Origin of the sequence: Mycobacterium hippophais, assembly GCF_027529605.1 — a bacterium.
Classification (GTDB): Bacteria; Actinomycetota; Actinomycetes; order Mycobacteriales; family Mycobacteriaceae; genus Mycobacterium; species Mycobacterium arseniciresistens.
Genome location: NZ_JAPZPY010000007.1, coordinates 1 through 57,062, shown reverse-complemented (window position 1 = coordinate 57,062; position 57,062 = coordinate 1). Strand labels below are relative to the sequence as shown.

The following is a 57,062-nucleotide window of genomic DNA, read 5'->3' as shown; positions in this document are numbered from 1 at the left end:
GGCCTTGAAGTGGATGATCCGGGAGTGCTCGAGGAACCGGCCGAGAATCGAACGCACCACGATGTTGTCGGAAAATCCCGCCGCACCGGGCCGCAGCGCGCAGATGCCGCGCACCACCACCTCCACCCGCACACCGGCCTGCGATGCCCGGTACAGCGCGTCGATGACCTGTTCGTCGACCAGGGCGTTGGCCTTCATCCGGATTCGCGCGTCGGCGCCCTTACGGGCCGCGGCCACTTCCCGCTCGATGCGCTCGATGATGCCGCGGCGCACGCCGTTGGGCGCCACCAACAGGTTGCGGTAGGACACCTTGCGGGAGTAGCCGGTCAGCGAGTTGAACAGGTCGGTGAGGTCGGCACCGATGTCGGGAGCCGCCGTGAGCAGGCCGACGTCCTCGTACAGGCGAGAGGTCTTCGGGTTGTAGTTGCCGGTCCCGATGTGGCAGTAGCGCCGGATCGTCGACCCCTCGCGGCGCACGACCAGACACGTTTTGCAGTGCGTCTTGAGCCCGATCAACCCGTAGACGACGTGCACGCCTGCCTGTTCCAGTGCGCGAGCCCACTTGATGTTGGCCTGCTCGTCGAAGCGCGCCTTGATCTCGACGAGCGCGACGACCTGCTTACCGGCCTCTGCGGCGTCGATGAGCGCGCTGACGATCGGCGAGTCGCCCGAGGTCCGATACAGGGTCTGCTTGATCGCCAACACATTCGGGTCGGCGGCGGCCTGCTCGATGAAGCGCTGCACCGTGGTCGAGAACGAGTCGTACGGGTGGTGCACCAGGACGTCGCCGTCGCGCAGCGTGGAGAAGATGCTCTTAGGAGTCTCGCGTTCGCCGAACGCCGGCGGAGTGGCGGGGACGAACGGGGGATCCTTCAGCTCGGGTCGGTCGACGCCGTACACCTGCCACAGCGCGGACAGGTCGAGCAGACCCGGCACTTCGATGACGTCACCGGGATGAACGTCGAGTTCGCGCAGCAACAACTCGAGCATGTTCTCGGTCATGTCGCCGGCTATCTCGAGACGCACGGGCGACCCGAACCGGCGGCGGGCCAACTCGCGTTCGAGGGCCTGCAGCAGATCCTCGTCGCGGTCCTCCTCGACCTCGAAGTCGGCGTTGCGCGTGATCCGGAAGGCGTGGTGCTCCACGATCTCCAGGCCGGGGAACAGGACGTCGAGGAACGCCGAGATCAGTTCCTCCATCGGAAGGAATCGGACACCGCCGCCGTCATCGTCGCGCGCCCGCAGTTCCACGAAGCGGTCTACGTTGTCGGGCACCTTGATTCGCGCGAAGTGCTGGGTCCCGTCGTCGGGAAGCTTGACGGTGATCGCCAGGTTCAGGCTCAGCCCACTCACGAAGGGGAACGGGTGTGCCGGGTCGACCGCGAGCGGCGTGAGGACCGGGAACACCTGCTCGTGGAAGTAGGTCGACAGCCTGTCGCGTTCGTAGTCGTCGAGTTCGCTCCATGTCACGATGACGATGCCCCGCTCGGCGAGAGCGGGGCGCACCTCGTCCATGAAGACCTTCGAATGCCTGCTGGCGATCTGCTGCGTGCGCTCGCCGATGCGCCGCAACTGCTCACGCGGGGAGAGGCCGTCCGCCGACCGAACCGACAGGCCCATCTCATCGCGACGCTTGAGGCCGGCGACGCGCACCATGTAGAACTCGTCGAGGTTCGAGGCGAAGATCGCCAGGAACTTGGCTCGCTCCAGGAGCGGCAGCGACGGGTCCGCGGCCAACGCGAGCACCCTGGCGTTGAAGTCGAGCCAGCTCAGCTCACGGTTGAGATAGCGGTCCTCGGGCAGGGCGGCAGGCTGGGCAGGGTCGGCGACAGGCGACGTCGCCGCAGGCGGCGCATCCGGCGCCGCGGCTGATGCCTGGCCCTCGGGGGCGGTGTCGACCGGCACCCGCTCGGCGTCTTCCGTTCGTGTCTGGGCCTCGGCTTCGGTCATCTGGCCAATCATTCCTCATCCGCGGTTCGTGCGGCCACCGCGGACCTACATTGCTCGCCGGCTGTTCACCTGGTCGGTGGCAGCACGCGGGTGGTCGCCGGGCCGACGCCGAGCAACCGTGCGGCCGCCAGATCGTCGGGGGTGTCGATGTCGCACCGCAGGCCCGGCCACCCGCCTGTCAGCTCCACCGCGCCGGAATCGCGGTGGCGCCGAGCGGAATCGGCTCCCAGTCGCGGATCGAGGGGGGCACCGAACCCGAAGAGGGCGGCGGTGCCCGTGCCGTGACGGTCACCCACGAAGCTGCGGGGGTGGGCACGCGCCGCGGTGATCGCCTCGGCCAGCTCCTCCGATCGCAGTGCCGGCAGATCACCCTGCAGCACAACGATGTTCGAATTACCGGCGCGCAGCTCCGCTTCGGCGACGGCGATCGCGTTGTTGAGCGGGTCGGGGTGCCCGTCGGGCGTCGGATCGTCGATCACGTTCGCGCCGAGCGACCGCACAGCATCGGCGGCGGCGGTGTCAGGGGTGACCACGGTGACCGCTGCCACCCGGAGCGCGGCCGCGATGGTGTCCGTCAACATCGCCAGCACCACGCTCTCCCGGCCGGCCGGCGGGAACGCCGAGGCCAGCCGGGTCTTCGCCGCCGCAAGCCGCTTCACGGCGATCACCACCGCGATGTCGGCATCCGCCGCGGTTCGTGTGCCGCTCATGATCGCCATCCTGCCAGGCGTGTTCGCAGATGCCCGGCCACGCCGAAAGCGGGTACGCCCACCGGCCCGCGCTAGGGTGAAGCGGTGGTGAAGGCGGCGGTGATGGGTGCCGGTGCGTGGGGAACAGCCCTGGCGAGAGTCCTGGCGGACGCGGGCAACGACGTCGCGCTGTGGGCCCGCAGGCCCGAACTCGCCGCCGAGATCAACGCCACCCACCGCAACACCTCCTATCTCGGCGAGACCGAGTTGCCGGCTACGATCCGGGCGACCGCCGACCCGGCGGAGGCGCTCGCCGGCGCCTGCACCGTGCTGCTGGCGGTGCCCTCACAGCGGCTGCGGGAGAACCTGCAGCAGTGGAAGGGGCTGATCGGCGACGACGCGACGCTGGTCAGCCTGGCCAAGGGCATCGAACTCGACACCCTGATGCGGATGAGCCAGGTGATCATCGCCGTCACCGGAGCCGACGCCGGGCGGGTGGCGGTGGTCACCGGGCCGAACCTGGCCAGCGAGATCGCCGCCGAGCAGCCCGCCGCCACCGTCGTCGCCTGCAACGACTCCGGCCGGGCGGTGACGCTGCAGCGCGCGCTGGCCACCGGCTACTTCCGTCCGTACACCAACAGCGACGTGATCGGCGCCGAAGTCGGCGGGGCCTGCAAGAACGTCATCGCGCTGGCCACCGGGATGGCCGCCGGTGTGGGGCTCGGCGAGAACACCGTGGCCGCGATCATCACCCGAGGCCTGGCCGAGATCATGCGGCTGGGCATCGCGCTGGGCGCCCAGCCCGCCACGCTGGCGGGGCTCGCCGGCGTCGGCGACCTCGTCGCCACCTGCACCTCACCGCATTCGCGCAACCGCACGTTCGGCGAGCGGCTGGGCCGGGGCGGCACCATGGAGTCCGCGCTGGAGGCGGCGGGCGGACACGTCGCCGAGGGCGTCACCTCGTGTGAGTCGGTGCTCTCGCTGGCCTCGAGCTACGACGTCGAGATGCCGCTCACCGACGCCGTGCACCGGGTGTGTCACCGGGGGCTCAGCGTGGACGAAGCGGTGGCGCTGCTGCTCGGCCGCAGCACCAAGCCGGAGTGACGGCGATGGACGGCGGCTACGGTGACTCCACCCGCAGCGTGAAAGCCGCGGGCGCCGAACCGGTTCCGGGCGCACCCGTGGCGCCGCCGCCGATTCCCGCTGCGGCCTACCACATCCCGGCTGATGAAGACGACACGCTGGACAGCTACGGCCGGCGGTCGAATCCGACGTGGCGCCTCGTGGAGTCGGCGCTCGCCACACTCGAAGGCGCCACCCGCGCGCTGGCATTCTCATCGGGAATGGCGGCGATCACCACCGCGCTCCGGGTGCTCGCCACGCCCGGCAGCACGCTGGTGGTACCCGCCGACGGCTACTACCAGGTGCGCCGGTATGCCACCGAACATCTTGCGCTGCGCGGGATCTCGGTGATCGAGGCGACCTGCGCGCAGATGTGTGAGGCGGCTGCGGGCGCCGACATCGTGCTGGCCGAGACACCGGCCAACCCGACGCTCGACGTCGCCGATCTGCACCGGCTGGCGACGCTGTGCCGCCGCCGCGGGACCACCCTCGTCGTCGACAACACCACCGCCACCCCGCTCGGCCAGCAACCGCTCTCGCTGGGCGCCGACCTGGTGGTGGCGAGCGCCACCAAGGCGCTGTCGGGCCACCACGACCTGCTCGCGGGATATGTCGCAGGCAGCCACCCGGAGCTGATGGCTGCGATCGAACGCGACCGCCTGCTCGCGGGCGCGGTGCTCGGCGCGTTCGAGGCGTGGCTGCTGCTGCGCAGCCTCGGCACAGTCGGGCTGCGCTTCGAGCGGCAGTGCCAGAACGCCCAGGCGCTGGCCATGCTGCTGCGCACCCATCCGGCGGTGCGCATGGTGCGCTACCCGGGGCTGCCCGAGGATCCCTCGCACGAGGTCGCGTCGCGCCAGATGCGTCGCTTCGGTGGGGTGGTGTCGGCGGAACTGGCCGACGCCGCCGCCGTCCACCGCCTCGTGCAGCGCAGCGACCTGTTGGTGGGCGCGACCAGTTTCGGCGGCATCCACTCCTCGGTGGACCGGCGGGCCCGCTGGGGAGACCCCGTCGCCGACGGGTTCGCCCGGATCTCGCTCGGCATCGAGGACACCGACGACCTCATCGCGGACATCGACCGCGCGCTGCGGTGAAAGCCCTGGTCAGGTAATCGGATCGTGCGGTGAGCGGGCGGGACGGTAGCCTCTGCAGGTTGTGACTGCTCGCAACCAGCCCGGCTCCGCCGGCCGCACACGCGTCGCCGTCGTCTACGGCGGCCGCAGTTCCGAGCACGCCATCTCCTGCGTTTCCGCGGGCAGCATCCTGCGCAACCTCGACCCGGAGCGGTTCGAGGTCGTCGCCGTCGGCATCACCCCGGCGGGCTCGTGGGTCCTCACCGACGGCCGCCCCGAGACGCTGGCGATCACCGACGGCCGGCTGCCCGAGGTGAGCGGCGCGTCGGGCATCGAGCTGGCGCTGCCCGCCGCACCGGAGCGCAGTGGTCAGCTCGTGTCGCTGAGCCAGGGCGCCGCGGGCGAGATCCTGGCCTCGGTCGATGTGGTGTTCCCCGTCCTGCACGGGCCCTACGGCGAGGACGGCACCATCCAGGGCCTGCTCGAACTCGCGGGGGTGCCCTACGTCGGGGCCGGCGTGCTGGCCAGTGCGGCGGGAATGGACAAGGAGTTCACCAAGAAGCTGCTGATCGCCGACGGCCTGCCGGTCGGCGACCACGTCGTGCTGCGGGCACGCCGGTCGACGCTCGAACTCGAGGAGCGCGAGCGGCTCGGGCTGCCGGTGTTCGTCAAACCCGCCCGCGGTGGATCGTCGATCGGCGTCAGCCGGGTCGCGGCGTGGGACGACCTGCCGGCGGCGATCGAACTCGCCCGCCGCCATGACCCGAAGGTGATCGTCGAGGCCGCGGTGCCCGGCCGCGAACTGGAGTGCGGTGTGCTCGAACTGCCCGACGGGCGGGTCGAGGCCAGCACGGTCGGTGAGATCCGGGTCGCCGGGGTGCGTGGCCGCGAGGACGGGTTCTACGACTTCGCCACCAAGTACCTCGAGGACGGCGCCGAACTCGACGTGCCGGCCAAGGTCGACGACGAGATCGCCGATGAGATCCGCCAGCTGGCGATCCGCGCCTTCACCGCCGTGGACTGCCAGGGACTGGCCCGCGTCGACTTCTTCCTCACCGACGACGGCCCGGTGGTCAACGAGATCAACACGATGCCGGGGTTCACCACCATCTCGATGTACCCGCGGATGTGGGCGGCCAGCGGGGTCGACTATCCGACGCTGCTGGCGGCGATGGTGGACACCGCGCTCGCCAGGGGTACCGGCCTGCGCTAACCGACCGGCGCGGGATCGGCAGGGCGCGCGGGGAGGGTCTCGGTGATCGTCGCCGACATCAGCTGGATCGGCGTCGGCCCCGAACCGGCGGGCAGGGTCAGCGCGACATAGACCGGTCGGTCGACGGCATACCAGGTGCTGCGCGCGCCGTCGCCCGGCTGTCCGCCGCCGGCGTCTGCCTCACCCACCCGGAACCATGCCACGGCGTCGACCATCTGCAGTGGCGCCCCGACGACGAACTCGGCGGGGCGGTCCAGTCCGCACCGCAGCACCACCGGCTCGGCGCCGGGCTCGGCCCGCCACGCGGCGGCGCCTGCGGGCGTGGGTTCGGCCGTCGGCGCCCGCCGGTAGGTGCCCAGCTCATCGGGCAGGGCGTCGAGCAACCTGCGACAGTCCGGGCCGTCGGCCGCAGGCGCGGGCACCGCCGAGATCGCCACCGGCTCAGCCGGTGTGTCGGCCTGCCGGATCGCCGCCACCGCGAGCAGCACCACGACCGCCGCGACAGCCACCGCGATCGCCGCGATCATCAGCGCGCGCGGCGGCCCGTCCCCGGTCGGTGCAGTCACGCGGTCAACCCTAGAGCTGAGCTCCGTCGGCGATCGGGCAGGTCAGCGTGCGGGTGATGCCGGTGCTCTGCTGCACCGAGGGCACCACGGTGCCGGTCAGGTCGGCCATCGTGTCGGCGGCCACCCGCACCACCACGTCGTAGGGCCCGGTGACGTATTCCGAGGACACCACACCGGGCAGTCCCGCGAGTTGCTTGGCGACGACCTCGGCGCGGCCCACCTCGGTCTGGATCAGCATGAAAGCCTCGACCACCTGCCGTCTCCTCTGTCTCGCTGCATAGACTCCACGCCGCAGGGACCAAACGTACCGCAGGTCGAGCCGGTGTTCATTTTCGCGAACGGCCCGGTAGGAGGCGACATGGCGAGCTTCGAACCGGCCGAAACACTGGCCACGGCCGGGGAGTTCGCGGTGATCGACCGGCTGGTCAATGGTCGTGAGCAACCGGCCGCGGTGGAACTGGGACCCGGTGACGACGCCGCGGTGGTGCGGGCCGGCGACGGGCGCACGGTGGTGTCGACCGACATGCTGGTCGCCGGGCGGCACTTCCGGCTGGACTGGTCAACGCCTCACGACGTGGGACGGAAGGCCATCGCCCAGAACGCTGCCGACATCGAGGCGATGGGCGCGCGCGCGACGGCCTTCGTCGTGGCCTTCGGCGCTCCGGCCGACACACCCGTCGCCCAGGCGGTCGAACTCGCCGACGGGTTGTGGGACGAGGCCCGCCGGCTCGGCGCGGGCATCGTCGGCGGCGACCTGGTCCGGTCACCGCAGTGGGTGATCTCGGTGACGGTGCTGGGCGACCTGGCCGGCGGACATCCGGTGCGCCGCGACGGCGCCCGCGCGGGCGACGTGCTGGCCGTGGCGGGCGAGCTCGGGCGGTCGGCGGCGGGATTCGCGCTGTGGGACAACATCATCGACGAATCGTTCGAAGGCTGCGCCGAACTGCGGCGGCGGCACCTGGTGCCCGAACCGCCCTACGGCGAGGGTCGCCGGGCGGCCGCGGCGGGTGCCACGTCGATGACCGACGTCTCCGACGGCCTGCTCGCCGACGTCGGGCACCTCGCGACGGCCGCAGGACAGCTCGTCGACATCGCCGCCGACGCGCTGCGGGCCGACCACGACGCCGTGTCCGCGGCCGCGGTGGCGACCGGAGCCGACGCCTGGGACTGGGTGCTCGGCGGCGGTGAGGACCACGCCCTGGTCGCGACCTTTCCCGGCCCGCCGCCCGAGGGCTGGCGGGTGATCGGACGGGTCCTCGACGGTCCGCCCGAGGTCCTGGTGGACGGTCGGCCGTGGCAGGGCAACCGGGGATGGCAGTCGTTCTGACCGACCGCGCACGCTAGGTTGGCCACTCGTGACCGCACGCCCACTCGAAGAAATAGTCGAGCCCGGCTGGGCTTGCGCGCTGGCGCCCGTCGGAGACCAGGTGACCCAGATGGGGGAGTTCCTTCGCGCCGAGCTGGCCGCCGGGCACCGCTATCTGCCTGCGGGCCCGAACGTGTTGCGCGCCTTCACCTACCCCTTCGACGAGGTGCGGGTCCTGATCGTCGGCCAGGATCCCTACCCGACGCCGGGCCACGCCGTCGGCCTGAGTTTCTCCGTCGGCGCCGACGTGCGGCCGATCCCGCGCAGCCTGTCGAACATCTTCACCGAGTACACCGCCGACCTCGGCCTTCCGCAGCCCAGCACCGGTGACCTGACGCCGTGGGCGCAGCGCGGCGTGCTGCTGCTCAACCGGGTGCTCACCGTGCGACCCGGCACGCCCGCGTCCCACCGCGGCAAGGGCTGGGAGGCCGTCACCGAGCGCGCCATCCAGGCACTGACCGACCGGAAGAAACCCCTGGTCGCGGTGCTGTGGGGGCGCGACGCGGCCACCCTCAAGCCGATGCTGGCCGGCGGGGACTGTGTGGCGATCGAGTCGCCCCACCCCTCACCGCTGTCGGCGTCGCGCGGATTCTTCGGATCGCGGCCGTTCAGCCGCGCGAACGAGCTGCTGACGCAGATGGGCGCCGAGCCCGTCGACTGGCAGCTGCCCTAGCTACCCGGGATCGCCGGGATCGGCGGCGGTGCAGGAATCGCCGGTGGTGCGGGGATCGCGGGAGGCGACGGGATCGCCGGCGGCGACGGCACCGCAGGCGGGGGCGGGACCTCGACGGTCCCGTCACCGCCGGTGGTGCCGGGCAACTCGGGCGACGGCGTCGTCGAACCGGGCACCTGGGTCTGGGTCTGGGTCTCGGTCTCGGTCTCCACGGTGGTCGTCACCGACGTGGTCTCGGTGGTGGAGGTCTCGCCCTCCCCGCCGGAATCGTCGCCGCACGCCGTGAAGAGTGCACCGGCCGCCACGCCGGCGGCCAGGGTGAGGAGAACAGACTGGGACGTGCTGCGAAGCGCCATGAAGACAGGGCTTCCCCCTGCATCCCGGGGGCTAAACCCCCAGAGGAGACGGCCGGAGCCGGGCTGGGTCAGCCGCGCGCGACCTTGCCGGCCTTGATGCAGGAAGTGCAGACGTTGATGCGCTGCTTGTTGCCGCCCGGGCGGGAGGCGGCGCGCACCGACTGGATGTTGGGATTCCAGCGGCGGCTGGTACGCCGGTGCGAATGCGACACCGACTTGCCGAAGCCGGGGGCCTTCCCGCAGACATCGCACACGGCAGCCATAGTCAGTACTCCTCGGATCAGTACGTGCTCGGATCTCGGGGCCAACGACCGCAAGCGGGTGACCCGACAACCTGATCAGGATACCGGCCGCCGCGGCATTCCCCAAAACGGCGCCCGTGCGGCTGTGGATCGGCTGTCCACAGGGCGTGACCAGCCCGGCTGATGTGGTCGGCGGTGTCGTCGCCACTCGTTAGGCTGACGCGACGGCGGACTACACGGGTCTGGAGGTGGGATGGCGGGTCGGCGGCTGGACGCCTGCGCGCTGCGCCGGTGGGCCCATGCGTCGGTGGGCGACCTGATCACCCACACCGACGAGATCAACCGCCTCAACGTCTTCCCCGTCGCCGACGCCGACACCGGCACCAACATGCTGTTCACCATGCGCGCGGCCTGGGAGCAGATCGACGCACAGGGACCCGGCGACGTCGCCGCAGTGAGCGCGGCGCTGGCCGAGGGCGCCCTGCACGGCGCCCGTGGCAACTCCGGGGTGATCCTGTCCCAGATCGTGCGCGGGCTGGCCGTCGTCACCGCCGAGGCCGCCGCCGAGCGTGGCGGTGAACTCCCCGAGGTGGACGGCGAGCTGTACGCCGCCACGCTGCGACAGGCCGCGGCGTTCGCGGCGACGTCGATGGGGGAGTCGGTGCCGGGCACGATCGTCACCGTGCTGCAGGCCGCCGCCGATGCGGCCACCGGAGTCGCCGCCGACGGTGCCGATGCGGCCCACGTGGCCGCCGTGGCCGCCGACGCCGCGGCCGACGCTCTCGACCGCACGCCGCAACAACTCGCGGTCCTGGCCTCCGCGGGGGTGGTCGACGCCGGTGGACGGGGCCTGCTCGTCCTGCTGGACGCGATGACCTCGACGCTCACCGGCGAGGTCACCCGGCGCACGGAGTACGTGCCGTCCCCGTCCTCTTCACCGTCCTCCGGCGCCCACTCGGGCGGCGAACGGAACGCCACCGCAGCGCCGCCCCAGTTCGAGGTGATGTACCTGCTCAGCGACTGCGGCGCCGACGACGTCGAGCGGTTGCGCGGCCGGCTCGACCACCTCGGTGAATCCGTGGCCATCGCGGCCTCCGGCGGTGGGCAGTACTCGGTGCACGTGCACGCCGACGACGCGGGCGCCGCCGTCGAGGCTGGCCTCGCGGTGGGCACACCGAGCCGCATCCAGATCACGGCGCTGACCGGCGGCGCCGCCGCCCGGCCCGCGGCGGGGTGGAGCCGTGACCGGGCGGTGCTGGCCATCGTCGACGGCGCGGGCGCCGAGGAGTTGTTCAGTGGCGAGGGAGCGCAGGTGCTGCGGCCCGCCCCCGACGGGCCGGTGAGCGCAAGCCAGTTGCTGCGCGCCCTCGTCGACGCAGGCGCCGCGCAGATCATGGTGCTGCCCAACGGCTATGTCGCTGCCGAGGAGCTGGTCGCCGGATGCACCGCGGCGATCGGCTGGGGCATCGACGTGGTGCCGGTGCCCGCGGGGTCGATGGTGCAGGGGCTGGCAGCCCTCGCCGTGCACGATCCCGCACGCCAGGCCGTCGACGACGGGTACACGATGGCCCGCGCCGCCGCGGCTGCCCGGCACGGGACGGTGCGCACCGCCACCGAGGAGGCGCTGACGTGGGCGGGCACCTGCAGGCCCGGCGACGGACTCGGCATCGCCGGTGACGAGGTGCTGATCGTGGGCCCCGACCTCACCGCCGCCGCGGCCGGACTGATCGACCTGCTGCTGGTGGCGGGCGGCGAACTGGTCACGGTGCTCACCGGCGACGGCGTCGACGCGTCGGTGGGCGCGGCGCTGCGCGAACACGTGCACCGCGAGCACCTCGGCACCGAACTCGTCACTTATCACACCGGCCACGGCGGTGACGCGCTGCTGATCGGCGTCGAATAGCCATGGCGACCCTCTCCGACCGCCTCGACAAGGTCATCGGTGCGAAATCGGCACGCAAGCTCGAGGAGCACCTCGGGCTCCGCACGGTGAACGACCTCCTGCGCCACTACCCGCGCAAGTACAGCGACGGCATGACCGTGCGCGGTGAGGGCGAGGCGCTCGACCTCGAGGAAGGCGAGCACGTCACCTTCGTCGACGAGATCACCGAGGCCGACCCGGGATTCATGAAGGCACAGCCGGGCAAGCGCAGGCGCCAGTACCTGCGCCTGACCATCGGCAAACGCACGCCGAAGGTGACGGCGACGTTCTTCAACGCGGACTGGATGATCGACAAGCTGCCGGTCGGCACCCGGCTGATGTTGTCCGGTGAGGTGAAGTGGTTCCGCAACACGCTTCAGTTGAGTCACCCGGACTTCCTCGTCCTCGAATCCCCGTTGGGAAAGAAGATCGGCACCAAGTCGCTCAAGACCATCGCGGCCGCGTCCGGCGAGACCGGCGACGACCTGCTGGCGGCGTTCGAGCGGGACTTCTTCCCGATCTACCCGGCCAGCGCCAAGGTGCAGAGCTGGGACATCTACGCGTGCGTGCGGCAGACGCTGGACCTGCTCGATCCCGTTCCCGATCCGTTGCCCGACAACGTTCTTCGCCAACGCGGTCTGGTCTCGGAGGACGCCGCGCTGCGGGCGATCCACCTGGCCGAGAGCGAAGCCGAACGCGACCGGGCCCGGGACCGGCTGACCGTCGACGAGGCCGTCGGATTGCAGTGGGGTCTGGTGAGCCGGCGCCACGGCGAGCTCGGGGAGTCCGGCCCTGCGGCACCGCTGCGCGACGACGGTCTGGTCGCCGGACTGCGCGAGAGGCTGCCGTTCGAGCTGACGAACGGTCAGCGCGAGGTACTCGTCGAGTTGTCGTCCGAACTCGCGGCCAATCGGCCGATGAACCGCATGCTGCAGGGCGAGGTCGGCTCCGGCAAGACGATCGTCTCGGTGCTCGCGATGCTGCAGATGGTGGACGCCGGCTATCAGTGCGCGCTGCTGGCGCCCACGGAAGTGCTTGCCGCGCAACATGAGCGATCGGTCCGCGATGTGCTCGGTCCGCTGGCGATGGCGGGGCAGCTCGAAGGCGCCGACCGGGCGACCGCGGTGACCCTGCTGACCGGGTCGATGTCGCCGCAGCAGAAGCGTCAGGTACGCGCGGCCGTGTCCTCCGGGGAGGCGGGCATCGTGATCGGCACCCATGCGCTGCTGCAGGACGCGGTGGAGTTCCACAACCTGGGCATGGTGGTGGTCGACGAGCAGCACCGCTTCGGTGTCGAACAACGGGACCGGTTGCGCGCCAAGGCCCCTGCCGGCCTCACTCCGCACCTGCTGGTGATGACGGCCACGCCCATCCCGCGCACGGTGGCGCTGACGGTCTTCGGTGACCTCGAGACCTCGACGCTGCGCGAGCTGCCGCGCGGGCGGCAACCGATCACCACCAACACCATCTTCGTCTCCGCCAAACCGGCGTGGCTCGAGCGGGCGTGGGCGCGGCTGGCCGAAGAGGTGCGCGCCGGGCGGCAGGCATACGTGGTGGCGTCACGGATCGACGAGTCCGACGACGAACCGGGCGCCGGCGGTGGACCGCCGCCCACCACCGTGGTGGAGCTGTTCGAGCGGCTCAAGGGTGGTCCGCTGTCCGGGCTGCGGCTGGCCCTCATGCACGGCAGGCTGCCCGCCGACGAGAAGGACGCGGTGATGTCCGCGTTCCGGGCCGGCGAGATCGACGTCCTGGTGTGCACGACCGTGATCGAGGTCGGTGTCGACGTCCCCAACGCGACGGTGATGGTGGTGATGGACGCCGACCGGTTCGGCATCAGCCAGCTCCACCAGCTGCGCGGCCGCATCGGCCGGGGCAGCCATCCCAGCCTGTGCCTGCTGGCCACCCGGCTCGCGGAGGGCTCGAAGGCCGGTGCGCGGCTGAAGGCGGTGGCGAGCACGCTGGACGGATTCGAGCTCGCCGACCTGGACCTCGAACAGCGCCGCGAGGGGGACGTGTTGGGCCTCAACCAGTCCGGGCGCCGGCTCAAGCTGCACTTCCTGTCACTGGTCGACCATCTGGAGATCATCCAGGACGCCCGTGCGCTGTGCGAGTCGCACTACGCGCAGGCGCCGCAGGACCCGGGGATGGCGCTGCTCGCCGCCCAGTTCACCGACACCGACGTGGACTACCTGGACAAGACGTGACCAGGCGACGGACGTGGTGGGTGGCGGTGGCCGCGGTGCTCGCGGTGCTGGTGGCCGTGCAGGTCAACACCGGGCAGTCGCCTGGGCGGTTCGTCGCCCAGGCCGAGATCCCCACCGTCACACCGGGAACCGACATACTCGCCGGGGTGCACGAGGTGCCGGGCAGGCTCCGCGGCAACGACTACCGGCGGGCCGCCTTCGGCGAGTCGTGGACCGACGACACCGACGCGCCCGGCGGCCGCAACGGCTGCGACACCCGCAACGACATCCTCGAACGCGACCTGGTGGACAAGACCTATGTGTCGATCAGCCGCTGCCCGACCGCGGTGGCCACCGGCACGCTGCACGACCCGTACACCAACGCCACGGTGGCCTTCGTGCGCGGCAACCAGATCGGGGCGTCGGTGCAGATCGACCACCTCGTCCCGCTGGCACTGGCCTGGGACCTCGGCGCCCGGCACTGGACCGATCATCTGCGCGCCAGATTCGCCAACGACCCGGCGAACCTGATCGCCGTATCAGGTGCGGCCAATCAGGACAAGGGCGACGACACGCCTGCCGAGTGGATGCCACCGAACCGGGCGTTCTGGTGTCAGTACGCCGTCCAGTTCTCGGCGGTGCTGCGCGGGTACGGGCTGCCGGTGGACACCCGCTCGGCGGTCACGCTGCGGGACGCCGCAGCCACCTGCCCGACGGGCTGAGCTCAGGTGCCGGTGTAGGTGTCCGGGTCCGGACGGAAACGGGTGCCCTCGTCGAGCCCGTCGAGCGTCGCCATCTCGTCGCCGGTGAGCTCGAAGTCGAAGACGTCGAGGTTCGCGGCGATGCGCTCCGGGTTCGAGGAGCGGGGGATCACCACGTTGCCCAACTGGATGCTCCAGCGGATCAGCACCTGTGCGGCCGCCTTCCCGTGGGCCTGCGCGACCGCGGTGACCGCCGGGTTCTCCAGCAGCCTGCCAACGCCCAGCGGGCCGTAGGCCTCGGTGACGATCTCGTAGCCGGCGTTGACCGCCCGCAGTTCGGCCTGGTTGAGCAGCGGATGCAGCTCGATCTGGTTGATCGCGGGGGTGAAGAACGACAGGTCGATGATGTTGGAGAGATGCTCGGCGTGGAAGTTGGAGACACCGATCGAGCGGGTCACCCCATCTTCCTTGAGCTTCATCAGCCCGCCCCAGCTGTCGACGTACTTGCCGTGGTCACCGGCGGGCCAGTGGATCAGGTACAGGTCGACGTAGTCCAGTCCGAGCCGCTCCAGGCTCGCGCGGCCCGCGTCCTGAGAGGACTTGAAGCCCAGGTCGCCGGTGGCCAGCTTGGTGGTGACGAACACCTCGTCGCGCGGGATGCCCGACGACGTCACCGCCCGGCCCACCGCGGCCTCGTTGCCGTACGCCGCCGCCGTGTCGATCAACCGGTACCCGGCCTCCAGCGCCGCCGACACCGCGCGCTCGGTCTCGGCATCGGAGAGCTCTCCCACCCCCAGTCCGAGGACGGGAATCGCGTGTCCGTCGTTGAGCGTGACGGTGGGAACCGCTGGCGCCGTTGTCATGTCACCTACCCTGTGGTTTGAAGGTCCGGAGATCGGTTCACCGACTTGCGGATGACGATATTACGAGTTCGGAACGCGGCCTAATCAGCACCCGGGCCGGGGGTGGGTGTTCCGGCGGCAGCGGGTACATGACACTGACAGCGAACGAGGGATACCCATGACATCAAGTGACGCACTGCACGCACCGCGGGTCGGGCCCGAGGAGTCCGGGCCGGGCCCGGCGCCGCGGGGGCGCAGCACCGTGCGCGACGCGGTGGTCAACGCGGTCACGGCCGCCTCGTTCCGGGTCATCCCGCGGCTGCCCGATGTGGTCAAGCGGGTGGTGCTCGGTGGCCGATCGGTCACTGTCGACGGCAACACCCTCGACACCACGCTGCAGCTGATGCTGACAGGGGAGCGGGTCGCCGGGATCGGCGGCCTGGTGGCCAGTGAGGACGTGGCCGTCGCCCGCACCCAGCTGCGGACGGTGGCCGCGATGTTCCCGTGCGGCATCGCCGCCGACGTCAGCGACATCGAGATCCCCGGGCCTGCGGGGCCGATCCCCGCCCGCCATTACCGGCCGGTGCAGGCCGTCTCCGGTCCGGCGCCGCTGCTGGTCTTCTTCCACGGCGGCGGGTTCGTCATCGGCGACCTGGAGACTCACGACGACCTCTGCCGACGGATCAGCCGCGACGGGGGCATGCACGTGCTGTCGGTCGACTACCGGCTCGCGCCCGAGCACAAGGCGCCCGCGGCCGTCGATGACGCCGACGCCGCCTATCGCTGGGCCGCTGACCACGCCGCAGAGCTGGGAGCCGACCCGCAGCGCGTCGCCGTCGGCGGCGACAGTGCGGGGGGCAACCTCGCCGCGGTGGTCTGCCAGCACGCCCGCCGCGACGGCGTCCGCCCACCGGCGTTGCAGCTGCTCATCTACCCAGTCACCGATCTGAGCAGCGACACCAGGTCCAAGACGTTGTTCGCCGACGGCTACTTCCTCACCGCCCGCGACATGAACTGGTTCGCCGCGAACTACGTCGACGGCTCGTCGGTGGCGGTCGACGATCCGGTGGTGTCGCCACTGCTTGCCGACGACCTGCGCGGGCTGCCCCCGGCGCTGGTTCTGACCGGCGGTTTCGACCCGCTGCGCGACGAGGGCAACCGCTACGCCGAGGCGCTGCGCACCGCCGGGAACGCGGTCGAGCTGCGCGAGGAGAGCACGCTGGTGCACGGCTTCGTCAACTTCTTCCCTCTGGGCGGCGGCAGCGAGCGGGCCACCGCGGACATGATCTCGGCGCTGCGGGCGCATCTGCAGCATCCGTAGCAGCCGGTGCACGCTGGGGCCCGCCGACCACCCGCCGGTACGCTGGCCCCGTGGCCACCAAACCCAAGAAGACGCCCCGCTACGACCTGAAGGCGGCCGATCGCAAGCGCAACCTGTTCATCCAGATCGGCCTGACCGGGATCGTGGTGGTGTTCGCCGTCGCGCTCGTGCTCTACATCGTGTCGTCGGCCGAGGACCGTCCCGGCTCCGGCGAGGCCAAGGCCGTCCGCTTGGCGTCGGACAGCCTGATCGTCAAGGAGGGCACCACCGAGCCGAAGGTGGTGCTGTCGCTCTACGAAGACTTCATGTGCCCGGCCTGCGGCGCGTTCGAGCAGGAGTTCGGGCCGACGGTCGGCAAGCTCATCGACAGCGGCGCGGTGGCCGCGGACTACTACACGGTGGCGATCCTCGACCGCGCCGGTGACGGCTACTCCTCGCGCGCCGGCAGCGCCGCGTACTGCGTGGCCGACGAGAACAAAGAGGCGTTCCAGCGTTTCCACGCGGCGCTGTTCACCCCCGGCATCCAGCCGCAGGAGAACAGCGGCGTCTACCCCGACGACAAGCAGCTGATCGAGTACGCCCGGCAAGCCGGCGTCACCGGCGGCGTGTCCGACTGCATCAACAAGGGCCGCTACGTCGAGATGGTCAAGGGCATGGCGGACGCGACGGACGTCAACGGCACGCCGACCATCCGCATCAACGGCGAAGACTTCCAGCTGACCAACCAGACCACGCCCGACGACCTGATCGCCAAGGTCAAGGAGATCGTCGGCGACATCCCCGCCCTCGACGGCCCCGCCCCCGGCCCCGTTCCCCCGCCGTCGTCATGACCGTCGCCGCGCCCAACGCCGTCGAACCGACCGAACCGGCCGCGGACACGCGGTCCGGGAGTCGCGTCCGGACGCCGAGCGCGGTGTGGGTGCTGATCGCCGGTGTCCTTGGCCTGGCCGCGGCGGTCACCCTGACGGTGGAAAAGGTCGAACTCCTCATCGACCCCAGCTACGTGCCGTCGTGCAGCCTGAACCCGGTGCTCTCGTGCGGTTCGGTGATGACCACGCCGCAGGCGTCGGCGTTCGGCTTCCCGAACTCGCTGATGGGCATCGTGGCGTTCACCGTGGTCCTGATGACCGGTGTGCTCGCCGTCGCCAAGGTGTCGCTGCCCCGCTGGTACTGGATGGGTCTTGCGGCCGGGACGCTGGCGGGCACGGTCTTTGTGCACTGGCTCATCTTCCAGAGCCTGTACCGCATCGGCGCGCTGTGCCCCTACTGCATGGTGGTGTGGGCGGTGACGATTCCGCTGCTGGTGGTGGTGTCGTCGATCGCGCTGCAGCCCGCGCAGGGCAACGCGGTCGCACGCGCTGTGCACCAGTGGCGATGGTCGCTCGTCGCACTGTGGTTCACCGGGTTGATCCTGCTCATCCTCGAGCGGTTCTGGGACTACTGGTCCACCCTTCTCTGACCACCCCGGGACGTTCGGCCCGCGCGGCGCGTTAAAGTAGCGCGTGATCTCGAAGGTGCTGGTCGCCAACCGTGGGGAAATAGCGATCCGGGCGTTTCGCGCGGCCTATGAGATGGGCATCGCGACGGTGGCGGTATACCCGTACGAGGACCGCAATTCGCTGCACCGGCTGAAAGCCGACGAGTCCTACCAGATCGGCGAGGTCGGCCATCCGGTGCGCGCCTACCTGTCGGTCGACGAGATCATCCGGGTCGCCCGGCACGCCGGCGCCGACGCGGTCTATCCCGGCTACGGCTTCCTCTCGGAGAATCCCCAACTGGCCGCGGCGTGCGCCGAGGCCGGCATCACCTTCGTCGGGCCCGGCGCCGACATCCTGGAACTGACCGGCAACAAGTCGCGGGCGATCGAGGCGGCCCGGGCCGCCGGACTGCCGGTGCTCTCGTCGTCGGCGCCGTCCGAGTCGGTCGAGGAGCTGCTGGCCGCCGCGGAGTCGATGGAGTTCCCGCTGTTCGTCAAGGCGGTCTCGGGCGGCGGCGGCCGCGGGATGCGGCGGGTCAGCGAACCGGGAGAGCTCCAGGAGGCCATCGAGGCGGCCAGCCGCGAGGCGGAGTCGGCGTTCGGTGACGCATCGGTGTACCTGGAGCAGGCGGTGCTCAACCCGCGCCACATCGAGGTGCAGATCCTGGCCGACCGCCACGGCGAGGTGATGCACCTGTTCGAGCGGGACTGCAGCGTGCAGCGCCGCCACCAGAAGGTGATCGAGCTGGCCCCGGCCCCGAACCTGCCCGCCGAGCTGCGGGAGAAGATCTGCGCCGACGCGGTGGCGTTCGCCCGTGAGATCGGATACGCCTACGCGGGCACCGTGGAGTTCCTGCTCGACGAGCGCGGCAACCACGTGTTCATCGAGATGAATCCGCGCATCCAGGTGGAGCACACCGTCACCGAGGAGATCACCGATGTGGACCTGGTGGCCTCCCAGTTGCGCATCGCCGACGGCGAATCGCTGGCCGATCTCGGATTGAGTCAGGATGAACTGAGGACGCGCGGATTCGCCATGCAGTGCCGGATCACCACCGAGGACCCGGCCAACGGCTTCCGGCCCGACACCGGCCGCATCACCGGTTACCGGTCCCCGGGCGGGGCGGGGATCCGCCTCGACGGCGGCACCGTGCTCGGCGCCGAGATCAGTGCCCACTTCGACTCGATGCTGGTCAAGCTGACCTGCCGCGGCCGGGATTTCTCCACCGCGGTGGCCCGTGCGCGACGTGCGCTGGCGGAGTTCAGGATCCGCGGTGTCTCGACCAACATCCCGTTCCTGCAGGCCGTGGTCAACGACGTGGACTTCCGCGCGGGCAGGGTCACCACGTCGTTCATCGACGAACGTCCCTACCTGCTGACCGCCCGCACCCCGGCCGACCGCGGCACCAAGATCCTCAACTACCTGGCCGACGTGACGGTCAACCAGCCGCACGGCCCGCGGCCGTCGGCGGTGTACCCCCAGGACAAGCTGCCCACGCTGGACCTCACGACGCCGGCGCCCGCGGGTAGCAAGCAGCGCCTCATGGAGCTGGGCCCGGAGGGCTTCGCGGCGTGGCTGCGTGACGAGCCCGCGGTCGGGGTCACCGACACCACGTTCCGCGACGCCCACCAGTCGCTGCTGGCCACCCGGGTGCGCAGCACCGGACTGCTGACGGTCGCGCCGTACGTGGCGCGGATGATGCCGCAGCTGCTGTCCATCGAGTGCTGGGGTGGCGCGACTTACGATGTGGCACTGCGGTTCCTGAAGGAGGACCCGTGGGAACGGCTGGCGGCGCTGCGTGAGGCGGTGCCCAACATCTGTCTGCAGATGCTGCTGCGCGGCCGCAACACCGTGGGGTACACGCCCTATCCGGAGTCGGTGACGGCGGCGTTCGTCGAGGAGGCCACCGCGACCGGCATCGACATCTACCGCATCTTCGACGCGCTGAACAACGTCGACTCGATGCGCCCCGCCATCGACGCCGTGCGCGCCAGCGGCAGCGCGGTCGCCGAGGTGGCGATGTCCTACACCGGCGACTGCGCCGATCCCAGTGAGGATCTCTACACGCTGGACTACTACCTGCGGCTGGCCGAGCAGATCGTCGAGGCGGGTGCACACGTACTCGCCATCAAGGACATGGCCGGGCTGCTGCGGCCGCACGCGGCCACCCTGCTCGTCGGCGCGTTGCGGTCCCGTTTCGACCTGCCGGTGCACGTGCACACCCACGACACCCCCGGCGGCCAGCTCGCCACCTATACCGCCGCCTGGGCCGCAGGCGCCTCGGCGGTCGACGGGGCCGCCGCGCCGCTGGCCGGCACCACCAGCCAGCCCGCACTCTCCTCGATCGTGGCCGCCGCCGCGCACACCGATCGCGACACCGGACTGGACCTTGGCGCGGTCTGCGACCTGGAGCCGTACTGGGAGGCGCTGCGAAAGGTGTACGCGCCGTTCGAGTCCGGCCTTCCCGCTCCGACCGGGCGGGTCTACCACCACGAGATCCCCGGCGGACAGCTCTCCAATCTGCGCCAGCAGGCCATCGCGCTGGGGCTCGGCGACCGGTTCGAGGACATCGAGAACGCCTACGCGGGCGCCGACCGCATCCTCGGCCGCCTGGTCAAGGTCACGCCGTCGTCCAAGGTGGTCGGCGACCTGGCGCTGTCGCTGGTCGGCGCCGGTGCGGACGCCGACGAATTCGCCGCCGACCCGGCCCGGTTCGACATCCCCGACAGCGTGATCGGGTTCCTGCGCGGCGAGTTGGGTGATCCGCCCGGCGGATGGCCCGAACCGCTGCGGTCCACGGCACTGGCCGGGCGCGCCCCCGCGAAGCCCGTCACCGAACTGAGTCCGGAGGACGAGGCGGTGCTGGCCCAGCCCGGCCCGAAACGCCAGGCCGCACTGAACCGCCTGCTGTTCCCCGGCCCCACCAAGGAATTCGAGGCGCACCGCGAGGTCTACGGCGACACCTCCCGGCTGAGCGCCAACCAGTTCCTCTACGGTCTGCGCCAGGGTGAGGAACACCGGGTCTACCTCGAGCGGGGTGTCGAACTGCTCATCGGCCTGGAGGCCGTCTCCGACGCCGACGAACGCGGCATGCGGACCGTGATGTGCATCCTCAACGGCCAGTTGCGCCCGGTCCTGGTGCGCGACAACAGCATCGCCAGCGAGGTGCCCACCGCCGAGAAGGCCGACCGCACCGACCCCGACCACGTCGCCGCCCCGTTCGCCGGCGTCGTGAACGTCACCGTCGCCGTCGGCGACGAGGTCAGCGCCGGCCAGACCATCGCCACCATCGAGGCGATGAAGATGGAGGCCGCCATCACCGCACCCAAGGACGGCAAGGTGGCCCGCATCGCGGTCGCCGACACCGCACAGGTCGAAGGCGGCGACCTCCTGGTCGTGGTCAGCTGACCCGCCTCATCGCCGGCGCGCTCGGCGGGCGCCGGATCACCGTTCCGCGCAGCGGCACCCGGCCCACCACCGACCGGGTCAGGGAGTCGTTGTTCAACGTGCTCACGGCCCGGCTCGACCTGGCCGGGCTCTCGGTGCTCGACCTCTACGCCGGATCCGGAGCCCTTGGGCTGGAAGCGATCTCGCGCGGTGCGTCGACCGTGACGTTCGTCGAGGCGGATCGGCGCGCGGCCGGTGTCATCGAGGGCAACCTCGCCGACCTCGGCGTGCGGAACGCGCACGTGCGCAAGACCGGTGTGGCCGCTGCGCTCGGCGGCGCCGCATCACCGGTGGACCTGGTGCTGGCCGACCCGCCCTACGACATCGCCGAGGCGGAGATCGACGAGATGATCGCGCTGCTCGACGCCGGCTGGACACGTGCCGGGACGGTCGTGGTGATCGAGCGCCGCGCATCGGCCGCGCCGACACGGTGGCCGGAGCACTGGACCCCGTGGCCGCAGCGGCGTTACGGCGACACCCGGCTGGACATCGCCGAGTCCGGCTGAGCCGATCAAAGCCGCAGCCGCCCTGCTAGCGTCGTCACCCATGAGCGGCGCCGTATGCCCCGGATCGTTCGACCCGGTCACGCTTGGTCACATCGACGTCTTCGAGCGGGCCGCCGCGCAGTTCGACGAGGTCGTCGTCGCCGTGCTCGGGAATCCGAACAAGAAGGGGCTGTTCAGCCCCGACGAGCGGATCGCGATGATCGAGGAGTCCACGACGCACCTGCCGAACCTGCGGGTGGAGTCCGGCTCCGGGCTGGTCGTCGACTTCGTCAAGGCGCGCGGGCTGACCGCGATCGTCAAGGGCCTGCGCACCGGCACCGACTTCGAGTACGAGCTGCAGATGGCCCAGATGAACAAGCATGTCGCCGGTGTGGACACCTTCTTCGTCGCGACCACGCCGCGCTACTCGTTCGTGTCGTCGTCGCTGGCCAAGGAGGTGGCGATGCTCGGCGGTGACGTCACCGAGCTGCTGCCCGAGGCGGTCAACCGCCGGCTGGCCGAAAGGCGCAGCGCGGCAGGATGACTCGCCGCTAGTCGGGCGTCACCGTGGTGAGGCAGAACGGGTGGCCGACGGGGTCGAGCATGACGCGCCACAGTGAGGGGGCCTGCTGGTGGGACGCCTCGCGGGCTCCGAGGGCGACCGCCTGCGCGACGGCGTCGGTGATGTCGTCGACGGAGACGTCGAGATGCATCTGCTGGAGCTGCCCGGGCTCGGGCCAGGTCGGCGCGACGTAGTCGGCGACGCGCATGAACGCCAGCACCCCGGTGCCGTCGGTGATCGCGACGACACTGCCGTCGGGGGCCTCGACGAGACGGTGCATGCCGAGCAGTGCGCCGTAGAAATCGGCGAGGGCGGCCGGGTCGGGGCAGTCGATGGAGGTGGCGCCAAGGCGTCCCACCGGCGGACCAGGCGTCGTCATGGCGCACATCCTGCCACGGCCGCGGCGACGCAGATCACCGGCTCACGGCGGCTCCCGCACGGTTGACCTGGCGCGATGCAGGGTAGCCACGGTGTGGCGCACAGCCCATTGCGCCGACCGAACCAGCCAGCAATACGGAGGTCACAGTCGTGGCTCAGACATTCGTGCAATCGACCGACGACGTCGTCGCGTTCCTCAAGGACCAGCACAACCTCATCAAGGACATGTTCGACGACGTGCTGTACGCGTCGGAGACCAAGGCCAGGGAGAAGGCGTTCACCGAACTGCGCCAACTGCTCGCGGTGCACGAGACCGCCGAGGAGATGGTGGTGCACCCGAGGGTCCGTCGCGAGGTGGACAGCGGGGACCTCATCGTCGACGCCCGCCTGCGCGAGGAACACGTCGCCAAGGAGCACCTCTCCGCCCTGGAGGCGATGGACATCGGCTCCCAGGAGTTCCTCGACGAACTCGTGCTCTTCCGTGCGTCGGTGCTCGACCACGCCGAACGCGAGGAGACCGAGGAGTTCAACAAGCTGCAGCGCGAACTGGACCCCGCCGATCTCAAGCGCATGGCCGCCGGCGTCCTGGCCGCGCAGGCGATCGCCCCCACCCGGCCCCATCCCGGCGTCGAGTCGGCGAAGCTGAACTTCGCGGTCGGCCCGTTCGCCTCGATGCTGGACCGGGCGCGCGACGCGATCGCCGCGGCGATGCGCTGAGCGCACGCACCGGCGTCCGGCCTGCGGATTCGGCCGGCCGTGCGCTGGTGCATGCTGCACTGCATCCTGAAAATGTGCCGGGTGCGACACACCGACCGTGCTGCAGAGTCACAGCGGTAACACCAGGCACACTAGTAACAACTTACTTCGCCTGGAGGGTGTTGCCGTGTACCGAGTTTTTGAGGCGCTCGACGAACTGGGCGCGATCGTGGAAGAAGCGCGCGGCGTGCCGATGACCGCGGGGTGCGTGGTGCCGCGCGGAGACGTCCTCGAGCTGATCGACGACATCAAGGACGCCATCCCCGGTGAGCTCGACGACGCGCAGGACGTGCTCGACGCCCGCGACTCACTGCTGCGCGACGCCAAGGAGCACTCCGAGGGCATGGTGGCGTCGTCGCGCGCCGAGGCGGACTCGATGCTCAACCATGCGCGCGGCGAGGCCGACCGCCTGCTCGCCGACGCCAAGGCCCAGGCGGACCGGATGGTCGCCGAGGCACGCCAGCACAGCGAGCGGATGGTCGGCGAGGCGCGCGAAGAGGCGGCGCGGGTCAGCGCCACCGCCAAGCGCGAGTACGACGCCGCCACCGGCCGCGCCAAGGCGGAGGCCGACCGCCTGATCGAGAACGGCAACATCTCCTACGAGAAGGCCGTCCAGGAAGGCATCAAGGAGCAGCAGCGGCTGGTGTCGCAGACCGAGATCGTCGCCACCGCGAACGCCGAGGCCACCCGCCTGGTCGACACCGCGCACGCCGAGGCGGACCGGCTCCGCGGAGAGTGCGACATCTACGTCGACAGCAAGCTCGCCGAGTTCGAGGAGTTCCTCAACGGCACGCTGCGCTCCGTCGGTCGCGGCCGCCACCAGCTGCGCACTGCGGCCGGGACGCACGACTACGTCACCAGGTAGCCCCGGGGCCGCACCCGTCCGGCAGCCGCGATCCCGCGGCGGCCGCCTTGAGCAGCGCCGTAACATCGCACACATGGCTACGCAGCGAAGAGCGCGACACCGTGCAACACCTTCGCCGCTCGTGCTCGACCTGTCCACGCTGGGCCGGCGACCGGGCTCGATGCTCACGATCCGCGAGACGATCCCCAGTCCGTTGCGGATCGGCCTGGACCTGGTCGCGGTCGAGAAGGACGCCCCGCTCGAGCTCGACCTGCGGATCGAGTCCGTGTCGGAGGGTGTGCTGGTCACCGGCACCGTCTCGGCGCCGACGGCCGGCGAGTGCGGACGCTGCCTGACCCCGATCACCGGCCACGTCGACATCGACCTGACCGAGCTGTTCGCCTATCCCGACAGCGCCACCGACGAGACCACGGACGCCGATGAGATCGGCCGGGTGGGCTCGAGCGGTCAGGCCGACACCGTCGACCTCGAGCAGCCGGTCATCGACGCCATCGGTCTCGCACTGCCGTTCGCCCCGCTGTGCGGGCCGGACTGCGAAGGGCTGTGCGCCGAATGCGGCGTCCGGTTGGCCGAAGCCGAGCCGGACCATCACCACGAACAGCTCGACCCGCGCTGGGCGAAACTGGCGGCGCTGCTGCCCGACGAGGCGCCCCGCGAACCGGGGGACGATTCGTGACCGACCGCGCGCCGCTGCTCGAGGCGCTGGGGGTGGACCTGCCCCCTGAACTGCTCACCATCGCCCTGACCCACCGCAGCTATTCCTACGAGAACGGCGGTCTGCCGACCAACGAGCGCCTGGAGTTCCTCGGCGACGCCGTGCTCGGCCTGACCGTCACCGAGGAGCTCTACCACCGCCACCCCGACCGCTCCGAAGGCGACCTCGCCAAGTTGCGCGCCAGCATCGTCAACACCCACGCGCTCGCCGACGTCGGCCGCAATCTCAGCGCCGACGGGCTGGGCGCGTACCTGCTGCTCGGCAAGGGCGAGGAGCACTCCGGTGGCGCCGACAAGTCGAGCATCCTGGCCGACGGCGTCGAATCACTGCTCGGCGCCATCTATGTCGAGCACGGGCTGGTGACCGCGCGGGAGGTGATCCTGCGGCTGTTCGCCGAATTGATCACCACCGCACCGACGTTGGGCGCCGGGCTGGACTGGAAGAGCAGCCTGCAGGAGCTCACTGTGGCCCGGAGCATGGGCGCGCCGTCCTATGTCGTCACCTCGACGGGCCCGGACCACGACAAGGAGTTCACCGCCACCGTCGTCGTCGCTGACATCGAGTACGGCAGGGGAGTGGGACGCACCAAGAAGGAGGCCGAGCTCAGGGCCGCCGCAGCGGCTTGGAATGCGTTGTCGGCCACGGGTGTCGATGCCTGAACTACCCGAGGTCGAGGTCGTCCGGCGTGGTCTGGACGCCCATGTCACGGGCCGGACCATCACCGCGGTGCGGGTCAACCACCCGCGCGCGGTCCGGCGTCACGGCGCAGGACCCGCCGACCTGACCGGCCGACTGCTCGACGCGCACGTCGCCGGAACCGGCAGGCGGGGGAAATACCTGTGGCTCACGCTCGACGACGGTGACACGGCACTGGTCGTCCACCTCGGCATGAGCGGTCAGATGCTCCTCGGACCCGTGGCCAACGAGAACCACCTGCGCATCGCCGCACTGCTCGACGACGGCACCGCGCTGAGTTTCGTCGACCAGCGCACCTTCGGCGGCTGGCAGCTGGCCGACATGGTGACCGTGGACGGCACCGGCGTCCCGGTGCCGGTGGCGCATCTGGCACGCGATCCGCTCGATCCGCGGTTCGACCGCGACGGGGTGGTGACGGTGTTGCGCCGCAAGCACTCCGAGATCAAGCGCCAGCTGCTCGATCAGACGGTGGTGTCGGGGATCGGCAACATCTACGCCGACGAGGCGCTGTGGCGGGCGAAGATCAACGGCACCCGCCTGGCGTCGGCGCTGACCCGTCGGCAGCTGACCGAACTGCTCGACGCCGCCGCCGAGGTGATGACCGACGCACTCGGCCAGGGCGGCACGTCATTCGACTCGCTGTACGTCAACGTCAACGGCGAATCGGGGTACTTCGACCGGTCGCTTGACGCCTACGGCCGCGAGGGCGAGCCGTGCCGGCGCTGCGGTGCGGTGATGCGGCGGGAGAAGTTCATGAACCGCTCGTCGTTCTACTGTCCGCGATGCCAGGCCCGGCCCCGCGTGCGGCGGTCCTGACCTACCTGGGCATCTCCGGGAAGCCCGGCGCCGCGGTCATGCAGACCTTCCAGTCGTCGCCTTCCTTGGCGAAGTGCACTTCCTCTTTCTGGGTGCCGGTCTCCACCTGTGCGGTCGCCGCGTCACCGTCGACCTGGATGTCGGAGATCTCCGCGGTCTCCGTCGACGAGCCGGGATCGCCCGGGACGTCGAGGTCGCCCAGGTCGCCGAGGTCGCCGAGATCGCCGAAGGACTCGAACAGTTCTCGGTCACCGGCGCAGAAATAGCTCTGCAGTGCGGCTTCGAAGTCACTGCTGGCGTTGATGTCGTCGAACAGCTGACGGATCGCGGCTTCGTCATCGGATTCGGCCGACGTGCCCCCACCGCTCGCCGAGGAATTGCCACTGTCGCCGGAGCCGGCCACCAGCGCGATGACGACGACCAGTGCGATGACCAGTGCGACGCCGATTCCGCCGAACAGCAACCACTTTCCCCGTCCGGAGCCGGGCGGCTGCGGGACCGGCCCCCAGCCGGGCGGCGGGTAGCCACCCTGGTAGCCGGCGGGCGGATACGGCGCGCCCTCGTAGCCGTACGCCGGTGCCCCGTACTGCTGCGGCTGGCCGTATTGCTGGGGCTGGCCGTACTGCGGCGAGCCGTACTGCTGCGGCTGTCCGTACTGCTGCGGCGGGCCGTACTGCGGTGCCGGCGAGCCGTACTCGGGTCCCGGACCGTACGGTCCCTGCGGCGCGCCGTACTGCGGTGGTCCGTAGGGGCCCTGCGGGGACCACTGACCCTGATTCGGATCGGGCGGCGTGGGTGGCACGTGGGTCATGGGTTGCTCCTGAGGCAGTCGCGACGACCGTAACACCGGGACGCCCTGTGGGCAGGCACTCACCGCGGTGCCGGGCGCCTGCGAGGGCGGGGAATTCCGGCGGCCGCCACGTTGTAGAAAGAAACCATGACGGAACTGTGGGTGCAGCGTACGGGCGTGCGTCGGTACACCGGGCGGAGCTCACGCGGCGCGGAGGTGCTCGTCGGCAGCGACGACGTCGACGGCGTGTTCACACCGGGCGAGCTCATGAAGATCGCCCTCGCGGCCTGCAGCGGAATGTCGAGCGACCAGCCGCTGCGCCGGCGCCTCGGCGACGACTACGCCGCGACCATCCGGGTGTCGGGGGTGGCCGACCGCGAGCAGGAGCGCTACCCGCTGCTCGAGGAGAAGCTCGAGGTGGACCTGTCCGGGCTGTCCGAGCAGGATCGCGCCCGGCTGCTCACCGTCGTCGAGCGGGCGATCGATCAGGTGTGCACTGTGGGCCGGACGCTCAAGTCGGGCACCACGGTGACCTTCGAGGTCGACGCTGGGGCGGGCGATGCCGCACGACGCTGACGTCCGGCTGACCGCGTGGGTGCACGGCCGCGTGCAGGGCGTCGGCTTCCGTTGGTGGACGCGGTCGCGGGCACTGGAACTCGGGCTCAGCGGGTTCGCCGCCAACAAGTCCGACGGGAGGGTGCAGGTGGTGGCCCAAGGCTCCCGGGACGCCTGCGAGCGGCTGCTCGACCTGCTGCAGGGGGACACCACCCCCGGCTCGGTCACCACCGTCGTCGCCGACTGGTCCGACGCCGGCGAGCCGATCACGGGGTTTCGCGAGCGATAGCCCCGGTACTCTGGCACGTCATGCATCTCAAGAGTCTGACGCTGAAGGGCTTCAAGTCCTTCGCATCGCCGACGACTCTGCGCTTCGAACCGGGCATCACCTGCGTCGTCGGGCCCAATGGGTCGGGCAAGTCCAACGTGGTGGACGCGCTGACCTGGGTGATGGGCGAGCAGGGCGCCAAGACGTTGCGCGGCGGCAAGATGGAGGACGTCATCTTCGCCGGCACGTCGTCGCGCGCGCCGCTGGGCCGCGCCGAGGTGACGCTGACCATCGACAACTCCGACAACGCGCTGCCCATCGAGTACTCCGAGGTGTCGATCACCCGCCGGATGTTCCGCGACGGCGCCGGTGAGTACGAGATCAACGGCAGCAGTTGCCGATTGATGGATGTCCAGGAGCTGCTCTCCGACTCGGGCATCGGCCGGGAGATGCACGTCATCGTCGGGCAGGGCAAGCTCTCGGAGATCCTGGAGTCCCGGCCCGAGGAACGCCGGGCGTTCATCGAGGAAGCCGCGGGCGTGCTCAAGCACCGCAAGCGCAAGGAGAAGGCGGTCCGCAAGCTCGACTCCATGTCGGCCAACCTGGCGCGGCTCAGCGACCTCACCACCGAACTGCGCCGCCAGCTCAAACCGCTGGGGCGGCAGGCCGAGATGGCCCGTCGCGCGCAGACCATCCAGGCCGACCTGCGTGACGCCCGGCTGCGGCTGGCGGCCGACGACCTGGTGACCCGCAAGACGGAGTTCGACAACACCGATCAGGCCGAGACGACGCTGCGCCGCGAGCACGACGAGATCACCACCCGGCTGGAGGCCGCGACCGCCGAGCTCGACGGCCACGAGGCGGCGGTGGCGTCGCTGTCGGAACGCGCCGAGGGCGCCCAGCAGACGTGGTTCCGGCTGTCGGCGCTCGCCGAGCGGGTCGGCGCGACCGTCCGCATCGCCAGCGAGCGGGCCCAGCTGCTCGAGTCCGAGCCCGAGCCGTCGACCGGCCGGGATCCCGAGGAGCTGGAGGCCGAGGCCGACGAGATGGCCGCGCGGGAGGCGCAGCTGCTCGGCGAGCTGGAGGAGTCACGGCGGCGCCTCGAGGAGGCCCGCGCCGAACAGTCCGAGAAGGACCGGATCGCCGCCGAGGCCGAGCGCGCGCACCTCGCCGCCGCCCGCGCCGAGGCTGACCGCCGCGAAGGGCTGGCGCGGCTGGCCGGGCAGGTCGACACGATGCGCACCCGGGTCGAGTCGATCGACGAGACCGTGGCCCGGCTGTCGGTGGGCATCGAGGAGTCCGCCGCGAAGGCACAGCAGGCCAGGGCCGAGTTCGAGACGGTACAGAGCCGCGTCGGTGAGCTCGACGCCGGCGAGGTCGGTCTCGACGAGCACCACGACCGCAGCGTCACCGCGCTGCGGCTGGCCGACGAACGCGTCGCCGAACTGCAGGCCGCCGAGCGCGGCGCCGAACGTCAGGTGGCTTCCCTGCGGGCGCGCATCGACGCGCTCGCGGTCGGGATGGATCGCCGCGACGGCGCGGCGTGGCTGCAGAAGAACCATGGTGGCACAGGGCTTTTCGGTACCGTCGCCAAGCTGCTCAAGGTTCGCGCCGGATATGAGGTGGCCATCGCGACGGTGCTCGGCCCGGCCGCCGACGCGCTGGCCGCGGAGGACTTCGGCGCCGCCCGGTCGGCGGTGGCCGCACTCAAGGAGTCCGACGGCGGGCGCGCCGCGATCGTGCTGGGGGACTGGCCCGCGGCTGCCGCGCCACCGGCGGAGACGCTGCCCGCAGGCGCGGTGTGGGCGACCGATGTGGTGGAGGCGCCCGACCGACTGCGCGGGGCCGTCACGGCGATGCTCGCCCAGGTCGCCGTGGTCGATGACCTGGCGGCGGCGCAGCAGCTGGTGACCGCCCGGCCCGGCCTGCGCGCGGTGACCGCCGACGGCGACCTGTTCGGGGCGGGCTGGGTCAGCGGCGGATCGGACCGCAAGCCGAGCACGCTGGAGATCGCCTCGGAGATCGACAAGGCCCGCACGGACCTGGTGGCCGCGGAGAAACTGGTCGGCGAGCTGACCGCCGCGCTGGCAGGCGCACTCGACGAACAACGCGGCCGCCAGGACTCCGCCGAGGAGGCGCTGGCCGCCCTCAACGAGTCCGACGCGGCGATCTCGGCCATCTACGAGCAGCTCGGCCGGCTCGGGCAGGACGCCCGCGCCGCCGACGACGAATGGCAGCGGCTGATCACCCAGCGCGACGAACTGGAGACCGGCCGCGCGCGCACCGTCGAGGAGCTCGCCGAGATCGAGCAGCGCCTGCACAACGCCGAGCAGGTGCCGACCATGGAGGCCGAACCGGTCGACCGGCAGGCGTCGATGGCCGCCGCCGAGGCGGCCCGCTCCGTCGAGGTGGAGGCGCGGCTGACCGTGCGCACCGCCGAGGAACGCGCGAATGCCGTTCGCGGGCGGGCCGATTCGTTGCGCCGGGCGGCGGCCGCCGAACGGGAGGCCCGGCTGCGGGCCCAGCGCGCCCGGCAGGCCCGCGAGCACGCGGCGACGGTGGGCGCCGCCGTCGCGGAGTCCGGCCGCCTCGTCGCGCAGCGGTTGACCGCGGTGGTCGGAGTGGCCTCGCGCAACCGCGACCAGCTGGCCGCCCAGCGCCAGATCCGGGCCGCGGGGCTGGCGCAGGCGCGCGAGGAGGTCACCCGGCTGAGCGCGAGGATCAGCTCGCTCACCGACGCCCTGCACCGCGACGAGGTCGCCAAAGCCCAAGCGGCACTGCGCATCGAGCAGCTGGAGTCACAGGTGCTCGAGCAGTTCGGGATGTCGCCTGCGGACCTGGTCGCCGAGTACGGACCGCAGGTGCCGCTGCCGCCGACGGAGCTGGAGATGGCGGAGTTCGAGCAGGCCCGGGAGCGCGGGGAACAGGTGACCGCGCCCGCCCCGATGCCCTACGACCGGCCCACCCAGGAGCGGCGCGCCAAACGGGCCGAACGCGAACTCGCCGAACTCGGCCGGGTGAACCCGCTGGCGCTCGAGGAGTTCGCCGCGCTGGAGGAGCGCTACAACTTCCTGTCCACCCAGCTCGAGGACGTCAAGGCGGCCCGCAAGGACCTCCTGGACGTCATCGCCGACGTCGACGACCGCATCCTGCGGGTGTTCGCCGAGGCCTACTACGACGTGGAGCGCGAGTTCACGCAGGTCTTCGCGTCGCTGTTCCCCGGCGGCGAGGGCAGGCTGCTGCTGACCAACCCCGAGGACATGCTCACCACCGGCATCGAGGTGGAGGCGCGACCGCCGGGCAAGAAGGTCAAGCGGCTGTCGCTACTGTCCGGCGGGGAGAAGTCGCTGACCGCGGTGGCGATGCTGGTGGCGATCTTCCGGGCGCGTCCGTCGCCGTTCTACATCATGGACGAGGTCGAGGCCGCGCTCGACGACGTCAATCTGCGCCGCCTGCTCGGGCTGTTCGAGCAGCTGCGGGAGCGGTCGCAGCTGATCGTCATCACCCACCAGAAGCCGACCATGGAGATCGCCGACGCGCTCTACGGCGTCACCATGCAGGGCGACGGCATCACCCAGGTGATCAGCCAGCGCATGCGCGGCCAGGAAGTGACGGCCGGCGCCTCGACCTGAGCGCGGTTGCGGCTAGACCTCTTCGACGCCCCGGCGGCGCAGCGAGGTCAGGGTGGCCGCGCCGCAGCCGTGCAGGCAGATCCGCAGCTCGTCGATGAACCTGCGCAGCCAGTCCGTCGCGGCATCCGCGGACTCGATGGCCGGTTTCAGCAGCGGGCGCGCGACGGCCACCACGTCGGCGCCCATCGCCAGCGCCTTGGCCGCGTCCATCCCGGTGCGGATGCCACCGGAGGCGACGACCGGCACGTCGGGCAGCGTGCGGCGCACCTCGAGCAGCGCCCGGGCGGTCGGGATGCCCCAGTCGCCGAGGGCGGGGTGGCGGATCTCGCCGTAGCGCACCAGCTGCTCGACGCGCGCCCACGAGGTGCCGCCGGCGCCCGCCACGTCCACCGCGGCGAGCCGGCAGTCCACCAGCTCGGCCGCGGCGGCCGCGCCGATGCCGTGGCCCACCTCCTTGAGTAGCACCGGGTAGCCCAGGCTGCCGGTGACCTCGCGCAGCCGGGCGAGCGAACCGGAGAAATCGGTGTCGCCCTCGTGCTGCATCGCCTCCTGCAGCGGGTTGGTGTGCACGGCCAGTGCGTCGGCGCCCACCCGGTCCAGCACCCGGTGCAGGGCGGGGACCACGTCGCCGGTCAGCTGCGCCAGGCCGACGTTGCCGATCAGCAGTGCGTCCGGGGCGACATCGCGCACCGCGAAGCTGTCGGCGGCCGCGTCGTTGTCGAACATGATCCGCTGCGAGCCCAGCATCATGCCGACACCGAGGCGGTGCGCGGCGGTGGCGAGATTGCGGTTGATGGTGCCCGACAGTTCGGCGCCGCCCGTCATCGCCCCGATCAGCACCGGGGCGGCCAGCGTCTTGCCGAGGAATTCGCAGGACAGGTCGATCCGGCCGAGGCTGGTCTGGGTCAGCGCGTTGTAGGGCAGCCGGTAGCGCTCGAACCCGGTGGTGACGCCGTGATACTCGACGTCGCCGTCAAGACAGACGTCGATGTGGCGGCGCTTGCGGGTCTCCATGCCCCCGGGGTCGGAATTCAACGGCCGGTCCCCCTGACACAATGGCGGGGTGACCCAAGGTGTGCCACTCGGAGTGTGGATCGCAATCGCGGTCATCGCCGTTCTGCTCGTCACTGCGCTCGTCGTCGGCCTGGTCCGATACCGGCGGAGACGGATCAGCCTGGCCGCACCCGACACTGCCACACCGTTGGACCGGTCCGGCGGATACACCGCGTCATCGGGCATCACGTTCACACAATCGTCAGCGTCGCCCGCACCGCCCGCCCCGCCGAAGGCGCCGCCCGGGCGGATCGACACCAGCGGACTGCCCGCCGTCGGCGACGACGCGACAGTGCCGCGTGACGCCCCGAAGCGCCCCATCGCCGATGTGCGGCTGCCGGAGCCCGACACCGTCACCGCGCCCGAGACCGTCATCGAGCCCGCCGAGGCGCCCGCGACCGAACCGGAACCGGCCGCCGAACCCGAACCGGTGCTCGACGTCATCGCACCCGCCGACGGCAGGCTCGACCGGCTGCGGGGGCGGCTTGCGAAGTCGCAGAACGCCCTCGGCCGCAGCATGCTCGGCCTGCTGGGCGGCGGAGATCTCGACGAGGACTCCTGGGAGGCCGTCGAGGACACGCTGCTGATCGCGGACCTCGGCCCGGTCGTCACCGAGTCGGTGGTCGCCGCGCTGCGCACCCGGATGGCCGCCGCCAACGTCCGCTCCGAGGCCGACGCCCGCGCGGTGCTGCGCGACGTCCTGATCACCGAACTGCAGCCCGGCCTCGACCGGTCGATCCGGGCGCTGCCGCATGCGGACAAGCCGTCGGTGCTGCTCGTCGTCGGCGTCAACGGCACCGGCAAGACCACCACGGTCGGCAAGCTGGCCCGCGTGCTGGTGGCCGACGGACGCCGGGTGGTGCTCGGCGCCGCGGACACGTTCCGGGCCGCCGCGGCCGACCAGCTGCAGACCTGGGCGTCGCGGGTGGGCGCCGACGTGGTGCGCGGGCCGGAGAACGCCGATCCGGCGTCGGTGGCGTTCGACGCCGTCGACAAGGGCATCGCGACGGGCGCCGACGTCGTGGTGATCGACACCGCGGGCCGGCTGCACACCAAGACCGGTCTGATGGACGAGCTCGGCAAGGTCAAGCGGGTGGTCGAGAAGCGGGCGTCGGTCGACGAGGTGCTGCTCGTGCTCGACGCCACCATCGGGCAGAACAGCCTGCCGCAGGCGCGGGTGTTCGCCGAGGTGGTCAACATCACCGGCGTGGTGCTGACCAAACTCGACGGCACCGCCAAGGGCGGGATCGTGTTCCGCGTGCAGCAGGAACTCGGCGTGCCGGTCAAGCTCGTCGGCCTCGGCGAGGGACCCGACGACCTGGCGCCGTTCGAGCCCGGCGCCTTCGTCGACGCGCTGCTCGGCTGACGCGGTAAGCGCGAAAGTCCACGAAGTAACACCGCCGAAACGTCGACCGCCCATCCGTTCACACGAGCGAAACACCCCTGCGTCTTCGCCGAAACAACCACTGCGCAAAGTCTTGGACCAGGTCAACGGTTGTGAATCCTTGCGGCCGTGGCATGTCGAAGGAGGAAACTGCGAGTGGACCAATTCCCGACGATGGGTATACCGGACACCGGTGATACGGCGTGGATGTTGATAAGCGCTGCCATGGTGCTCCTGATGACCCCCGGTCTGGCGTTCTTCTACGGCGGCATGGTTCGCGCCAAGAGCGTCCTCAACATGATCATGATGAGCGTCAGCGCGATGGGCGTCGTGACCGTGCTCTGGGTGCTCTACGGCTACTCGCTCGCCTTCGGCAACGACGTGGGCAACCTGTTCGGCGACCCGACGCAGTTCTTCGGACTCAAGGGCCTCATCGGCGGCAATGCCGCCGAAGCCGTGGTCGAGGACCCGGGTGCGGGCATCGAGGCCGCCGAGGTGGTCAACATCCCGCTGGTGTTCACCTTCCCGGCGACGGTGTTCGTGGCCTTCCAGCTGATGTTCGCGATCATCACCGTGGCGCTGATCTCCGGCGCGGTGGCCGACCGCATCAAGTTCAGCGGCTGGCTGCTGTTCGTCGCGCTGTGGGTGACGGTGGTGTACTTCCCCGTCGCGCACTGGGTGTTCTCCTTCGACGGTGGCACCGCCGAGACCGGCGGCTGGATCGCCAACAAGCTGGCCGCCATCGACTTCGCCGGTGGCACAGCCGTTCACATCAACGCCGGTATCGCCGGCCTGGTGCTGGCGGTCATCCTCGGCAAGCGCAGGGGATGGCCGGGCACGCCGATGCGGCCGCACAACCTGCCGTTCGTGATGCTGGGCGCCGGGCTGCTGTGGTTCGGCTGGTACGGCTTCAACGCCGGTTCGGCGACCGCGGCAGGCGGCCTGGCCGGCTCCACCTTCGTCACCACCACGGTGGCCACCGCGATGGCCATGCTGGCCTGGCTGCTCACCGAGCGGTTCCGCGACGGCAAGGCCACCTCGCTGGGTGCGGCGTCGGGCATCGTCGCCGGCCTGGTGGCGATCACGCCGTCCTGCTCGTCGGTCAACGTGCTCGGCGCGCTGGTCATCGGAGCGGTCGCGGGCGTGCTGTGCGCCCTGGCGGTGGGCCTGAAATACAAACTGGGCTACGACGACTCGCTCGACGTGGTCGGTGTCCACCTGGTCGGTGGTCTGGTCGGCACGCTGCTGATCGGGCTGGTCGCCGCCCCGGAGACCGGTGCCGGTGTCGCAGGCCTGTTCTACGGCGGAGGCGTCGACCAGTTGTGGCGCCAGGCGGTCGGTGCAGGGGCGGTTCTGGTCTACAGCGGAATCGCTACCGCTATCTTGGCTCTGATAGTCAAGTTCACCGTGGGCCTGCGGCTCAGCGAGGAAGATGAATCGACTGGACCGGACGAGGCCGAGCATGCCGAGACCGGCTACGACTTCGCGACAGTCGGAGCGGGCTCGACTCTGGGTCGCCACCCCGGCGTGGAGGGATAGGGAAACATGAAGCTGATTACTGCGATCGTCAAGCCGTTCACGCTGGAAGACGTCAAGACCGGCCTGGAGCAGACGGGCATCCTCGGGATGACCGTCAGCGAGGTGCAGGGGTACGGGCGTCAGAAGGGTCACACCGAGGTCTACCGCGGTGCCGAGTACTCCGTCGACTTCGTGCCGAAGGTACGTGTCGAGGTCGTGGTCGACGACTCCGCGGTCGACAAGGTCGTCGACGTCATCGTGCAGGCAGCGCGTACCGGCAAGATCGGTGACGGCAAGGTGTGGGTGAGTCCCGTGGACACCGTGGTGCGGGTGCGCACCGGTGAGCGGGGCGCCGACGCCCTCTAGAGACCGATCGAGTCGTCGTCTCCCGGCCGAGCACCGTGAGCATTGAACTAGCTGGGCCGGGAGGACACTCGAAATGACCGATCAGACATCAGATTCCGCCGCCGGAGCCCCTCGTTGGGTGGCTCCGGCGGCGGGCTCGTCCCGACCGGCGACGGACCTTGTCAGCGCGTCGGCGCAGCTGATCGCCGGCGGCACACGCCCGTTGGACACCGTCGCACTGCGCGACGCGCTGCTCGACCTGCACGAATTCTGGCTCAGCACCAAGGCCACCGAGATCGGGATCACCGCCACCAGCGGTTTCGCCATCGTGGCGACGGGCGGGCTGGGACGCGGCGAACTGCTGCCGTACTCCGACCTCGACCTGATGCTGCTGCACGACAACATGCCCGCCGACGTGGTCGGCCAGGTCGCCGAGCTGCTGTGGTACCCGTTGTGGGACGCCAACATCCGGATCGACCACAGCGTGCGGACGGTGCCCGAGGCGCTGAAGGTGGCCGGCGAGGACATCTCTGCGGGCCTGGCCATGCTCGACGCCCGGCACATCGCCGGCGATGCCGACCTGTCGTCGCTGCTCATCGGCGGTGCGCGCAGGCAGTGGCGCACCGGTATCGCGCCCCGGTTCGGCGAACTCGTCGAGCACACCAGGGCACGGTGGCAGCGCAGCGGACAGATCGCGCACCGCGCCGAGCCCGACCTCAAGTCCGGCCGCGGCGGCCTGCGGGACGTCCAGCTCCTCAACGCGCTGGCGATCGCGCAGCTGGCCGACGTCTACCCGAGCCGGTCGCTGGCCTCGCCCACCGGCTCGCTGGGTGAGGCGCACATGGCGCTGCTCAACGTGCGCACCGAACTGCACCGGGTCTCCGGGCGCGGTCGCGAGACGCTGCTCGCCCAGCACGCCGACGAGATCGGCGCGGCCCTGCGGATCGGCGACCGGTTCGACCTGGCCCGCATGCTGTCCGACGCGGCGCGCACCGTCAGCTACTACGTCGACGCCGGCGTGCGCACCGCCGCCAACGCACTGCCGAAGCGGGGTTTCGCGGCGCTGCGCCGGCCCGTGCGACGGCCGCTCGACGAGGGCGTCATCGAGTACGCCGGCGAGGTGATCCTGGCCCGCGACGCGCGCCCGGAACGCGACCCCGGACTGATCCTGCGGGTCGCCGCGGCGTCGGCCACCACGGGGCTGCCGATGGCGGTGTCGACCTTGAGCCGGCTCGCGCTGAACGCGCCGGAGCTGCGCACGCCGTGGCCCGGCCAGGCGCTCAAGGATCTGCTGGTGATGCTCGCGGCCGGCCCGAGCGCGGTCGCGACCATCGAGGCGCTCGACCGGACGGGGCTGTGGGGGCGGCTGTTCCCCGAATGGGGCGCGGTGCGCGACCTCCCGCCGCGCGACGTCGTGCACATCTGGACGGTCGACCGTCACCTCGTGGAGACGGTGTCGCGCGCGAGCGCCTTCACCACCCGGGTGTCGCGCCCGGACCTGCTGCTGCTCGGTGCGCTGTGCCATGACATCGGCAAGGGCCGCGGCGGTGACCACAGTGTGATCGGCGCCGAACTGGCCAATCAGATCGGCACGCGTCTCGGGTTGTGGCCCAGCGACATCGACGTGCTGTCCACGATGGTGCGCTACCACCTGCTGCTGCCCGACACCGCGACCCGCCGCGACCTGCAGGACCCGAAGACCATCGACGCCGTGGTGGACAAGCTGGGCGGCGACCTGGTGGTGCTCGAACTGCTGCACGTGCTGGCGGAGGCGGACTCGCTGGCCACCGGTCCCGGCGTGTGGGGTGACTGGAAGGCGTCGCTGATCGGCGACCTGGTCCGGCGATGCCGGCTGGTGATGGCCGGCGAGCCACTGCCCAAGCCGGATCCCGTTGACCCGCACCACCTTCAGCTCGCCAGCGAGGTCGGCGTGCATGTCGAGATGGCAGCGGGGAACAGCCCGCACATCTACCACGTCACCATGATCGCGCCGGACCGCCGCGGCCTGCTGTCCAAGGCGGCCGGCGTGCTGGCACTGAACTCGCTGCGGGTGCACTCGGCGTCGGTCAACAGTCACGAGGGCTCGGCCATCAACACCTTCGTCGTGTCACCGCACTTCGGGACGCCGCCGGCGGCCGAACTCCTGCGCCAGCAGTTCATCCTGGCCCTGGACGGCGATCTGGACGTGCTGGCGTCGCTGGACAAGCGGGACCGCGAGGCGGCGCAGCACGGCACCGCCCGGGCGGGTGAGGTGGTGGCCGCGGTGCCGGGCAACCAGGTGCCCGCCCCGCCGCGGGTGCTGTGGTCCGACGGAGCCACCGCGGGCGAGCTGATCGTGCAGATCCGCAGCACCGACCGTGCCGGCCTGCTGGCGCGGCTGACCGCGGTGTTCGAGCGCGACGGCGTCGACATCGCGTGGGCGAAGGTCAACACGCTCGGCTCGTCGGTGGTCGACGCGTTCTGCATCGTCGTACCCGCCGTGGCCGTCGACGAGGGGGCAGGGGCGCAGCGGGTGCGCGAGGAACTCGAACACGACCTCTACGGGGTGCTGCCCACGCCGCCGCCCGCCAAGAAGGTGTCCGAGGCCAGTTAGGCGCACAACCGGGCTGGGCGCAACCGCTCTGCTGAGACCCTCACGACCCGGTTAGGCTGGACATCGTGTTTGAATCCCTGTCCGACCGGTTGACCGGCGCCCTGCAGAGCCTGCGCGGCAAAGGGCGGCTCACCGACGCCGACATCGACGCCACCACCCGGGAGATCCGGCTGGCCCTGCTGGAGGCCGACGTCTCGCTGCCCGTGGTGCGGGCCTTCGTGGCGCGCATCAAGGAGCGGGCCAAGGGCGCGGAGGTCTCGGCCGCCCTGAACCCGGCCCAGCAGGTCGTCAAGATCGTCAACGAGGAGCTGATCGGCATCCTCGGCGGCGAGACCCGCCAGCTGAGATTCGCCAAGACCCCGCCGACCGTGATCATGCTCGCCGGCCTTCAGGGTTCCGGTAAGACGACACTCGCCGGCAAGCTCGCGAAATGGCTTCGCGGACAGGGGCATACGCCGCTTCTGGTGGCCTGCGACCTGCAGCGGCCTGGCGCGGTCAACCAGCTCCAGATCGTCGGCGAACGCGCCGGTGTGCAGGTGTTCGCACCGCACCCCGGCACCGCCCCCGGCGCGCCCGAGGTCAAGGGCACCGCCGACCCGGTGGCCGTCGCGGCGGCCGGCCTGGCCGAGGCCAGGGCCAAGCACTACGACGTGGTCGTCGTCGACACCGCCGGCCGGCTGGGCATCGACGACGAGCTGATGGGGCAGGCGGCGGCGATTCGCGGCGCGGTCGACCCGGACGAGGTGCTGTTCGTCCTGGACGCCATGATCGGCCAGGACGCGGTCGCCACCGCCGAGGCGTTCCGCGAGGGCGTCGGATTCACCGGCGTGGTGCTCACCAAGCTCGACGGCGACGCCCGCGGTGGCGCCGCGCTGTCGGTGCGCGAGGTGACCGGCGTGCCGATCCTCTTCGCGTCAAGCGGCGAGAAGCTCGAGGACTTCGACGTCTTCCACCCCGACCGGATGGCCAGCCGCATCCTCGGCATGGGCGACGTGCTCAGCCTGATCGAGGCCGCCGAGCAGCACTTCGACGCCGAGCAGGCCGAGGCGGCCGCCGCCAAGATCGGCAGCGGTGAGCTCACGCTGGAGGACTTCCTCGAGCAGATGCTGGCGATCCGGAAGATGGGGCCGATCGGCAACCTGCTGGGCATGCTGCCGGGCGCGGGTCAGATGAAGGACGCGCTGGCCGCGGTCGACGACAGCCAACTGGACCGCGTGCAGGCGATCATTCGCGGCATGACACCGGCCGAACGGGCCGATCCGAAGATCATCAACGGCTCCCGCCGGCTGCGCATCGCCAACGGGTCCGGGGTGTCCGTCGGCGAGGTCAACCAGCTCGTCGACCGGTTCTTCGACGCCCGCAAGATGATGTCGCAGATGGCCGGCCAGATGGGCATGCCGTTCGCGCGAAAGGCCAACAACCGCAAGGCCAGCAAGAACAGCAAGAAGAAGGGCAAGAAGGGCGGCCGCGGGCCCACCCAGCCCAAGGCGCGCAATCCGCTGGGCGCCGGCTTGCCCGGCATGCCCGCCGGATTCCCCGACCTGTCGAACATGCCGAAGGGATTGGACGAGCTGCCGCCCGGCCTCGCCGACATCGACCTGTCCAAGCTGAAGTTCCCGAAGAATTGACCGCGGAATCCACGCGCCTGCACGTCAGGGGCCGCGGACTCCCGGACGGGCAGCCGGTCGAGTGGTGGATCGTCGACGGTGTGCTGAGCGCCGACCCCGTCCCGGGCGCGGAGACGGTGTTCGGCGCCGACGGTGCGCAGGGCTGGATTTTGCCCGGGCTGGTCGACGCGCACTGCCATGTGGGGCTGGGTCCCGGCGGCGCCGTCGACGCCGACGAGACGATCGCCCAGGCCGAGACCGAGCGTGACACCGGCGCACTGCTGCTGCGCGACTGCGGTTCACCGGTGGACACCCGCAGCCTCGACGACCGCGCTGACCTGCCCCGCATCATCCGTGCGGGACGGCACCTGGCGAAGCCGAAGCGCTACATCCCGGGCCTGCCGATCGACATCGAGGACGAGTCGCAGCTGCCCGACGCGGTGGCGGCGCAGGCCCGCTTCGGCGACGGCTGGGTGAAGCTGGTCGGCGACTGGATCGACCGGTCCGTCGGCGACCTGGCGCCGCTGTGGTCCGACGAGGTGCTGGTCGCGGCCATCGGCGCGGCGCACGCCGAGGGCGCCCGCGTCACCGCGCACGTGTTCGGTGAGGACGCCCTGCCGGGGCTGATCAAGGCCGGCATCGACTGCATCGAGCACGGCACAGGGGTCACCGACGACATCATCGAGTTGATGGTGGAGCACGACACCGCGCTGGTGCCGACGCTGATCAACATCGAGAACTTCCCCGGCATCGCCGACGCCGCGGGCAAGTACCCGACCTACGCCGCGCACATGCGGGATCTGCACGCCAAGTGCGACCAGCGGGTGGGCGCGGCCCGTGAGGCGGGCGTGCGGATCTATGCGGGCACCGACGCCGGCGGGATGATCGCCCACGGCCGCATCGCCGACGAGGTGGACGCGCTCAAGCGGATCGGCATGAGCCCCACCGACGCGCTCGGCGCGGCGAGCTGGGCGGCCCGTGAATGGCTGGGCAGGCCCGGACTGGTCGCGGGTGAGTCGGCCGACCTGGTGTGCTACTCCACCGATCCGCGCTTCGGCGCCGCGGTGCTGAACAGCCCCGACCTGGTCATCCTGCGCGGCCGCGCCTTCTGATCCCTGCCTCAGAAGGGTGGGGGTGTGTTGCGTTCGGCGACGTGGTCGTCGTTGAGTTTGCGTTCGGCGGCGATGCGTTGGGCGCGGTTCTGGGCGCGGGTGCGTCGGCGGGTGGGCATCTTGACGCCGCGGAATGTGTTGTCCGGCAATGTGCCTGGTGGTGGTGGGGGTAGGTTGCCGGTGGGTCGGCACAGGGTGGGGAAGATCAGGGCGCTGCCGGGGCGGGTGGTGTAGGTGTGGCCGGTGGGTGCGGTCCACACGATGGTGCCGTCGGGGTATTGCACGTCGGTCCACCCCGATGGCCCGCACCAGAACGTTTTCAGGAGGTGGTGGCAGCGACTGGCTGAAATACACTCATGCCTATGACCGATGCGGGGCCGACTCGGCGGCCGCCCGGCCTCAAGGAAAAGACGGTTCACTGCCCTACGGGATGTCAAAATGTCTCATGGCACGGGAGGCAACGACATGAAGTCCAAAGCAATGCTTACTCTGGCAGCGGTGTTGGCGGGGTCAGCGGTCTTCGCACCACCGGCCGCCGCCAACCCTTATTCCGGGATGGACGACGCGCACGTTCAGTTCTTCAGGTCGCCGTCAGGCAACATCGCATGCCAGATCCAGTTCCAACGTGGCGCGCCCGCAGCCGCAGGCGGGGGATTTCTTCCCGACAGCGCGTACTGCATGTCGAACAAACCGTTGCAGAATGTCCAACTCCGGCCTGATGGGTCACTGGCAAGCGTTTGCACGGGCCCGACTTGCGGCAGTAACGGCCCGACAGATCAGGGCGTCCTTGCTTATGGTCAGAGCGCGGTGCTCGGGCCATTCACCTGCTTGTCGGAGGAATCAGGGATGACCTGCACCGCTAACGGCCGGGGCTTCAATATCTCGACTGCCGGCGTCGTGCCGGTCTAGTGGACGCAAATGCAGGGGTTCTGGCCGATGTATGCGCTGCTCTTCGTGTCGGGGACGCTGGTTCTGCCAGAGAGACCCTTCGGTCGCGCTATCCATTCGTGCCGGTGGAGAAGATCGTCCGCAGCTTCTCGGTACAGCAGTCGATGGACCTGTTCACACGTGATGGCTTCATCGATCGCTACACGGGCAATCGACTTATTAACCCCGGTGTTCTCCGCCTCCTTCATGTTGTGCTGGGGAACGACTTCCCGACGCATCCGCACGGGAAGTACTCGGAGACGCACATCGCTTTTTGGGAGTTGTTTCCGACGGTCGATCATCTTGTGCCTGTCAGCCGAAGTGGGAAAGACGAAAAATTCAATTGGGTCACAGCGTCGATGCTGAGCAATCAGGCCAAGGCCCAGTGGACGGTGGAAGAACTCGATTGGAAGCTGCATCCGCGTGGCTCTATGGCGGAGTGGGACGGGTTGTCGCGGTGGTTGGTCGACTATCTCGCGGTAAACCCAACCGTGTTGGAGGAGAAGGCAGCTGAGCCCCACCGTGGCTACATCCGACGATGGCTTACCGCCACCAAGGTGGCGCTAGAAGCGGATGACTAACCGGTCGAATCGCGATCTGCGCCGGGCAAGCGTCGACCGTGAACAGGTAACGGCGGGCGCGTCGCGTGTCTTGATCAGGTGATGCAGGCGACTGGTCCAAGTACCGTTAGAACGTGCTGATCTACAAACTGCTGACAGGCGAGTTTGCCGAGTTGCCTGCCGATGGGCAACCACAGGGACAGCGGTAGCGGTTCGGCCGGACCCGCCCAGGGGTCGTCCCCGGGAATCTGGCACCTGGTGACGGAATTGCCGCCAGCACGGGACAGGGAGTGCTTAGAGTGGCCCCCATGGGGGTGTGTAGCAGGCTGTCTGGCGTGTCACGAGGCGCCGCCGTGGGGCCTATCGCGATCGTCCTGGCCTCGGGGTTTTTAGCCGGGTGTTCGTCGTCCTCAACCACCGACGAGCAGTCCAGCAGCAGCGAGCGGCCGGTCCCACCGCCGCCTTCCGCCGCCGCTCCACCTGTCGGCACCGTCGTACCCACCACGGAGGGCACTACCGCCTACGCCGAGCAAGTCCAAACCATGGTGCTCGACGGCTTGTCCGATAACGACCTCAAGCGGCCCGCGACCTTCCGCGATATGTGCGCGACCATTGTGGTGTGGGCGTGCGCAATCGCCAAGATCGAGTCCGATAGTCCCGGCACCATTGAGATAACCCTTGCGCCTGAGGACCTGTGGATTGCCAAGTGGGATGGATCAACCGACTGGTACGACTTCGGCGAGCACGTCGCGCGCGGGGTGTACAACTTTGCGGGTGGGGTTCAGCCGCCGATCAGCCAGATCGACGTGATGACGCCAACTGGCGACATCGCCTACTTGGGAAATTACTGACGCACCAACACAATCAGGAGGACAACCTTGGCGCTTCTGCGGGCCATAGCTTTGGGCGGCATCGTCATTCCGCTCGCCATCGCGTGCGGTGATTCGACCGCTACGCGCGATCAGGGGACGGGTGGCGACGGTTCGTCGCCGGTAGCGCCAGCCGCGTCGGCGGTAATCGAGCAATCGGGTTTCGGGGGTGATGAGAACTACCTGTGGGTGACGTCGACCGTGCGGGATGTGCCGGTCGGTCAGTTCGCGACCGTGTCGTTCAATCTATACGGCGCGGACGGAACGCTGCTGGCTTCCGAGTCGCAGACCGAGCAGGGCGTAAATCCCGGCGCGCGAATTACGGTCGGCACTCAGGTCGCGGCACCGGCGGGTCAAGCTGTAACGAGGATCGAGCCGACGTTGAAAATCAGTGAACACGACCCGGTGCAACGACCCAAGTTCAGCGACGTGGTACTGCAGGTTGGCCCGACAACACTAGGGCAAAATTCGTTCGGCAGTCCAACCGCCGACGCGATACTGACCAATCCGTCCGATCAACAAATCCCAAGCGCGCGAGTGGGTGCCATCTGCTTCAACCCCCAGGGAACGATCATTGGCGGTGGATACGCTTTTCCCGACGTTATACCCGCTAACGGCGAGGTCAAGGTGTCATCCGAACTGAAGACGTCCGAGCCGCCCGCCCGCTGTGAGTTGACCGCTCAGCCATCTGATTTCTGACTCGGACTACTAGGTGGTCTACGACCGTCGCGGCGATATTGCAGCGCGGGCCACCCACGGGGTCACGCCTCACCCTAAGACCCGTCTGTGAGGCGTCGCCTCGGACCGCTCGCGCAACAACGGCTGCATCGACCCATGCGACTCACGACCTACTGCCTCAAGTGAGGGTCGCGCAATCGGCGGCGCGGTAGTGGAACGGGAACGACCGTCGCTGCGCCCAACGGCTAAACCGGCGACATCGGGTCGAAGACCCGGCAGATGTAGTCGCGCAGGCTCGCGCACGCGTGCTTCTGACCTGCATTGGCCTCTTGACGGGATATTGTCGACGCCGGGCGGAGGCGGGCCAGGGTATCTACGGAGGGGAGCACGTGGCGTTTTTCCGGCAGAAGAAGGAAGAAGCAGACCGGCAGAAGCAGGAAGAAGCAGAACAGAGAGTTGAACGGCAAGCCACGACTCATCTGAGGATTGCTTGGCCAATCGTCGTGATCATTCTCGGCATACTTACGATTACGGCGCTCGGCACCCTTGTCACGATCGTCACCATTCATGATGTCGACATTCTGTCGACGGTGGCACTCGCCTTAGCCGTCGTGTCGTTCGCCGCTCAATTAATCGTCACTTTGGCGCAGGCGCAGCAATCCGCCAGATTGACCGGCGAGACTATGGCTGCACTTAGTGAGATGCGCGCGACCACAGCCTCCCTGTTATCCAACCAGAGTGGACAGTTCGATAGGCTGCTCGACGTTGTTGCCGCTCGTGCGGCCACAGCCGCTGCCGAAGACGTAGTCGGGGACCAGGGCGGCGGTGAGGAGGGCCGCGAAGAACAGGTGTCGATCATCGAGGACGCCTTGCAGTCGGCCCTGAACGAGGCGATTTCCCAGATAAGACAGGAAGCAGCGAAACGATCGCAGCCACCGCCGCCGCCGCCAGAGAGCTCAGCAGCGAGATTACGTCGAGTGCGCGAGATGCGCGCCCGTAACGCCACCGAGTGGGACTTGCTGATGGACAGCTTCCCGACGCGCGAAAATGGCGAAGAGGCGGCCGCAGAGTTGCGCAAGCTGCCCCCTCGGACGGTTCGAGCTCTTATTGAACTTGGTCGGTCTCTTCGTGACAAGCCGACTGACAAGCTATCGGGGCAACGAAGAAGGATTTATCAGATACAAGACGGCCCCTTTAATGGCCCGCCGGCCTGGGCTTCGCAACTCGAGCGCGCCGGCTTCGTCAAGATCGATCCGTTGGAGTCCAACCCCGACTTGAGCCCAACGCGCAGGAATGCCGTCATGCTAAGTACGACCCCGAAAGGTATAAATGCTCTGCGGATCTTGAACGCAGTCGGCGACCCGCCCGAATGGGCGGCTGGTATTCAGTAGGCTGTCGCACACTGCGTGCAAACCTGCCCGTACTGGCAGCCTCCTTTGCTGGCATCCAGCTTACAAATGACACAAACCGGTCGTCATCACTCGCCCGGAATGACTGACCATGCCGGTACTCGAACGCGTCGCCCCCGCGATGATGTTCGTGGAAGACGCCACCGCCTTCGTTTGAGCGGAACCGGCCCAGTCTCTACTTGCGTCTAATCCAGTATGGATGACATCGAACGCGCGGCAATCGCCGCCGAGGGCTACGACCCCGATGACCCAGCCGTGGTTGCCGCCCTCAATCGGGTCAGCCGAGTGCTGGCCAATCTTGGATGGCACTACCGCCTAGGGTTTCCGGCGTCGCCGGACTGAGAGCACGCCTGCGGTCATCACTGCCTGGGCGACGATCACACCGACATCAGATCGGAGTTGCGAGTCGCTCGCGGGCTAGCCAGCGCCCATGTTAAGGCTGGGCGCGAAGCCTTCATGAATGACCGCACCTGCCTCAAGTTGTCCAGCATGCTGCGAGCATTATTGAAGAATCGTCATGCCGCATGGGAGGGGGGCCATGGATTACGAATGGATGCGCGAGCGCCTGACGGACTTCGACGACACCGTGAAAACCTGGGCGGGGGAACACGTCGACGACGAACTCGCCGCTAGGTGCTGGCGCAAGATGCTGCGCGCCGAGCCGACGATTAAGAGGATCCTCGCGACACTCGATCCGCAACTGGCCGACCAGTTTGACCTGAACAGCCGGCACGGGCCGATGATGTCGATCAACTTGGTGCAGCGGGCCTACGGCATCCTTGACGACATCAACGAGTGGTCGGTGCGCCTGCGGCCCCAAGCCCCCGCGCTGGCGGCTGACCAATTCCACCCATGGGTATGGCGTGCCGCGCAGACCTACTGGGACAGCCAGCACTACCGCGCTGCGGTTAATGCCGCCGCGACGGCGATTAACGCGCATACTCAGACCAAGGTTGGTCGCCGGGATGTCTCCGACGACGACCTGATGAACCAGGTGTTCACCGAGAAAGCGAAAGAAGGTCAGCCCTACCTGCGGCTGCCCGGAGACCCTGAGGCCGACCGAACGCTACGCAGTCGCAACAACGCCCTTCGCCCGTTCGCGGCAGGATGCTTTGCCGGCATCCGGAACCCGTCCGTGCACGAACATGAAGGCGATTGGCCTCAACAGAAGGCGCTGGAGTATCTGGCATCCCTCAGTGTTCTCGCCCGATGGATCGACGAGTGCGCTGTCCATTACGGTGAATAAGCCCGCATATTTGTCGGATCGACATTGAATTTGCAGGTAGGGGGTAACAGAAGCATGGATCGTGGAGATTCGGTGGCTCGATTCACCCACGACATTCCTTCGCTAGATTCTTACTGGCGTGCGATTGTGCTGTTTGGTCAAAATGTCGCGTCTTATAAGTTCGCATTGGCGGGGGCGCTCCTCGAGCTCGGTGCCAACGCGGAGGTCGTCCCCCTCGACGTTCTGGCGCTACCGTTCGCCACGCGAGTCGCCGAACACCTGCGAGCTCACGACAAACAGGGCACTTTTCAGAAGAGCCAGTTTCTCGATGCGTGCCGCGCCTATAACAGCGGCGATCTGGATGCCGACGGCCTGCGCTCCAATACCGTGAAGCTAGGTTTCCAGAACGTGATCGACGCCTTCCACGTCGTTGACAAGACCGAGGTCCCTCAACGGTTTTTCGTCGATGAGCGGAAGACCTCGAAAGGTATCCGCATCACCGATAACCTCCGTGGATTGCTTGACGACGGGCACGGACCCAACCTGGGCGAGGAGGCCGAGGCGCGTTGGCGACTAGTCGAGACAGCCTGGGCACTCAACCTTCCCAGGCATCTCCTCACTGTCGAGTTCGAACCCAGCACTGAGACACTCCTCGTGCCACGGCGACGCACCTGTATCACGGGGGCTCGCGCGGCGCTGAACGGTTACCAGAAGGGCCACTGCTTTTACTGCTACACCGCAATTGATATTGCGAGCTCATCGGCGACCACCTGCCACGTCGATCATGTGTTTCCCTGGTCGGCGGGGGTGTACGTCGGGCGCGCACCAGTCGACGGGATTTGGAACCTTGTTTTGGCATGCGCCCGGTGCAACGACTGGCATGAAAAGGGCGCCCGTCCACCGCACCAGCGCTACGTGGAGCGGCTCAACATTCGTAACGAGTACCTGATCAGCAGCCATCACCCGCTGCGGCCCACATTGATGCAACAGACTGGTCAAAGTTCCGCCGAGAGGTCAGCGACGCTCAAGCGCGCTTTCGACCAGGTTTCGGTGAAGGGAGCTCGCGCCCAGTGGGTCGCGCCGGAGGAACTGGACCGGGGCTTCTGATGCATGATGCAGTAACGGCTCTCGAAGCTGGCCCCCGTCACAGATTCTCGGACTGGTCGAATACTGCCGTGCCGAGGGTGGCTGCAGGTGTCTACACGATTTGGAACGGGGAAAATTTCATCTACGTCGGAATGTCAGGGCGTGCAATGACATCCGAAGATATCGACTCCGTCGACGAACCGAGGAAGGCGAAGGGTCTGTGGACACGCCTCAACTCACACGCGTCCGGCCGTAGGAGTGGCGACCAGTTCTGCGTGTACATCTGCGACCGGTTTGTCGTCCCGCGATTGACTGTCGAACAACAGGCACAAATCGGCGATGGTGTCCTATCGCTGGACGCTCTAACTCGCAGGTACATTCACGAATACCTGGAGTACCGGTACGTCACGCTCCAAAGTGGCCGGGATGCATACGATCTGGAACGGGCGGTACAACGTGGAGCGCTGGGAATGGGCAAGCCGTTGCTGAATCCGCTGTGACCCAGTGATAGGTGAAATATCGCCTTCGTCGAGTGTGAGGTATGGGTATCTGGAACAGGCCGGGTTAGCGCGACACACGGGCGCATTTGTGTAGCCGAGCGACACTCCACGCCTAGGGTTTCACAGGTGAGCAACCTCGAACGCCCCCGTGAGTCCACGGTAAGGCGTCTATATGCGTTGTCGATGAATCAGTGCGCGTTCCCCGACTGCCCGACCGAACTGGTGACACCAGAGACCGGCACGATTATCGGGGAGGTGTGTCATATACACGCCCACAACGAGGGCGGACCGCGCTACCTGGACAAGCAGACCGAAGAGGAACGGCATGGATTCGACAACCTCGTTCTGATGTGTCGTAATCACCATAAGGAGATCGACACCGCCACAAACTTAGGGGTTTATACGGTCGAGTGGTTAATCGAGGCGAAGCGCAACCACGAAACTCGCGCCCGTGAAGTCGGTGAAATCGGTGCACCGCCCGATGTTGTCGCTGCCCTGGTTTGGACCGTCACCGTCTACGAGGCCGGCGCTACCCACATGGACTTCCGCAACGCGGTCTTTAAGGTCGGCGGGGAAGGTGGCGGCCCCGCTGGCGGCGGCGGGAGCGGTGGCGTCCTCACAATCGTGGGCATCGCAAGCCTCCCGGCCGATGTCGAACGCGAGATGAAGATCGACCTGGCGGGTGAAGCCGGCCAGTATCCGGGGGCAGGCGGCGGAGGCGGCGGCGTGCTGGTGTTCCAAGGACGACCTGCGACCGACCAGGACGTGGTCGACGGATTATCTGTTCCACTATTTTTTCCCGCAGACAGCATCTCGCTTTCGGCTGGCCGCTTGCTTGATGTACTCGGCGCCGGGTGGGAGTACTGCGGGGTGCAAGACTTTCCATGGGAGGGCCGATTCCACGTCGCTTTTGCGGTGGACTTCGGCTTTATAGATCCGAACGTCTTGCTTGGCTTCGAGGTAGTCCTGCTGAACGAGTCAGGCGTTGAGTGCGGATCGGGAACCGCTGACGTAAGCGTGCCCGAACGGTTAGGACGCCTGAACCGCAAGTGTGGATTCGCGTCAGTGACGTCGAAAGTTGTTGAAGCTGCCATCTACGAGCTTCAAATACGTTCTGGCGGGTTTGTTTTCGCGCGGTACCGCTTCGAGATCAAAATCGATCGGTAGATTGGGAGACTTCCGGACTTCCATGCAGAGAGTTCAGCCGAGGCGAGCGGACACAGAGAGAGGCAGTCTCACCGCTCAAAAAAATGGCGGCCTTCAGAGTCCGTTCTCCTCCAGCCATCGGCTGCCGACGTCGGGGTAGTACTCGACGCGCCCGGAGACCGTAACGATGGCGCGTTGCCACCAGTGCAGCGGCTGCCCTCCATGTGCCCACGCGGGTAGGTCGCCCACCGACACGTCGAGCGGTTGGCCGTTTGCGAAGGCGGTCAGACGTTTTTCGGCTGAGGGGCGATGCACCTGAGCGCTGGCTTCGGCTTCGGCTGCCTGGCGCAGGTAGTCGTACAGTTCGCTGTGTTCAGGAGTGCTGGCGGGGCGGCGCGTCATGCGTGCCTTGGCGTGCGGTCCCAGCGGGCGCGTACGGCGCGCACATGACGATCGGACTTCGGCGTGCTGTCAAGGTTGGCGGCGACTGTGCGGGCCATTTCCAGGGCTGCGCGGTCAAGCTGGCGGGCTTCGGCGGACAGCCGAGCCAACGCGCTGCTGCGGCTTTGGCCGGCGGCCTCTGCATCGAAGAGCCGGCGCAGAACCTCCGCGCGATCGGCGGCGATTACGGCACCCTCGATTGTGAGTTGTTCGAGCTCGTCGAACTCGATCGGTCCGTGCTGCGCGACGGCGTGAGCTAGGGCGGCGTCGAGTTCAGCGCGTAAACGCTGACCTGCGGTTACTGTCACGGGACGCCTTCCTGGTGAATCTGGCGTAATACGCAAATCGGCACACGCTAAGGGGTACGGCGGCGTAAGTGGTGCGAATGGGGCCTCCCCCCTGGGGTGGTCGCATCAGGTCATCGGCCAATGGTGCGGCCCCATGCCGGGTGCGTGGACCTCCGCCAGCTCGCGCAGCCTCGCCTCGTTCGCCGTCGAAAGTTCCTTTGGATTGCGAATTCTGAACACAACGCTATCTGCGAGACTGTTGTGTCGGCCGATGTGGCTGCCTACTAGTTCCCTCAGCGCGCTGGCTTTGCCCGTGAGGGTTGCATACCGTTCACAGACCTCAGTCCATCCCTTATTGAAGGCGGCCTCCGCAACCGCGCTCGCCAAGGAGTCGTCGGAGTGGAGGTTTGCGCGGTTCAGCATCGCCATTGCCTCGTCTGATGTAGTGAGCTGGTCGGCGCGGTCTTGGGCATCGCGGTGCGCGATGAGATCTGATCCGTCCAGCAGATACGAGTCATTGAAGAGATAGCGCAACAGGTCTTCTCGCCGCTGCTCGCGTTCGGAGGCAAAGTCGGACCGCATCTGCTGGACACGTTCACGGGCGGCCAGGACGGATTTGGCCAGCTCGGTCTTGCGGCCGGCGTCACTGAAAGATCGTTGGCTGCGGATAGCGTCTACTTGCCGGTCGAGTTCGCGCTGTATCGCGGCGACCGCAATGGCGGGCTCCTCGTATTCAGTATTTTGCATTTTATTTCTCCTGCGCATTTAGTCGAGCGTCTGGGCGATCCGAACGTGGTGGTGATTGACCAGCCACCGACCGCCACATGACATAGCGGGAAGTCGCCCACGAGCGATGCGTTTGCGGACTGCGCGGTCGCTGATGCCCAGGCGTTCTGCGGCTTCGGCGGTTGTCAACCACGGCTTCGATTCTCGTAGACTCTGTTGCGCCTCAACTTGTTTGGTACCGGGGCCGGAACCGTGCGCCAGCGCAGCGATCCGAAGTGCTGCCAACACCTCGTAGGCGAGCGGGTCGGTCGTTCGGATGAGGATGCGCCTGCGCCTCGACATGCCCGCCTGGGCCTCAAGCCAGGCCGCGATGCGCGGCGGCACCACGACCGCGCCTTCGGGCGTTAGGTGGCGACCGATCCGGACCGCCCAGCTGGCATGTTGCGGAGAGCCGGCATGTTGCGGAGAGGTAGTCACCGGTCCTCCACTCGATGTACGAATCGGAAGCCAAGCCCATCGCTGCGCTCGTACGTGGCGAGCCACGGGCACGTCGTGTCGTGGGCCACTTCGCCTTGGAACAGTTGGGGAGCGACCTCGATGATAGTCACGTCGGCTTTGCAATCGGGGCAGGCGGCTAGGGCGTGCAGGTCGACCACGAGGCGGGCGCGGCGGTGGTTCCCACGATCGCGGCGCTGGCGGCGGTTCATCGCGGTGTCGCTTTCCAGCAGTGTGCGCACACGCCGCGCGCGATGGAATCTGGGTACAGCAAGGGTTGCTGGCCGCACGCGCCGCAGATCGACGTTCGATCGCTCACAGTGCCCCTTGGGCTGCCAACGAGGGGCATGGGTGCGGTGCTCTGTCGGTTCTTACGTGGATTCGCTTGAGGCAAGGGAGCGGCTTGGCTACCCCGTATCTCTCCATTCACCCTCTTGCGCTCTTTCGAGGTAGACGTACTCCCTTGTCTTTCGTCCAGGGGGTCAAGGGGGCAAGGAGGCAAGGAGGCGGATAACGGGATCGGGGTGCTCCCTTGATCTTGCGGGTAGTGCCACAACCACCGGCCGGTGTCACCGATTTTCGTCGATTCGGCGTGGAGTTTCCGCTTTGCTCGTTTCAACCGGTCGACGCTGTGTCCGGCCGCCTCGCCAGCGTCGTACACCTCAGCGGCCCAGCGAGGTCCGGTCCCGAGCACGCGTGCCAGCCAGGCGACGGCATCCCCATTGTTGTCGGGCGCTCGGTCGGTCGCGTGGGCCAGGGCGATGTGCTCGCGGGCGGTCAGGTCGGACGCCCCTGCGTAGGACAGCAGCGGTACGGTGCCGTCATGGTCGTCGGTGGCCGGGAAGTGCTGGACGGGCGTAATCGCGAACATCGCCGCCGAGACCGGCGCGGCGGTATTCAGCTTCTCCGGTCCGACCACCAGATTGCCTTCGTCGTCCCGTTGGGCGAACAAGGTTAGGCGCGCGACCTTTCGCAGTTCCCCGGTCGCACCGTACCGGTCACGGGGGTTATCCGATGAGACCCGATTGGTGTGACACAGCAGGAGCACCGCGCAGCCCGTCTGGCTGGCCAGTTCCTTGAAGGGACGCAACGCCTGTCGGGCCTGCTGGGGGTCGCGGACACTGAGGCTTGCAGGAACGGTGTCGAGCCACGCGTCCACGACGAGCAGCGCGAAATCAAGTTGCTCCAACAGGTGCAGGTCTCGGGGGAAGACGGGCGACCCGCTACCGTCGAGCTCAGTGCAGATCACATCGACCATGTCGAGGTTGACGTCGGCAACCGCGAGGCGAGGCAGAACCGTTGTCTGCCAATCGTCTTCGGTCACCACGATGACGATCCGCTGAGGTTCGCGGGCGGGGATGCCCAGTTCGGGCAGCGCCTTGCCCGTGGTGACGTGGGCGGCGATCAACACCCACAGCAGGGACTTGCCGATCCCCTCGTCACCGATCAGCAGCGCCACAGCCGCCTGTGGCAGCCAGTTAGCCGCCAGCCACTGCGCTTGGCTCGCGGGGGCAAGGTCGGTGGCCCGGTAGAGGCGGGGCAGCTCCTGGTGCTGGTGCACGGGTGCTGCTGATATCGCGTCCGCTGCGCCGGGACCGTCGTTGCACCGCAGTGCCTGCTGTTGATCAGTCAGCTTGAACCAGACGCGCGTCAGGTCGTCGCCGCCTACCTCATTGAGTTTGTCGACCAGATCGGCGCGCGACCGTACGACGCTGCTCATCTCGTCGAACGTCAAACCAGCTCTGAGACACTCGCCGGCAATCCGGTAGATGTCGGCCGACCGATCATGGGTGCCGATGCCCAGCACCTGGCGCACTGCGCGAGGTAGGCTCGCAGGCGCCGGTGCGGTGGCCTGTTCGGCCCGTGAGGGCACGGCAGCGGGCTGGGCGGGGTATGACGGCGTGTCAGTGTTGCGGGGCAGCCTGACGCCCATCTGGCGGGCGAAATCCTCGGCGGTCCTATCGAACGATTCGGACGGATGCACCAGACACACCACCGGGCCGGCCCCAGGCTTGTGGTTGACCGTACCGGGTGGGCGCAGCATGTCGTTGTCGGACACCTTCGCGTCCGCCGCGCCGAGGTACGCGCCCAGGGCTCGGCACAACACCTCGTGCTGGTCCGGGGTCACCGACACGGGCAGTGTGACGTAGACGTGCCCGTGTCCGTGTGACCCGGATGCGACCGCGAAACCCCCTATTGCGCGGACCTTTTCGGGGTCGAGCAGGTCACCGTCGAAATCGGCGTGGAAGAGATTACGGGCGCGAGCCGCTCCCTTTGCCCGTTTGGGACCGGTGGTCAAGTAGGGGCACATATACACATCGACTGTTTCTGCTGCGCTCAGCATTTCGCTTTGCATCCGGCCGGCGTCTTCGGGCCAGGCGTAGTGCCGGGGCTCCCACCGGGAGAACGTGTACCGACCGCTGTTCATATGCCCGCCGTGGCCGAAGGCGATGTGGGCGAAACCCTCACCGTTGCCGAAACAGGCCGCCAGATACTCGGTGAGCATGTCGGCCCGGCTGTCGTGCCGAGTGTTGGCGGCGTGAGCTGTGCTGGTCACGCGGCATCACCGCCTGGGCAGCCGTCCAGTGTGATTTGCACCGGACGCAGGAGCTCGATCAACGCGGCCCGTTGGCGGGCGGACAGCGGCGGGGCCTGGGCCGTCATGCGACTGATGTAGTCGGCGATGACCGGGTCCTGCAGGAACTGGCGCAGGTCGTTGCTGGTCATCGGTCACCGGCCAGCAGCTCGCGCACGGCTCGGGGAGTGATCCGCCACACCTGGCCGACTTTGGCGGCGGGCAACTGTCCCCCACGGATCAATCTGCGCACCGTATACGGCGAAACATTCAGATAATAGGCGGACTCCCGGATATCGAGGTAGCGGTCGTCAGGTAGTGGCGGAGGAGGGTAAATGTGTTGAAGCGAAGCAATATTGGACACCAAGTGTTCCTTTGGGGCGAAGTCAACGAGGCATGAGGAAGCTTCTGCTTTTTCTTTTGCTTCTGCTTATGCACGTGTTTTCGCTGCCCTGGGATGGGGTGCCCGGCGAGGGTGACAGACCCGGCTCGATGATGGTCCGAGCTGGCACGAGAGTAGCGCGGTTGGCTGCTGTTGGTCTACCTGGACTTGTAGATGTCGGCGTGTCGCGGCGTGTCGCGACTACGGGGTGGCGATGTAGTTCGGCACCAAGCGGTCTGGAATCGGCACCTTGCTGCCCTTACCGACCGGCAACACCGTCGGGATCATCACAACCGCGACAACGGCCCGAAAACGATCTGGGGCGGTACGTCTGAGTTCGTCCACCTTCTCGGTAGCCTGTGGGGTACCGAGGGGAATACCCTCCAGCACGCGCAGGCGTTCCTGGTCCTGTTCTCGCCGTTCAAGTTCGGTGATCTTGGCCTGAATGATCTCCGTGGCAATTTTGGCCTGTTGCCCGGTGAGCAACCCCTCGCCGCGCTCCCTGCCGATGGTGTCGAGTTCCCCGTATAGGCCGCTGATTTCGTCGCGGATTTTCTCCGCCTGCTTTTCGTCGTTCGCTTTGGCTTTGAGCAGGTCCACGGCATCTGGCTTCGCCAACCGATCCCCGACGAGACCACACAACAGCTTCTCGGCGAAGTCGGCGCGGATGGACACACCGCGACATGTTTTGCACGTGTAGGTGATCACGTGGGACACCTGCCCGTCGCGCGGCTCTGGCCGGTGACCTGCCTTCGGGCGTCCCGGCTTGCCGCCGGTCTTCTGCATAACCCACCGGCCCGCAAGGTATCCGTCGCAGCCTTCCTTGCCGCACCGCAGAACGCCGGTCAGCAGATGCTTTCGCACACTTTTTCGTCCAGGTGCCCGACCTGGCGCATTTAACACGGCTTGCGTTGCGCGCCAGACGCTCTCGGAGACTAGACCCGGCCACGTTGCCTTGCCGACGATTTCGCCGCGATGGGCCCGTAGGCCGGCGTTTCGCGGTGCGCGCAGGAACAGCGATACCGTCGACTCGGTCCACGGCTTGCCGTTGAGACCGTACGCGCCGGCCTCGTTAAACAGTCGGGCAACCTCGCTGAGCGACGCGCCGGCCAGCATGGCCGCGTAGGCCTGTCTCACCAGTGGGGCCGTGGCGGGATCGGGATCGCGCACGTGCCCACCGGCGTCACGATAGCCAAAGGCTCTGCGCCACTGAGGCATTCCACGCTCTGCCTTCTGCTGGGCGGCTCGGCGCTGACGGACCCCCTTCTGTTCCATTTCCATCCGGGCGAAAACACCCTTCATCCGGGCGTTGCCCCGCCCGGTCGGTGTGGACAGATCGAAGTCACCGCCCACCGTCGCCAGTGACAACTTGTGTTGGTCGGCCAGGTCGATGAAGTCCTCCAGCTCGCGGGGCACGCGATGCAACCGGTCGGCGTCCCAGGCGACCACCGCACTGATCTTGCCGTCGCGGATGTCGGCCAGCATCTCCTGATAGGCGGGACGGGGTTTTTTTGACGTCGCCGAAACGCTGTTGTCGACGTACTCGACGACGTCGGCCCAGCCGCGCTGCTGACAGAGTTTTTGGCAGTCCTCTCGCTGACGAGTAATCGCCAACCGGTTCTGGTCGCGATCGAGGGATTGACGCAGGTAAATCGCTGTTTTCCGGGGGCTCATAATTAGAGGGTACTTCACCTAGTCGTTACTGGAACCTGCACAGGCACTTGAGGTTCGAGGCGTGGGTGGGTCCGGCGGGGTAGGGGATGGTGTGGTCGATGTCGGCGCGGTCGGCGGGTTTGTCGCAGCCGGGGAAGCGGCAGGTCAGGTCGCGGCAGCGGATGTAGTCGGCGAGCGCGCGTGAGGGGGTGTAGCGGGGTTCGGGTGCGGCGTCGCCGGGATGGCGGACGGTGCGGCGGCGGGCTGTGCCGGTGGTCTCGGCCAGCAGCGCGGTGGGCAGTATCCCGGCGCCCAGCACGAACGCCATCGGCCGCCGGCACTGCGACTTGCGGGCCGGCGCCGGCGCGGGTTCGGGCGCCGGATCGACGGCGGCGACGTCGGCGGTGGGTGACGAGGCCGGGGCTGCTTCCGGGGCGGACGCTGGATCGGCGGGGACGGTGTCAGCGGCGGTGTTCTCAGATGGCGTTCCGGGGTCGGGGGTTTCGCCGCGAGGTGGCCGGCACTCGGCATAGGTAGCGCCGCGGGGTTCGCCCGCGGCTTCGTCGGCCTCGTCCGTGTTCTCGCCCGCCTTGCCCGCCTCAGTGTCTGCCGCCTCGTCAGCGTCGTCCCCCGCTTCGCCGTCGCTCTCGTCTGCGTTGGTGATGATGTAGACGATGGTGTTGCGGGCGGGGGTGGGGGTGTCGTTGGTGGCGGGGCAGTCGGTCTCGCCGCAGGCGCAGGCCAGGACTGTTGCGCCGGCGCCGAGGGCGCCGAGGGCGTCGGCGCGTCGTTCGCTCAGGGTGCGGGGGTCGTCGTCGCAGACGGCGCGG

At 68.8% G+C, this 57,062-nt stretch carries 56 protein-coding genes (1 of these 56 running past the window's edge); 37 read left to right on the top strand and 19 right to left on the bottom strand.

All coding sequences use genetic code 11. From position 1 onward, the window contains the following. Positions 1-1,950 carry the 5' portion of an RNA degradosome polyphosphate kinase gene (locus O6P37_RS16145; RefSeq protein ID WP_269895039.1) on the bottom strand. The gene continues 249 nt to the left of window position 1, outside the view, so only the first 1,950 of its 2,199 coding nucleotides appear in the window; it begins with the start codon at positions 1,948-1,950; its stop codon lies beyond the left edge, outside the window. 65 nt (positions 1,951-2,015) lie between these two features. Next, positions 2,016-2,660, bottom strand: a complete 645-nt coding sequence (gene cofC / locus O6P37_RS16140; protein WP_408633187.1) for a 2-phospho-L-lactate guanylyltransferase — start codon at positions 2,658-2,660, stop codon at positions 2,016-2,018. A 102-nt stretch (positions 2,661-2,762) separates the two neighbouring features. Here cofC and O6P37_RS16135 point away from each other — a divergent pair, with 102 nt between their 5' ends. The 3 genes from O6P37_RS16135 to O6P37_RS16125 all read left to right on the top strand — a co-directional run bounded on the left by O6P37_RS16135 (position 2,763) and on the right by O6P37_RS16125 (position 6,044). Continuing rightward, positions 2,763-3,743 carry an NAD(P)H-dependent glycerol-3-phosphate dehydrogenase gene (locus tag O6P37_RS16135; RefSeq protein ID WP_269895215.1) on the top strand — a complete coding sequence of 327 codons (981 nt, stop codon included), beginning with the start codon at positions 2,763-2,765 and terminating at the stop codon, positions 3,741-3,743. A gap of 5 nt (positions 3,744-3,748) precedes the next feature. Further along, positions 3,749-4,852, top strand: coding sequence for a cystathionine gamma-lyase (locus tag O6P37_RS16130; protein WP_269895214.1), 1,104 nt, complete (start codon positions 3,749-3,751; stop codon positions 4,850-4,852). A gap of 61 nt (positions 4,853-4,913) precedes the next feature. Further along, on the top strand, positions 4,914-6,044 hold the full coding sequence (locus tag O6P37_RS16125) for a D-alanine--D-alanine ligase family protein (RefSeq protein ID WP_264011932.1): 1,131 nt from the start codon (positions 4,914-4,916) through the stop codon (positions 6,042-6,044). Here the strand turns inward: O6P37_RS16125 and O6P37_RS16120 are convergent. After that, a complete protein-coding gene (locus O6P37_RS16120; protein ID WP_269895037.1) occupies positions 6,041-6,610 on the bottom strand; it encodes a DUF3515 domain-containing protein in 570 nt (189 codons plus the stop codon). The genes O6P37_RS16125 and O6P37_RS16120 overlap by 4 nt on opposite strands. A gap of 10 nt (positions 6,611-6,620) precedes the next feature. Then, positions 6,621-6,863 (bottom strand): Lrp/AsnC ligand binding domain-containing protein, encoded by a 243-nt coding sequence (locus O6P37_RS16115; protein WP_269895036.1) that lies wholly within the window; start codon positions 6,861-6,863, stop codon positions 6,621-6,623. A gap of 105 nt (positions 6,864-6,968) precedes the next feature. Between O6P37_RS16115 and O6P37_RS16110 the strand changes: the two genes are divergently transcribed. Then, positions 6,969-7,937 carry a thiamine-phosphate kinase gene (locus O6P37_RS16110; protein WP_269895035.1) on the top strand — a complete coding sequence of 323 codons (969 nt, stop codon included), beginning with the start codon at positions 6,969-6,971 and terminating at the stop codon, positions 7,935-7,937. A gap of 28 nt (positions 7,938-7,965) precedes the next feature. Then, positions 7,966-8,649 (top strand): uracil-DNA glycosylase, encoded by a 684-nt coding sequence (locus O6P37_RS16105; protein WP_269895034.1) that lies wholly within the window; start codon positions 7,966-7,968, stop codon positions 8,647-8,649. On the opposite strand, the gene O6P37_RS16100 is transcribed toward O6P37_RS16105, so the two are convergent. Together O6P37_RS16100 and rpmB are read right to left on the bottom strand one after the other, a co-directional pair. Then, a complete protein-coding gene (locus O6P37_RS16100) occupies positions 8,646-9,005 on the bottom strand; it encodes a hypothetical protein (protein WP_269895033.1) in 360 nt (119 codons plus the stop codon). The two genes, O6P37_RS16105 and O6P37_RS16100, sit on opposite strands and share 4 nt — an antisense overlap. 68 nt (positions 9,006-9,073) lie before the next feature. Further along, positions 9,074-9,268: a 50S ribosomal protein L28 gene (gene rpmB, locus O6P37_RS16095; RefSeq protein ID WP_264011750.1), complete on the bottom strand. Its 195-nt coding sequence runs from the start codon at positions 9,266-9,268 to the stop codon at positions 9,074-9,076. Between the two features lie 232 nt (positions 9,269-9,500). Between rpmB and O6P37_RS16090 the strand changes: the two genes are divergently transcribed. The 3 genes from O6P37_RS16090 to O6P37_RS16080 are packed head-to-tail and all read left to right on the top strand — an operon-like array spanning position 9,501 to position 14,076. Next, positions 9,501-11,150, top strand: coding sequence for a DAK2 domain-containing protein (locus O6P37_RS16090; protein ID WP_269895032.1), 1,650 nt, complete (start codon positions 9,501-9,503; stop codon positions 11,148-11,150). 2 nt (positions 11,151-11,152) lie between these two features. Next, the gene (gene recG / locus O6P37_RS16085; RefSeq protein WP_269895031.1) at positions 11,153-13,375 is read left to right on the top strand and encodes an ATP-dependent DNA helicase RecG; all 2,223 of its coding nucleotides are present in this window, start codon (positions 11,153-11,155) and stop codon (positions 13,373-13,375) included. Further along, a complete protein-coding gene (locus tag O6P37_RS16080; RefSeq protein ID WP_269895030.1) occupies positions 13,372-14,076 on the top strand; it encodes an HNH endonuclease family protein in 705 nt (234 codons plus the stop codon). Before recG ends, O6P37_RS16080 begins: the two co-directional genes overlap by 4 nt. Before the next feature lie 2 nt (positions 14,077-14,078). Here O6P37_RS16080 and O6P37_RS16075 read toward each other — a convergent pair whose 3' ends face one another. Further along, on the bottom strand, positions 14,079-14,918 hold the full coding sequence (locus O6P37_RS16075; protein ID WP_269895029.1) for an aldo/keto reductase: 840 nt from the start codon (positions 14,916-14,918) through the stop codon (positions 14,079-14,081). A gap of 157 nt (positions 14,919-15,075) precedes the next feature. Here O6P37_RS16075 and O6P37_RS16070 point away from each other — a divergent pair, with 157 nt between their 5' ends. From O6P37_RS16070 to coaD, 6 genes are read left to right on the top strand one after another with little or no spacing between them, the layout of a single operon-like run. After that, complete coding sequence (locus O6P37_RS16070) at positions 15,076-16,218, top strand: alpha/beta hydrolase (RefSeq protein WP_269895028.1); 1,143 nt, start codon at positions 15,076-15,078, stop codon at positions 16,216-16,218. Between the two features lie 50 nt (positions 16,219-16,268). Beyond that, entirely contained in the window at positions 16,269-17,048 is a 780-nt protein-coding gene (locus O6P37_RS16065) for a DsbA family protein (RefSeq protein WP_269895027.1), read from the top strand. Further along, positions 17,045-17,677 (top strand): vitamin K epoxide reductase family protein, encoded by a 633-nt coding sequence (locus O6P37_RS16060; protein WP_269895026.1) that lies wholly within the window; start codon positions 17,045-17,047, stop codon positions 17,675-17,677. Before O6P37_RS16065 ends, O6P37_RS16060 begins: the two co-directional genes overlap by 4 nt. Positions 17,678-17,720: 43 nt before the next feature. After that, entirely contained in the window at positions 17,721-21,104 is a 3,384-nt protein-coding gene (locus tag O6P37_RS16055; RefSeq protein ID WP_269895025.1) for a pyruvate carboxylase, read from the top strand. Then, positions 21,101-21,649, top strand: a complete 549-nt coding sequence (rsmD, locus tag O6P37_RS16050) for a 16S rRNA (guanine(966)-N(2))-methyltransferase RsmD (protein WP_269895213.1) — start codon at positions 21,101-21,103, stop codon at positions 21,647-21,649. Before O6P37_RS16055 ends, rsmD begins: the two co-directional genes overlap by 4 nt. 40 nt (positions 21,650-21,689) lie before the next feature. After that, positions 21,690-22,172, top strand: coding sequence for a pantetheine-phosphate adenylyltransferase (coaD, locus tag O6P37_RS16045; RefSeq protein ID WP_269895024.1), 483 nt, complete (start codon positions 21,690-21,692; stop codon positions 22,170-22,172). Between the two features lie 7 nt (positions 22,173-22,179). Here coaD and O6P37_RS16040 read toward each other — a convergent pair whose 3' ends face one another. Continuing rightward, positions 22,180-22,569, bottom strand: coding sequence for a VOC family protein (locus O6P37_RS16040; RefSeq protein ID WP_269895023.1), 390 nt, complete (start codon positions 22,567-22,569; stop codon positions 22,180-22,182). 149 nt (positions 22,570-22,718) lie between these two features. On the opposite strand from O6P37_RS16040, the gene O6P37_RS16035 reads away from it, so the two are divergent. The 5 genes from O6P37_RS16035 (at position 22,719) to mutM (ending at position 26,416) form a co-directional block, all read left to right on the top strand. Further along, positions 22,719-23,285, top strand: a complete 567-nt coding sequence (locus tag O6P37_RS16035) for a hemerythrin domain-containing protein (protein WP_269895022.1) — start codon at positions 22,719-22,721, stop codon at positions 23,283-23,285. A 166-nt stretch (positions 23,286-23,451) separates the two neighbouring features. Continuing rightward, on the top strand, positions 23,452-24,189 hold the full coding sequence (sepIVA, locus tag O6P37_RS16030) for a cell division protein SepIVA (RefSeq protein ID WP_264011737.1): 738 nt from the start codon (positions 23,452-23,454) through the stop codon (positions 24,187-24,189). Between the two features lie 73 nt (positions 24,190-24,262). Beyond that, positions 24,263-24,865, top strand: a complete 603-nt coding sequence (locus tag O6P37_RS16025; RefSeq protein ID WP_269895021.1) for a YceD family protein — start codon at positions 24,263-24,265, stop codon at positions 24,863-24,865. Further along, positions 24,862-25,563: a ribonuclease III gene (gene rnc, locus O6P37_RS16020; protein ID WP_269895020.1), complete on the top strand. Its 702-nt coding sequence runs from the start codon at positions 24,862-24,864 to the stop codon at positions 25,561-25,563. Before O6P37_RS16025 ends, rnc begins: the two co-directional genes overlap by 4 nt. Next, positions 25,556-26,416, top strand: coding sequence for a DNA-formamidopyrimidine glycosylase (gene mutM / locus O6P37_RS16015; RefSeq protein WP_269895019.1), 861 nt, complete (start codon positions 25,556-25,558; stop codon positions 26,414-26,416). Before rnc ends, mutM begins: the two co-directional genes overlap by 8 nt. Position 26,417: 1 nt before the next feature. Here mutM and O6P37_RS16010 read toward each other — a convergent pair whose 3' ends face one another. Beyond that, positions 26,418-27,227: an Rv0361 family membrane protein gene (locus O6P37_RS16010; protein WP_269895018.1), complete on the bottom strand. Its 810-nt coding sequence runs from the start codon at positions 27,225-27,227 to the stop codon at positions 26,418-26,420. 126 nt (positions 27,228-27,353) lie between these two features. Between O6P37_RS16010 and O6P37_RS16005 the strand changes: the two genes are divergently transcribed. The 3 genes from O6P37_RS16005 to smc are packed head-to-tail and all read left to right on the top strand — an operon-like array spanning position 27,354 to position 31,661. Then, positions 27,354-27,782, top strand: coding sequence for an OsmC family protein (locus O6P37_RS16005; RefSeq protein WP_269895017.1), 429 nt, complete (start codon positions 27,354-27,356; stop codon positions 27,780-27,782). Next, positions 27,766-28,050, top strand: coding sequence for an acylphosphatase (locus O6P37_RS16000; protein ID WP_269895016.1), 285 nt, complete (start codon positions 27,766-27,768; stop codon positions 28,048-28,050). The genes O6P37_RS16005 and O6P37_RS16000 overlap by 17 nt, the downstream gene beginning before the upstream one ends. Positions 28,051-28,070: 20 nt before the next feature. Next, positions 28,071-31,661 carry a chromosome segregation protein SMC gene (gene smc, locus O6P37_RS15995; protein ID WP_269895015.1) on the top strand — a complete coding sequence of 1,197 codons (3,591 nt, stop codon included), beginning with the start codon at positions 28,071-28,073 and terminating at the stop codon, positions 31,659-31,661. 12 nt (positions 31,662-31,673) lie between these two features. On the opposite strand, the gene fni is transcribed toward smc, so the two are convergent. Next, positions 31,674-32,675 (bottom strand): type 2 isopentenyl-diphosphate Delta-isomerase, encoded by a 1,002-nt coding sequence (fni, locus tag O6P37_RS15990; protein ID WP_269895212.1) that lies wholly within the window; start codon positions 32,673-32,675, stop codon positions 31,674-31,676. Between the two features lie 61 nt (positions 32,676-32,736). Here fni and ftsY point away from each other — a divergent pair, with 61 nt between their 5' ends. The 6 genes from ftsY to O6P37_RS15960 all read left to right on the top strand — a co-directional run bounded on the left by ftsY (position 32,737) and on the right by O6P37_RS15960 (position 41,273). Next, on the top strand, positions 32,737-34,080 hold the full coding sequence (gene ftsY, locus O6P37_RS15985) for a signal recognition particle-docking protein FtsY (protein ID WP_269895211.1): 1,344 nt from the start codon (positions 32,737-32,739) through the stop codon (positions 34,078-34,080). Between the two features lie 174 nt (positions 34,081-34,254). After that, positions 34,255-35,637, top strand: a complete 1,383-nt coding sequence (locus O6P37_RS15980) for an ammonium transporter (protein ID WP_269895014.1) — start codon at positions 34,255-34,257, stop codon at positions 35,635-35,637. Positions 35,638-35,643: 6 nt separating this feature from the next. Then, positions 35,644-35,982 (top strand): P-II family nitrogen regulator, encoded by a 339-nt coding sequence (locus O6P37_RS15975; protein ID WP_003881099.1) that lies wholly within the window; start codon positions 35,644-35,646, stop codon positions 35,980-35,982. A gap of 73 nt (positions 35,983-36,055) precedes the next feature. Further along, positions 36,056-38,554 carry a [protein-PII] uridylyltransferase gene (locus O6P37_RS15970; RefSeq protein WP_269895013.1) on the top strand — a complete coding sequence of 833 codons (2,499 nt, stop codon included), beginning with the start codon at positions 36,056-36,058 and terminating at the stop codon, positions 38,552-38,554. Between the two features lie 65 nt (positions 38,555-38,619). Then, positions 38,620-40,182: a signal recognition particle protein gene (gene ffh, locus O6P37_RS15965; protein WP_269895012.1), complete on the top strand. Its 1,563-nt coding sequence runs from the start codon at positions 38,620-38,622 to the stop codon at positions 40,180-40,182. Further along, the gene (locus O6P37_RS15960) at positions 40,179-41,273 is read left to right on the top strand and encodes an amidohydrolase family protein (protein WP_269895011.1); all 1,095 of its coding nucleotides are present in this window, start codon (positions 40,179-40,181) and stop codon (positions 41,271-41,273) included. The genes ffh and O6P37_RS15960 overlap by 4 nt, the downstream gene beginning before the upstream one ends. Before the next feature lie 8 nt (positions 41,274-41,281). On the opposite strand, the gene O6P37_RS15955 is transcribed toward O6P37_RS15960, so the two are convergent. Continuing rightward, complete coding sequence (locus tag O6P37_RS15955; RefSeq protein ID WP_332909798.1) at positions 41,282-41,557, bottom strand: hypothetical protein; 276 nt, start codon at positions 41,555-41,557, stop codon at positions 41,282-41,284. A gap of 729 nt (positions 41,558-42,286) precedes the next feature. Between O6P37_RS15955 and O6P37_RS15950 the strand changes: the two genes are divergently transcribed. The 8 genes from O6P37_RS15950 (at position 42,287) to O6P37_RS15915 (ending at position 49,694) form a co-directional block, all read left to right on the top strand. Beyond that, positions 42,287-42,781: an HNH endonuclease domain-containing protein gene (locus tag O6P37_RS15950; RefSeq protein WP_269895010.1), complete on the top strand. Its 495-nt coding sequence runs from the start codon at positions 42,287-42,289 to the stop codon at positions 42,779-42,781. 332 nt (positions 42,782-43,113) lie between these two features. Then, entirely contained in the window at positions 43,114-43,611 is a 498-nt protein-coding gene (locus O6P37_RS15945; protein WP_269895009.1) for a hypothetical protein, read from the top strand. Positions 43,612-43,638: 27 nt separating this feature from the next. Continuing rightward, positions 43,639-44,328: a hypothetical protein gene (locus O6P37_RS15940; RefSeq protein WP_269895008.1), complete on the top strand. Its 690-nt coding sequence runs from the start codon at positions 43,639-43,641 to the stop codon at positions 44,326-44,328. A gap of 368 nt (positions 44,329-44,696) precedes the next feature. Continuing rightward, positions 44,697-45,698, top strand: coding sequence for a hypothetical protein (locus O6P37_RS15935; RefSeq protein ID WP_269895007.1), 1,002 nt, complete (start codon positions 44,697-44,699; stop codon positions 45,696-45,698). Between the two features lie 213 nt (positions 45,699-45,911). After that, positions 45,912-46,058 (top strand): hypothetical protein, encoded by a 147-nt coding sequence (locus O6P37_RS15930; protein ID WP_269895006.1) that lies wholly within the window; start codon positions 45,912-45,914, stop codon positions 46,056-46,058. A 196-nt stretch (positions 46,059-46,254) separates the two neighbouring features. Beyond that, positions 46,255-46,962, top strand: coding sequence for a TIGR02391 family protein (locus O6P37_RS15925; protein ID WP_269895005.1), 708 nt, complete (start codon positions 46,255-46,257; stop codon positions 46,960-46,962). 72 nt (positions 46,963-47,034) lie between these two features. Next, complete coding sequence (locus O6P37_RS15920) at positions 47,035-48,048, top strand: HNH endonuclease (RefSeq protein WP_269895004.1); 1,014 nt, start codon at positions 47,035-47,037, stop codon at positions 48,046-48,048. Positions 48,049-48,653: 605 nt separating this feature from the next. Next, positions 48,654-49,694 (top strand): HNH endonuclease signature motif containing protein, encoded by a 1,041-nt coding sequence (locus tag O6P37_RS15915; protein WP_269895003.1) that lies wholly within the window; start codon positions 48,654-48,656, stop codon positions 49,692-49,694. A 93-nt stretch (positions 49,695-49,787) separates the two neighbouring features. On the opposite strand, the gene O6P37_RS15910 is transcribed toward O6P37_RS15915, so the two are convergent. After that, positions 49,788-50,075, bottom strand: coding sequence for a hypothetical protein (locus O6P37_RS15910; RefSeq protein WP_269895002.1), 288 nt, complete (start codon positions 50,073-50,075; stop codon positions 49,788-49,790). A gap of 44 nt (positions 50,076-50,119) precedes the next feature. On the opposite strand from O6P37_RS15910, the gene O6P37_RS15905 reads away from it, so the two are divergent. Beyond that, positions 50,120-50,374 (top strand): hypothetical protein, encoded by a 255-nt coding sequence (locus O6P37_RS15905; RefSeq protein WP_269895001.1) that lies wholly within the window; start codon positions 50,120-50,122, stop codon positions 50,372-50,374. A gap of 153 nt (positions 50,375-50,527) precedes the next feature. On the opposite strand, the gene O6P37_RS15900 is transcribed toward O6P37_RS15905, so the two are convergent. The 7 genes from O6P37_RS15900 to O6P37_RS15880 all read right to left on the bottom strand — a co-directional run. Continuing rightward, positions 50,528-51,166 carry a hypothetical protein gene (locus O6P37_RS15900; RefSeq protein ID WP_269895000.1) on the bottom strand — a complete coding sequence of 213 codons (639 nt, stop codon included), beginning with the start codon at positions 51,164-51,166 and terminating at the stop codon, positions 50,528-50,530. Continuing rightward, on the bottom strand, positions 51,167-51,469 hold the full coding sequence (locus O6P37_RS28560) for a helix-turn-helix domain-containing protein (protein WP_408633190.1): 303 nt from the start codon (positions 51,467-51,469) through the stop codon (positions 51,167-51,169). A 361-nt stretch (positions 51,470-51,830) separates the two neighbouring features. Then, positions 51,831-54,179 (bottom strand): AAA family ATPase, encoded by a 2,349-nt coding sequence (locus O6P37_RS15895; RefSeq protein WP_269894999.1) that lies wholly within the window; start codon positions 54,177-54,179, stop codon positions 51,831-51,833. Beyond that, positions 54,176-54,349, bottom strand: coding sequence for a hypothetical protein (locus O6P37_RS15890; protein ID WP_269894998.1), 174 nt, complete (start codon positions 54,347-54,349; stop codon positions 54,176-54,178). The genes O6P37_RS15895 and O6P37_RS15890 overlap by 4 nt, the downstream gene beginning before the upstream one ends. After that, positions 54,346-54,561, bottom strand: coding sequence for a helix-turn-helix domain-containing protein (locus O6P37_RS28555; protein WP_408633186.1), 216 nt, complete (start codon positions 54,559-54,561; stop codon positions 54,346-54,348). Before O6P37_RS28555 ends, O6P37_RS15890 begins: the two co-directional genes overlap by 4 nt. 219 nt (positions 54,562-54,780) lie before the next feature. After that, the gene (locus O6P37_RS15885; protein WP_269894997.1) at positions 54,781-56,253 is read right to left on the bottom strand and encodes a recombinase family protein; all 1,473 of its coding nucleotides are present in this window, start codon (positions 56,251-56,253) and stop codon (positions 54,781-54,783) included. 25 nt (positions 56,254-56,278) lie between these two features. Next, on the bottom strand, positions 56,279-57,062 hold a 784-nt coding region (locus O6P37_RS15880), incomplete at its 5' end, for an HNH endonuclease signature motif containing protein (RefSeq protein WP_269894996.1).

Excerpts from the sequence above, each read along its gene's own strand:
- cofC (WP_408633187.1), bottom strand. The coding sequence starts at position 2,660 with ATGAGCGGCACACGAACCGCGGCGGATGCCGACATCGCGGTGGTGATC.
- O6P37_RS16135 (WP_269895215.1), top strand. The coding sequence starts at position 2,763 with ATGGGTGCCGGTGCGTGGGGAACAGCCCTGGCGAGAGTCCTGGCGGAC.
- O6P37_RS16130 (WP_269895214.1), top strand. The coding sequence starts at position 3,749 with ATGGACGGCGGCTACGGTGACTCCACCCGCAGCGTGAAAGCCGCGGGC.
- O6P37_RS16110 (WP_269895035.1), top strand. The coding sequence starts at position 6,969 with ATGGCGAGCTTCGAACCGGCCGAAACACTGGCCACGGCCGGGGAGTTC.
- O6P37_RS16100 (WP_269895033.1), bottom strand. The coding sequence starts at position 9,005 with ATGGCGCTTCGCAGCACGTCCCAGTCTGTTCTCCTCACCCTGGCCGCC.
- rpmB (WP_264011750.1), bottom strand. The coding sequence starts at position 9,268 with ATGGCTGCCGTGTGCGATGTCTGCGGGAAGGCCCCCGGCTTCGGCAAG.
- O6P37_RS16090 (WP_269895032.1), top strand. The coding sequence starts at position 9,501 with ATGGCGGGTCGGCGGCTGGACGCCTGCGCGCTGCGCCGGTGGGCCCAT.
- recG (WP_269895031.1), top strand. The coding sequence starts at position 11,153 with ATGGCGACCCTCTCCGACCGCCTCGACAAGGTCATCGGTGCGAAATCG.
- O6P37_RS16075 (WP_269895029.1), bottom strand. The coding sequence starts at position 14,918 with ATGACAACGGCGCCAGCGGTTCCCACCGTCACGCTCAACGACGGACAC.
- O6P37_RS16070 (WP_269895028.1), top strand. The coding sequence starts at position 15,076 with ATGACATCAAGTGACGCACTGCACGCACCGCGGGTCGGGCCCGAGGAG.
- O6P37_RS16060 (WP_269895026.1), top strand. The coding sequence starts at position 17,045 with ATGACCGTCGCCGCGCCCAACGCCGTCGAACCGACCGAACCGGCCGCG.
- coaD (WP_269895024.1), top strand. The coding sequence starts at position 21,690 with ATGAGCGGCGCCGTATGCCCCGGATCGTTCGACCCGGTCACGCTTGGT.
- O6P37_RS16040 (WP_269895023.1), bottom strand. The coding sequence starts at position 22,569 with ATGACGACGCCTGGTCCGCCGGTGGGACGCCTTGGCGCCACCTCCATC.
- O6P37_RS16025 (WP_269895021.1), top strand. The coding sequence starts at position 24,263 with ATGGCTACGCAGCGAAGAGCGCGACACCGTGCAACACCTTCGCCGCTC.
- mutM (WP_269895019.1), top strand. The coding sequence starts at position 25,556 with ATGCCTGAACTACCCGAGGTCGAGGTCGTCCGGCGTGGTCTGGACGCC.
- O6P37_RS16010 (WP_269895018.1), bottom strand. The coding sequence starts at position 27,227 with ATGACCCACGTGCCACCCACGCCGCCCGATCCGAATCAGGGTCAGTGG.
- O6P37_RS16005 (WP_269895017.1), top strand. The coding sequence starts at position 27,354 with ATGACGGAACTGTGGGTGCAGCGTACGGGCGTGCGTCGGTACACCGGG.
- O6P37_RS16000 (WP_269895016.1), top strand. The coding sequence starts at position 27,766 with ATGCCGCACGACGCTGACGTCCGGCTGACCGCGTGGGTGCACGGCCGC.
- smc (WP_269895015.1), top strand. The coding sequence starts at position 28,071 with ATGCATCTCAAGAGTCTGACGCTGAAGGGCTTCAAGTCCTTCGCATCG.
- fni (WP_269895212.1), bottom strand. The coding sequence starts at position 32,675 with ATGGAGACCCGCAAGCGCCGCCACATCGACGTCTGTCTTGACGGCGAC.
- O6P37_RS15975 (WP_003881099.1), top strand. The coding sequence starts at position 35,644 with ATGAAGCTGATTACTGCGATCGTCAAGCCGTTCACGCTGGAAGACGTC.
- O6P37_RS15970 (WP_269895013.1), top strand. The coding sequence starts at position 36,056 with ATGACCGATCAGACATCAGATTCCGCCGCCGGAGCCCCTCGTTGGGTG.
- O6P37_RS15930 (WP_269895006.1), top strand. The coding sequence starts at position 45,912 with ATGGATGACATCGAACGCGCGGCAATCGCCGCCGAGGGCTACGACCCC.
- O6P37_RS15925 (WP_269895005.1), top strand. The coding sequence starts at position 46,255 with ATGGATTACGAATGGATGCGCGAGCGCCTGACGGACTTCGACGACACC.
- O6P37_RS15910 (WP_269895002.1), bottom strand. The coding sequence starts at position 50,075 with ATGACGCGCCGCCCCGCCAGCACTCCTGAACACAGCGAACTGTACGAC.
- O6P37_RS15905 (WP_269895001.1), top strand. The coding sequence starts at position 50,120 with ATGACGATCGGACTTCGGCGTGCTGTCAAGGTTGGCGGCGACTGTGCG.
- O6P37_RS15900 (WP_269895000.1), bottom strand. The coding sequence starts at position 51,166 with ATGCGCAGGAGAAATAAAATGCAAAATACTGAATACGAGGAGCCCGCC.
- O6P37_RS28560 (WP_408633190.1), bottom strand. The coding sequence starts at position 51,469 with ATGTCGAGGCGCAGGCGCATCCTCATCCGAACGACCGACCCGCTCGCC.
- O6P37_RS15890 (WP_269894998.1), bottom strand. The coding sequence starts at position 54,349 with ATGACCAGCAACGACCTGCGCCAGTTCCTGCAGGACCCGGTCATCGCC.
- O6P37_RS15885 (WP_269894997.1), bottom strand. The coding sequence starts at position 56,253 with ATGAGCCCCCGGAAAACAGCGATTTACCTGCGTCAATCCCTCGATCGC.